Here is a 55,007-nt window from a genome sequence, read left to right on the forward strand (position 1 = left end):
ACTCCGGCGGCGGGCTGGAGTTCCTCGGCCGCGGCGACCACCAGGTCAAGGTCCGGGGCTTCCGGATCGAGTTGGGCGAGATCGAGTCCGTCATGGCGGCGCATCCGGGCGTGGCGCGCGCGGCGGCCGTGGCCCGTACCGACGGGCAGGGCAACGGGCGGGTCCTCGCCTACCTGACCACGGCCGACGGCACCCCTGACGTGCCCCGGACGCTCGCGGCACACCTCGCCACTCAGCTGCCCTCGTACATGATCCCCGCGGCGACGACCGTACTGGACGAGCTTCCGCTCACCCCCAACGGCAAGGTGGACCGGGCGGCACTGCCCGAGGTCGACTTCGCGGACCTGACGTCGCACACCGGACCGCGCTCGCGTACCGAGGCCGCCGTCTGCCAGGCCGCCGCCTCGGTGCTGGGTGTCGAGTCGGTCGGGGTGGACGACGACTTCTTCGTCCTCGGCGGCCATTCGCTGCTGCTGGTCCGGCTGGCCGCCGCGCTGCGCCGCGAGTTCGGGGTGGAGCTGCCGGTCGCGGAGCTGTTCGCGCTGCCGACTCCGGCGGCGCTGGCCCGCAGGCTCAGCGGCGCGGCCGCCCCGGTGGGCGACGCACTGGCGCCGCTTCTGCCGCTGCGCACCGGGGGCGACCGGGCGCCGCTGTTCTGCCTGCCCCCGGCCAGCGGTCTGAGCTGGCAGTTCGCCGGGCTGAAGCGTCACCTGCCGGACGGGATACCGCTGTACGGCCTGCAGTCGCCGCGGCTCAGCCGCACCGACGATCTGCCCACCACTTTCGGGGAGTTGGCGGCCGAGTACGCCGAGCTGATCGGTCGGACCGCCCCGGCCGGCCCCGTCCGGCTGCTGGGCTGGTCGTTCGGCGGAGCGGTGGCCCACGCGGTGGCGACGCTGCTGACCGCCGCGGGCCGGGAGGTGTCCTTCCTGGGCATGCTCGACTCGCGGGCCAGGGTCCCGGCATCGCAGGACGCGACGGAGGAGGACGGGACGCAGCGGTACGACGCGGCGTGGGACGGTCCGGCGGCCGTGGTCCGGCTGCTCACCGAGCTGGGGTACCCGGTCCCGGCGGAGCAGGCGGCCTCGATGTCCGTGGCGGACGCGGTGGTGCTGCTGCGCCACTCCGGTGGCGAGGTGTCGATGCTGGCGGACGGGCAGATCGCCCGGGTGGTCGAGAACTACCTGGAGAGCGACCACCTGGCCGAGCACGCGGAGTTCGGGGTCTTCCCCGGCGACGCGGTGTTCGTCGACGCCACCGTCGCGGAGCCCGGCTTCCACGGCACGGCGTCGGAGCAGTGGGCCGCGCACATCGGTGGGGCCCTGCGGGTGCACGCCGTCGCGTGCGGGCACTCGGAACTGCTCGACGCCCGGACGCTCGACATCCTCGGGCGTCCACTGCGTCAGGACTGGTTGGACAGGTCGGCCACCTTGGTGTCGGTCTTGCCGTCGACCGCGTTGGCCAACTGCGGGACCAGTACGTCCAGCGCGTACAACAGGGCGTTGGGGCCGCTGTAGGACAGCGCGCCCGCCAGCGGGGTGTCGAAGCTGGTGTAGAGCGTACGGTCGCTCTTGACGACGTTCAGGCGGGCGAAGGCCGGCGAGGCCAGCATCGCCGGCTTGGTCGCGCCGACAACGACCAGCACGTCCTTGTCGATCAGGTCGAGCCGCTCCTCGCTGAGGTCTTCCTTGACGGTCTGCGTGGCGAAACCGAGCTCGTCGAAGAGGACCCGGCGCGGGTCGTGGGCCGGAGCGATCCAGTGCTGGCCCTTGTCGGGGCCGTAGTCCATGGCGAGCACCTTGCCGGCGAACTCGGGATGGGCCTTCTTCGCGGCGGCGATCTTCGATTCGACCTTGTCGACCAGTGCCTGGGCCTCGGCGCTCTTGCCCAGCGCCTGGCCGGTCGTCAGCGTCTGCACGTTCCAGGGGGTCTTCTCGTCGAGGTATGCGCTGGACTGGACGACGGTCGGCGCGATCGCCGAGAGCTTCCGGTAGCTCTCCTTGGTGACCGTCTCGTTGATCGCGAGGATCACATCGGGACGTTGCTTGGCGATGGCCTCGAAGTTCAGCTCGGCGGAGAAGGTGGGCAGCTTCGTGCCGCCCAACTCCTTCTTGACCCAGGGGTAGGTCGGGTACTGCGTGAACCACTCGCGGGTACTGACCGGCACCACGCCCAGTGCCAGCGCGAAGTCCTGGTCGTCCCAGCCCACGGTGACCACCCGCTTCGGCTTGCTCGGGATGGCCGTGGAGCCGAACTTGTGCTTGATGGTCACGGGAAAGGCCGAGCCGGACGACGCCGCGGCGGCGGGTGCCGTGGTGTCCTCGGACGACGAGCACGCCGACAGCAAGGCGGCGCCGACCACGAAGGCCGTTATCGTCGCGGCGAACCGCGAACGCAACCGTGTTCTGGGAGAGATGCGGATCGAACTGGGGCGAGCCATCGTGCTCCTTTCCACCCGGTGACGTCTGGCACATTCACGCGGGCTCTGGCGGGGGTTCCAAAATTCAACTTAGGTTAGCATTACCTAAATCCGCTCGGGCTCCGGTCCGCGCGGCCGACTCGTCATTTCGTCATACGGAGGGCATGACATGCAGCGCACTCTGCTGGGCGGCAAGATCCACCGGGCCACCGTCACCCAGGCCGACCTGCACTACGTGGGTTCGATCACCATCGACAAGAACCTGTTGGAGGCCGCCGATCTCCTGGAGGGCGAACAGGTCCACGTCGTCGACATCACCAACGGAGCCCGGCTCACCACTTACGCCATCGAGGGACCCGCAGGTTCCGGCGTCATCGGCATCAATGGCGCTGCGGCTCATCTGGTCCAGCCGGGCGATCTGGTCATCATCATGTCGTTCCAGCAGGTGGAGGAGAGCGAAGCCCGCCGCCACCAGTCGCACGTCGTCCATGTCGACCAGGACAACCGCATCGTGGACCTCGGCACCGACCCGGCCGCCCCCGTCCCCGGCGCGGCCGACCAGCTCTCCGGCGCCCTTGTCGAGACACACTGACCCGCCCCTCCGGCAGGACAGGCAGTCCAGCGATGGAACCGATGGAACCGGCCCGGCTCGGCCAGATCATCGCCGAAGTCTCCGAACTCGGTGACCACTTCCACCTCTTCACCGCCCACGACGGCCCCGGCTGGCGGGCGCTGCGCGATCGCCTCAGCGACCGCGACGCCCTCGAAGCACGCATCCTCGCCACCGCAGATGCCTACCGGACCACCGAGCTGCGCGTCGCGGCGTCCAGCGTCTACCAGGACCTGGCAGCTCGCCTGTGGTTCCCTGTCCTCGGCGCGGCCGTCCTGCACCGCACCGTCCTGGACTGGACGCCGACCCGGCTGTCCTGGCGGGCCTCGGCCGCCGGCCCGCTCCCACTCCGCCTGTCCGAGCCCAGGGGCATGGAGACCAACTGCCCTGAGGCCACAGCCGAACCGCTCTACCGGGCGATGGCCCGAATCCTGCAGCCGCTGGCCGACCTCACCCGCGCAGTCGTCAAGGTCTCCCCGCGGCTGCTCTGGGGCAACGACGCCTCGTCACTGACCGGCGTCGTCGGCGTCATCGCCCACGAACGGCCGTCCCACGCACGCGAAGCGATCGCCCTGGGCGACCGGCTCCTCGGCCTCGGCCACCTCCGGGGCACCGGCCACCAGGCGGAACCTGTGGCCGGGCACCCGTTCTTCACCAGAACCACCTGCTGCCTCAACTACCGCATCCCCGATGCGGGCAACTGTGACGACTGCGTCCTGCTCGCTCCCGGGAGCCGTCAGGAGCGATGGCTCGAAGCTGTGCGAGCCGAGCGTGCGGCCCCGGACGCTCACCTTCGGCTGTGACGCGGATGGGTTATACCGTTCCTCTGAGTCGGGTCGGCCCAGCCTCCTGCGCGTATGGCGGTGCCGAGGGCCCAGGATCGCCTGGGCCCTCGGTGCTCAGCCGACGGGTCAGGGACGGCTGGTGAGGTAGCCGCCCATGGAGGTGAAGTACTCGAGGGCCGGCATCTCCTGGCCGTCCTCGGTCCGTACGCGGCTGATGGCCAGGCCGTGGTTGCGGCCCCTGCGGGCGTCGGCCCCGGCGACGATCACCACGCCGTCACCTTCGCGGTAGAAGACGCGGCCCGGGGTGCCGCCGTACCGGCCCTGGGACACGACGGCGGAGACCACTTCGAGGCGCTTGCCGTTGTGGAAGGCGAAGGCGCTGGGGTAGGGGGCGGACTGGGCGCGGACCAGGCGCGCGAGGTCCTCGGCCGGCCAGCTCCAGTCGATGCGGATGTCCTCCTCGGACCGCTTGTGGAAGAAGGTGGCCTGGGAGCGGTCCTGCTGGGTGAACTCCGTCTGCCTGGAGGCGATCAGAGCGAGGGCGCCGGTCGTTACCGGGGCGATGAGGTCGACCGTCTTGTGGAACAGATCGGTGGCCGTGTCGGTCGGCTCGACGGGGACTGCACGCTGCTGGACGATGTCGCCCGCGTCGAGCTCGTCGTCCATCATGTGGGCCGTGACGCCGACCTCGGGCTCGCCGTTGATGAGGGCCCAGATCAGTGGCGAGAAGCCGGCGTACTTGGGCAGCAGCGAGTCGTGGACGTTCAGTGTTCCGTGCCGGGGGAGGTTGAAGATGCGCGGCGGGATCCACGTACGCCAGTTGTTGGCCACGATGATGTCCGGGTCGGCCTCCTTGAGACGGTCGAACAACTCCTCGTCGTCGGGCCGGTCGCGGATGACCACGGGGACTCCGTGCTTCTCGGCCAGCTCAGCCACCGAGTCGCTCCAGATCTTCTCGTAAGCGTGCTCGCTCTTGGGATGCGTCACGACCATCACCACGTCGTGCTCGGAGTCGAGGAGCGCTTGCAGGGTGCGGTGCCCCCAGGTCTGATAACCGAACATGACGACCCGCATGGGGTTCCTCCTCGAAAGAGCGAATGACCGGCGCTAAGTAAAGCAAGGCTTACCTAAGGGTACAACAGCCCGCGATTCTAGGGCGTTTGACGGCATGATTGACGTTTTGCCTGTTTTGTCCGGGTGACAGGTTGGCCAGATCAGGTTAGCTTTACCTAAGTTCCGCTCGGCCGCCGCTTCCGGTGTGCCCGACGCCTCGTCCTCACCCACACCTCACACGCGGCTGTCCCGCACGATGGGAGTGACATGTCTCAGGTTCTTCCTGGCGACGCACCTCTGGTCCACGACCTCATTGGCATCGGCTTCGGGCCGTCCAACGTGGCCATGGCGATAGCGCTCAGCGAGCACAACGCTCGCGTCGGCAGGCAGGAGGCGGTCACCGCTCACTTCTTCGAGCAGCAGCCGAAGTTCGGCTGGCACCGCGGCATGCTGATCGACGACGCGACCATGCAGGTGTCCTACCTCAAGGACCTGGTGTCGCTGCGGAATCCGGCCAGTGAGTACAGCTTCCTCTGCTACCTGCAGAGCAAGGGCCGCCTCATCGACTTCGTCAACGCCAAGAACCTGTTCCCGCTCCGCGTCGAGTTCCACGACTACTTCGAGTGGGCCGCGGCGAAGGTCGACGACATGGTCTCCTACGGCCACGAGGTCATCGCCGTCGAGCCCGTCGTACGCGACGGTGTGGTGGAGTACCTGGACGTGACAGCCCGTTCGGGATCCGAGGTCGTGGTCCACCGGGCCCGCAACCTCGTCATCAGCACCGGACTGCGTCCCGTCATGCCGGAGGGCGTCGACCGGACGGACCGCGTCTGGCACAACTCCGAGCTGCTGAAGAAGGTCGACGGGCTGGAGGGCACCAACCCCTCCCGCTTCGTTGTCGTCGGCGCCGGCCAGAGCGCCGCCGAGAACGTGGCCTACCTGCACCGCCGCTTCCCCGAGGCCGAGGTCTGCGCCGTCTTCTCCCGCTACGGCTACAGCCCCGCCGACGACAGCAGCTTCGCCAACCGCATCTTCGACCCGGCCGCGGTCGACGAGTACTTCACGGCCCCCGACGACATCAAGCAGAAGCTGATGGACTACCACGGGAACACCAACTACTCCGTGGTGGACATCGACCTGATCGACGACCTGTACCGGCAGGCGTATCAGGAGCGTGTCCTCGGTACCGAGCGGCTGCGCTTCATCAACGTCTCGCGGCTCACCGGCGTGGAGGAGACACAGGACAACGTCCGGGCCACCGTCAAGTCCCTCATCACCGGCGAGGAGACGACGCTGGACGCCGACGTCGTCGTCTACGCCACCGGCTACAGCCAGGCAGACCCCGTGGGCCTCCTCGGCGAGGTCGGGGACCGCTGCCACCGCGACGACCAGGGACGCATCCGGGTCGAGCGCGACTACCGTGTCGCGACCCACCCCGAACTGCGCTGCGGCATCTACCTCCAGGGCGGCACCGAGCACACCCACGGGATTACGTCGTCCCTGCTGTCCAACACGGCGATCAGAGTCGGCGAGATCCTGCAATCGATCATCGACCGCGACCTGAAGGCCGCCCCGGCCACGGCCCAGCCGCTCGCTGACGGCATCGGTACGGCCCGCTAGTCCAGCACTCGACGAGCACCCGCGCCGGGGGCTGTCCCTGTCGGTGGAACCCAGGCGCCGCTTGGAGGGATGCAGTCGGCCCCGGCCCCGACACACCCCAGGGACGGAATCATGCTCTGTACGAGGCTGACGAACGCGTACATCCGGTCCAGGATCGGGGACATCGAGGTCGTGGCGACGTTCGTGGACGGGCGGGACGTGGGGGAGGGGCACAAGCTGTGAGGCTGTCGTCCCGCGCGCACCAACCGCTTTGCCCACCCCACACCCCCACGTCGTCCGTGCGCTCGGCCGGTTCCCGGGACGCCGCCGCTCTCGCCGCTCTCTCACGTCCGTTCATCCGCGCGGGCGTACTGCGTGAGCGGCCGTTCCATGTCTACGCGTCGCAAGCGACCGACTTCCTGGTCGCCGAGGCGCCTGACGGCACCTTGGACGGCTGCCTCGCGCTGCGCGTCGACGACCCGGACCCGACGCGCGACGGCCGGGCCCTCGGGGTCCTGTACAACTTCTGCGTCGCGCAGCACATGCAGGGGAGTGGTGTGGGGGCACGGCTTCTGGGCGCCGCCCTGGCCCGTGGGCGGGCGCAGTCGCTGGACGCGCTGTTCACGGCGACGACCGGCAGTGGCCGCCTCTTCCTGCGGCACGGATTCGCTCCTACGTGCCCGAGCCTGGCCCCTCTGTCCTGGGCACGGTCTCTGGACCCCCGGCGGGGCGCCCGCGTACTCGCCCGGGTCCTGTGAGCGCCACCTGGTGAGCCGTCACGACGAGAGGGCGGAACCCGAGCCGTAACGGCTCGGTCCCGCCCTCTTTCGCACCGAGTGGACGTCACTCGCGCTGACGTCACGTGCCGAGGATGGCTGGCGACGCTCCCACCAACTGGGCGATCTCCGCCTCCGTGACCGTCAGAGCGGGAGCCAACCGCACGGTCCGGTCGCCGGCGGCGTTCACCAGGAACCCGGCCCCCTGCGCCGCCCGCTGAATCCGGGCCGCCACCGGGCGATCCCGCCAGTGAAGTCCGTGTAGGCGCGGCCCGATTTGTCCCACACGGTGCGGCCGTCTTCGCGGACCAGAGCCAGCGGGGGAGTGCCATAGGTGTCCATCATCACCGCTCGCCAGCGGTCCGTCAGCGGTGCGGCGCCGGCGGCGGTCATGAGCTCGTTCCTCCCCTGTCGGGTGTGCTGTCGGGTACGACCGTGGTGCCGGGGCTCCTCCCGGTGAAGACGCCGCGCAACACCGCGTGCGGTACCCGTCCGTCGAGCACGTGCGCCCGGCCGACTCCTGAGCGGACCGCTCGCAGACAGCCCTCCATCTTCGGGAGCATCCCGCCGGCGAGGCCCGGCAGCAGCACGTCCAGCTCACCGGCAGTCAGATGCTCGATCACCTCGGTGCTGTGCGGCCAGTCCGCGTACAGCCCCTCCACGTCCGTCAGCATCACCAGGCGCTCCGCGCCGAGCGCGACGGCCAGCGCGGACGCCGCGAGATCGGCGTTGATGTTGTAGACCCGCCCGTCCGTGCCGCGCGCGACCGGCGAGATCACCGGGATGCGGCCCTGCTCCAGCAGCACCTGTACGGTACCGGGGTCCACCGCCACGACGTCGCCGACCAGGCCGATGTCCACCGGCCGGCCGTCCACCAGGGCGCCGCGTCGTACCGCGGTCATCGTGTGCGCGTCCTCGCCCGACATGCCCACGGCGAACGGCCCGTGGGCGTTGATGGCACCGACGAGCTCACGCTGGACCTGACCCGTCAGCACCATACGGACCACGTCCATGGTCTCCGGAGTCGTCACTCTCAGGCCCGCCTCGAAGCGGACCTCCAGGTCGAGCCGGGCAAGCATCGCGCTGATCTGCGGTCCGCCGCCGTGCACGACGACGGGACGCAGCCCCGCGTGCCACAGCTCCACGACGTCCTGAGCGAACGTCCGGTGAAGCGCGGGATCCACCATGGCGTTGCCGCCGAACTTGATGACGACCGTCCGGCCCTGGAGTTCTTCCTGCCAGGGAAGGTCCCCCGGTGGCAGGTCCGCCGCGGCCACGTGCTGTTCGACGGGAGCCTTCATCCCTGTCCCCGTCCCGTTCATGAGCTGTAGGCGCTGTTCTCGTGGACGTACTCGGCGGTGAGGTCGTTGGTCCAGATGGCCGCCGAGGCGTTGCCGGAGCGCAGATCGACGGTGACGGTGACCTGGCGCCCCGACAGATCGACCTTGTCGCGGGCCTCCCCGGCCGCGCCGTCCCGGCAGACCCAGACGCCGTTGATCGCCACGTCCAGGCGGTCCGGGTCGAAGGCGGCGCCCGTTGTGCCGATAGCCGACAGCACCCGGCCCCAGTTCGGATCCTCCCCGTGCAGCGCGCACTTGAGGAGGTTGTTCCGGGCCACCGACCGGCCCACCGTCACGGCGTCCTCCTCGGACGCCGCGCCGACGACGGCCACTTCGATCTCCTTCGACGCGCCCTCGGCGTCCGCCACCAACTGACGCGCCAGGTCGAGGCACACCGCGTGCACGGCGTCGGTGAACTCCCCGTCGTCCGGGGTCACGCCGGAGGCGCCCGACGAGAGCAGGAGCACGCTGTCATTGGTGGACATACAGCCGTCCGAGTCCACCCGGTCGAAGGTGGTGCGTACGGCGGCGCGCAGCGCGGAGTCGAGAGCCGGGCCGTCGATCTCGGCGTCCGTGGTGAGGACCACCAGCATGGTGGCCAGCCCGGGCGCGAGCATCCCCGCACCCTTCGCCATACCGCCGACGGTCCACCCGGACCGGGGCGCCACCGCGGTCTTGTGCACCGAGTCCGTCGTCTTGATCGCCACGGCCGCGTCCTCGCCGCCGACGGCCGACAGCCGGTCGGCCGCGGTGTCGATGCCCGCCGTGACCCGGTCCATCGGCAGTGGTACGCCGATGAGCCCGGTCGAGCACACCGCCACGTCGTTCACTTCCGCGCCGACCGCCATGGCCGTGCGCTCGGCCATCAGACGCGCGTCCTCGGTTCCGGCCGGGCCGGTACACGCATTGGCGCCCCCGGAATTGAGGACCACTGCGGAGAGCCGATGGTTCGCCAGCATCCGGCGGGACCAGCGCACCGGCGCGGCCTGTATCCGGTTCGAGGTGAAGACCCCGGCGGCGGAACGCGACGGCCCCTGGTTCACGACCAGGGCCAGGTCGGGATCGCCGGATTCCTTGATGCCGGCGGCCACACCGCTCGCAAGGAACCCGCGGGCAGCGGTCACGGTCACGGAGCCACTCCATTCGTGGGCAGGCCCAGCCACTCCGGCAGGCCGAGGGCGACATTCATGCTCTGCACCGCGCCACCCGCGGTGCCCTTCACCAGGTTGTCGATCGCGCTCACGCAGACCAGACGACCGGCGGCCGCATCCACAGCCACCTGCACGTGCACGGTATTGGAACCCAGGACCGATCCGGTGGAGGGCCATTGGCCGGGCGGCAACAGCCGGACGAACGGCTCGTCGGCGTACGCGGCTTCGAAGACCGCGCGCACCTCGTCCGTGCCGCTGTCGACCCCCATGCCGGGGCGCAGACGGGCCGAGCAGGTGGCCAGAATGCCGCGTGGCATGGGTGCCAGCATCGGGGTGAAGGACACGGTGACCTGCTCGCCTGCCACCCGCGACAGGTTCTGCGCCAGCTCCGGGGTGTGCCGGTGGACGCCACCGACGCCGTACGGGGTCATCGAGCCCATCACCTCGGAGCCCAGAAGGTGCGCTCTGGCCGCCCGGCCCGCGCCCGAGGTTCCGCTGGCCGCCACGATCACGGTTTCGGGCTCCACGAGCCCGGCCGCGTAGGCCGGGAACAGCGCCAGGCTGACGGCGGTCGGGAAGCATCCCGGTACGGCGATCCGGTTCGCGCCCTTCAGTTCGACTCGGGCGCCCGGTAGTTCGGGCAGTCCGTACGGCCACGTCCCGGCGTGCTCGGAGTGGTAGAAGCGTTCCCAGTCGCCGGCGTCGTGCAGACGGAAGTCCGCGCCGCAGTCCACGATCAGGGTGTCTTCCCCCAGCAGACGGGCCAGGGGCGCCGACTCGCCGTGCGGGAGGGCGAGGAACACCACGTCGTGCCCGCGCAAGGTGTCCGCCGAAGTCTCCTTGAGCATTCGGTCGGCGAGAGCGGACAAGTGCGGCTGCACCTCACCGAGCACCTGGCCGGCTCGGCTGTGTGCCGTCACGGAACCGATCTCCACGCCGGGATGTGAGTCGAGCAGGCGCAGGATCTCGCCGCCGGCGTAGCCACTGGCCCCGGCCACCGCGACCCGTACGGTCATGTTCTTCCGTCTTTTCTGTCAGTGGGGGCATGCGAAGACGCGTCAGGCGTCCCGAGGGGTCCTGCGGAGCAGCAGGTCTCGCAGCAGGGCGTTGGTGGTGCGGACCTTGCCGTTGTGCGCGGCCCACCGCAGGGCCATGGCGTGCTCCTCGGCGGAGAAGTCGGCCACGGCGTCCGCGACGACGAAAGGCTGAATGTCGTTCATGAAGGCGTCTGCGGCCGTCAGGAGGACGCTGAGGTGCGCATACACCCCACAGACGCCACGAGACCGCGGCTGCCAGGCTGTTGGGCAGCCGGCTCGGCGCTGAAGACCACCGGCATCCCCATGGCTGTTCCTCCCCTTGACGGCCCGGCACACACTGCGATGTGACTTAGCTTAGCCTAACCTAATGTCGAATGATCTCGTCCAAGCATCCTCGATGAGCCCGACCGGATGCGGAGGGTGCGGGCAGTCGTCAGGAGGCTCGCGCGGTGCGCGCGACCGGGTGAAGCGCCGCGAAGTCCAGCGGTGCGTACGGGTCGATCGACACCTCCAGCGGGGCCGGCTGTGCGCCGGCCCGCACCAGTAGTTCGCCGACGGGGTGGGGGTCGCCCGATCCGGTGGACTTTGGGCATACGGGACACCTGAGCGCGGGTACGCCGCTACCGTCCAGAGCCATGAATCGGACTTCTTGGGGCCTGGCCACCGTGGTCCTGCGGGACGGTGAACGCCGTTCAGCCATAACGGTCCAGCCGCCTGACGCGGTCAGGTACGCCGATTTGGCGGTACGGCTGAAGGCCGCGGGAATGCGTCGGCCGACCCGCCGCGAGTGGGACGGCGGGCTGTGGCCGATGACGCACTGCACGGTGACCGTCGAAGCAGACCGGATCACGCAACTGGACACCGGCCGCCTGAAGCTGGCCTGCACCTCCTCCCTGGCACTCAGTCCGGGATGGCACGCCGCGGCGGTCCATGGGCATGTGCTCGTCTCATTGGTCGAACCCGGGACATGGGCTCAGTCACATGCGGCAGACGAAGGCATCGAGGACGCTGTCCTCGTCGCGGCAGTAGATGCCGGTCGCCTGTTCTGCGGGCTGGCCGACATCCGCACCGTCACCGCCCCACGATGAATGCGCTGGTAACCAGCGCCGACCGCCCCGGTGCACCGCTGCCCCGGAAGCGTCCGGGTGAGACCGCATCATGGCCGGGCGACCAGGGCACCCGTCGGGCCGATGTGATCCGCCCAGTGCAGCCACGGCCACGATCAGCCGAGGTCGAGCAGCTGATCGTGGAAACCACCGAACCCGCGATCCCGATCGACGAGGTGCACCTCCAGCACCCAGTGGCAGGGACGCCCGGCCTTGTCCTCGCGCCGCAGTTGCTGCGTATTGCCAGGTGCGATGAAGGACATGACCTCGTCCTGGGCGACCGTCTCCGGGGGGACCTCGCCCACCAGATGCCCAGCGTGCGGGCTGCCGAACTCCCACCCCGCCTCGGTTGTCAGCTCAGCGATGACCGTGAAGAGCTCTTCGCCGGTTATGCCAGGATCGCTCTCGAACGCGCGCCTGCCCGCTTCGAAGATCAGTTGCAGATCGTCCCGAAGCCGCAGCTTGACAGGAGACCCGCCGAGAACCGCAGTACGTCGGAAGTGGGCTTCCCTCTGTTCAAAGACACCGCCCAGGTCACAGACAACGACCTCGTCGGCGTCGACGAGCCGATCCTCCGGGCGCACCTGATACGGCTGAAGGGTGTTCGTGCCCGACCGGACGATCCGCTCGTCCTCACCGCGCCGCACGCCGAACAACTCCTGCGCGAGATCGCGAATCCGCTCACTGATCCCCTGCTCACTCTCGCCCGCGGTGACCAGCCGCCGACTCTGCACCTCAGAGAAGAGGGCAATGGCCTTGGCCTGGGCGTCTAACAGGCTCTCCACGCGTTCGGATTCATCATGCATGCGGCCGAGCCTACGGATCCGCCCGCATCGCGACCAGACGACGTATCCACAGCTGCGATCGCTACGAACGATTGGCTGGTGGACCTCGTACGAGGCCAGGTCCGCCGGGTCCTCCGCCGCGAGTGCCACCTACCCGTCGGGCCGTAAGAGAAAGAGCCCCCGGTCCCCGTAGGCCTTGTGTGCGTGGCCGTCCACGTCGATGACGTCGCCCTGCTCGCCGGGCCGGCCGACCCGGACCGGCTTGTAGCGTTCCGAGGCTGGGGCATCGGTCCCGCCGAAGGCGAGGAGAGTGGCGTGCGGGCCGCGGAAGAGGTCGAAGAGACGGATGGGCCCACAGGGGGCGTCGGGGGCGCGTCTCCGGCGCGCAGCGCGTCGTCGCCCAGGCCCTCTCGGTACTCGCGGGTCAGGGGGCTCTCGCGGTAGCCGAGGCCCAGTTGGAAGGTCGCGCCGCCGCGCTGGGAGAAGCCGCGGTCCTTGTCCACGCGGTCCTGCTCGAAGACTAGGGTGGTGAGGGCGAGCACATGCCGCGCGACCGGCCGCCGCTCGGCCTCGTAGGTGTCGAGGAGCGCGTCGGGCGCGCCGTGAGCTGACGTAGCATCACGTTTCCTTCGGCGCCCCGCCCCCTTCACCGGTCGGCAGCGGGGCGCCGCGATTCTTCCGTCGAGGGTGGGGTCGGCCCATGTCTTCGCCGTAGCCGCAGACGTTGAATCGGAGTGGTTCCGTAGGGGCGCACGGCAGTGCCATCGCCACAACCGCGGCGGCGAATTATCCCGCGCTGTGCGGCGACAGCCGCAGCGTGATCCGGTCGAACAGCTCCGTCAGCGGCTCGCCGACGTCCCGGCCGAACTCGGTCAACCCGTAGGTCACCTGAGGCGGCGTCGTCGGTTCGACCTCACGCCAGATCAGGCCGTCCTGGACCAGCCCGCGCAGGGTCTGCGCGAGCATCTTCTCGCTGATGCCCCGGATGCTGTCGCGCAGTTCGTAGAACCGGAGGCTGTTGCTCCGCAAGGAGATCAGCACCCACACGCCCCACCTGCTGGTCACGTGGTCGACCACATCGCGCGCGGGGCAGTCGGTGTGAAACACGTCATACCGCTTCCCCGCCTCGGCCTGTCTGTCCTGCACGCCTTCCGTCATGTCAGGAGCTTACCTCGGGGTATGTCCTTACCAAAAGTAAGCCCGTGCTCCTAGCGTGCAGACCACTGAGGACTTCCGACAAGGAGCTGATCATGATCGTGGTAACCGGGGCTACCGGGAATATCGGCCGGCCGTTGACGCAGGCACTGGCCGAGGCGGGCCATCAGGTGACGGCGGTGTCACGACACGGGGCGGCGGTGCCCAACGGCGTCCGCCACATGGTGGCCGACCTGGCCGAGCCCGCCACACTCAAGCCCGCGCTGGCCGGGGCGAAGGCACTGTTCCTTCTGCTGTCCGGCGACCTGCACGCCACTGGAGCCAACCCCGCCGACATCATCGGCGAAGCTGCGGCCGGCGGGGTCCGCCGGGTCGTCCTGCTCTCCACGCAGGGCGTGGCGACCAGGCCCTACGGCCAAACGCGGATCGCGATGCGCGCACTGGAGGACACGCTGCGGGAGTCCGGTCTGGAGTGGGCCATCCTGCGGCCGGGCGGCTTCGCCTCCAACGCCCTGTGGTGGGCCGATTCCGTCCGCACGCAACAGCTCGTCGCCGCGCCCTTCGGCGACGTCGGGCTGCCGATCATCGACCCGGCGGACATCGCCGCGGTCTCGGCGGCCTGCCTGGTGGAGGACCGGCACACCGGCGGTGTGTACGAGCTCACCGGTCCGGAGGTGATCACTCCGCGCCGGCAGGCGGAGGCCCTAGCCGCCGCGCTGGGCTCGCCGGTGAGGTTCCACGAACTCACCCGCGACGAGGCCAAGGCCGCCATGACCCAGAGCATGCCGTCGGAGCTCGCCGACGACACGCTGGACATCCTCGGTTCGCCGAGCCCGGCCGAGCTGCGCGTCAGCCCGGACGTCCAGCGGGTCCTCGGCCGCGCCCCGCGTCGGTTCGCCGACTGGGCTGCCCGCAATGTCGCAGCCTTCCGCTGAGACCGGTCAGCGCCGCTGGAACTGACACCTTTGGGGGGGGCCGTACCCCTCCTCGTGCCGGCGTTCGGTGCGCTGCCCCTGAGGGCGGCCCTGTCGGCCGGATCCGAGGCCGCTAAGGCTCGTTCTCCTTGCAGTTGGCCGGGAGCCGATCGGCTGTGTCGTCGTCCCAGGACCAGGACCGAGTGTCCTTCGGACGGTGCGCGGCATGGGGTCGAAGGGTCGCAGGTTCACATCCTGTCGTCCCGATAGTGCGACCAGCGGGTTTGTCGGCAACGACAAGCCCGCTGGATGCGTTGGGAGTACCTGCGATGGTCCGGTGAGGGCAACCCGGCACCAAAGATCGTCCTTCGTAGCGGCACCCCTGGTCAGGAGTACGCCCGCGAAAGTCGTCGGGGAGGCCCAGGGCTCGCAGAGCGGTCAGACGGCCTGCTCACCCGACGGGCCGTCAGAGGGCAGGGCGTGTTCGCGGGCGGCGCGTTCGAGTTGTGGTGCCGATGGATCGGCCGCCCATGCGGCAGCGGGCAGCAATTACCCGCTATCAGACCCTTGCCACGCCCCGGATTTCTGTCCAATACTGCGCACTACAAGCTCCACGTGGTCTATACCGCGCAGATCGAGCAGCGAATCGCGCACAACCCCGCACCGTGCCGCACCGTCCCTCCGACAGACCGGACACCCGATGCGACCACTCAGAACCCTGGCCGCGGCCGCCCTCGCCGCCAGCCTCGTCCCCGTCTACCTGCTCGCCGCGGCGCCGGCGACCCACGCCGCCACTGGCACCCCGACGACAGTCCCGTCCCTGCGCTCCTGGACCGCCGGCACCGGCTCGTTCAGCTTCATCTCCGCCAGCCGCGTCGTCGTCGACCCCGCCTATGCCGCACAGCTCACCGCAGACGCGAACACCTTCGCCGCCGACCTTTCCGCCCTCGAAGGCCGTACGGTCGCCGTCGTGCAGGGTGCCGCGGGCGTCGGCGACATCGCCCTCACGCTCGGCGGCAACGGGCTTCCCGCCGAGGGCTACACCATGACCGTCGGCAGCAGCATCAGCATCCAGGGCGGCACCACGACCGGCGAGTTCTGGGGCACCCGGACCGTGCTGCAGATGCTGCACCAAGGCTCGACGATCACCGCCGGCACGGCGACCGACTCGCCGACCAAGGCCGAGCGCGGCCTGATGATCGACGCCGGGCGCCGGTTCTTCGACGTGCCGTTCGTCGAGAACCAGATCCGCGACATGGCCTACCTGAAGATGAACTACCTCCACCTGCACCTGTCGGACACGTTCGGGTTCCGGCTGGAGAGCAGTACACACCCCGAGGTCACGTCGACCCAGCACTACTCCAAGCAGGACATCGCCGACATCATCGCGGTCGGCAACAAGTACCACGTCACGATCGTCCCGGAGATCGACATGCCGGGGCACATGGACGCGATCCTCACCGGCGAGCTCAACATCGGGCACGACTACCGGCTCAAGGACAGCTCGGGAGGCGTCAGCAGCGCCTTCATCGACCTGTCCATCCCCGGCGCGCGGACCCTGATCAGTGATCTGATCAACGAGTACCTGCCGTTGTTCGCCTCCTCGCGCTATTGGCACATCGGCGCGGACGAGTACGTGACCAACTACAGTGCCTACCCACAACTGCTCACCTACGCCCGCGCCAACTACGGTGCCAGTGCCACGGCCAAGGACACCTACTACGGCTTCATCAACTGGGCCGACAGCCTGGTCAAGACCGGAGCCAAGACCACCCGCATGTGGAACGACGGCATCAAGGCCGGCGACGGGACCATCTCCCCGAACGCCGACATCGTCGTCGAGTATTGGTACAACTACGGCCTCACACCGCAGCAGTTGATCAACGCCGGGCACACCGTCGCCAACGAGTCCTGGGACCCGACCTACTACGTCTACGGCGGCTCGAAGCCGAACACGACGTGGATGTACGAGACCTGGAACCCGGACCTGTTCCAGGGCGGCAACACCATCAACAGCGCTTCGAAGAACCTGGGCTCCCTGCTCCACGTCTGGTGCGACAACCCCAGCGCCGAGACGCAGGACCAGACCGCGGCCGGGATCAAGTACCCCATGCGGGATCTGGCGCAGATGACCTGGGGCACCCCCGAACTCGCCGCCACCTACGCCGCCTTCGTTCCGATCATGGACGCCGTCGGCCGCAACCCGCTCTGGCCCGGCTCCGGCACCGGCAACCTCAACGGCGTGCACACGCTCACCACGGGCGGCAAGGCGCTCGACGACCCGGGCGGCTCGACCACCACCGGCACGCAGCTCATCACCTGGGCCCTGCACGGCGGCGCGAACCAGCAGTGGACGTTCACGCAGCAGTCCGACGGCTCCTACACCCTCGTCAACGGCACCTCGGGACTCTGCGCCGACGTGAACGGCGGCTCGACGGCCGCCGGAGCCAAGATCATCCAGTGGACCTGCTCCGGCACCACGAACCAGGAGTGGACCGTGACCCCACTGGCGGGCGGCGGCTACACCGTCAAGTCGGTCAAGAGCGGACTGCTGCTGACCACGGCCTCCACAGCCGACGGCGCGCTGCTGACACAACAAGCCGACACCAACTCCGCGCTCCAGCACTGGACCATCGGGTAGTCCGCCGGGACCGGGTCCGAGCACACGCTCGACCCGGCATCTGCTCCGGCACGAGGGGGGCCGCCGCAGCGTGCGGCGGTCCCCCTCGGACGTCTTCGGCTCCGCCGGTGCTTCGACCGGGTGACCGAGGCGACCGCCACCCCGGCGGGCACCGACCTGAAGGTCCTGGCCGGCCTTGGGGTGCAGGCGCTGCGGGCGGGTTCTTGTTCGGGCCGGTAGTGTCGCCGCTGCGCGGAGCGGGTTGACGTACACGGGGGAGAGTGGGGCACGGATGCACGTCCTGGAGCCGGGGGATCCGCGGCGGATAGGGGAGTTCACGCTGGTCGGCAGGCTGGGTTCCGGCGGTATGGGCCAGGTGTTCCTGGGGCGTTCCGCGGGCGGTCGGGCCGTGGCGGTGAAGGTGGTCAAGGCGGCGCTGGCGGAGGTTCCGGAGTTCCGGGCCAGGTTCCGTCAGGAGGTTGCCGCGCTGCACCGGGTGGGCGGTGAGGGGACGGCTCCGGTTCTGGGCGCCGATACCGAGGCCGCGGCCCCGTGGGTGGCCACCGAGTACGTGCCGGGGCCGGCACTGGACCAGGTCGTCGGGTCGGGCTACGGGCCGTTGCCCGAGGCGACACTGCATGCTTTGGCGGGGCGGCTGGCCCGTGCGCTGTGCGCGATCCACGGCGCGGGTCTGGTGCACCGCGATCTCAAACCGTCGAACATCCTGCTGACGGTCGACGGCCCGCGCATCATCGATTTCGGTATCGCCCGGGCGCTCGACACCGCGGCAGGCAGCGTGCGGACCTCGACCGGGGTCGTGCTCGGCTCGCCGGGTTTCATGTCGCCGGAGCAGGTGCGCGGACAGCCGGTGACGGCTGCCGCGGACGTGTTCAGCCTCGGCTCCGTGCTGGTGTACGCGGCGACGGGGCGGCTGCCGTTCGGCTCGGCCGAGTTGGGGCCGCACGCGCTGATGTTCCGTGCCGCCGAGGAGGAACCGGACCTCACCGGGGTGCCGCAGGCGCTGACCGGTCTGGTGACGGCCTGCCTCGACAAGGACCCGCAGCGGCGGCCCACAGCCGAACAGCTCGCCGCGGGCACCCACACCGACGCGGACGGGCCGTGGCTGCCCGCGGAGCTGCTGACTGAGCTCGGCCGGCTCGCCGCCCGGATCCTCACCGCGGAGACACCACCGCAGATACCCCCTGTGGAGGCATCGCCGCAGGTAATCGCCGCGGACGCACCGCCGCTGGTACTCGCCGCTCAGACACCGTCGCAGGGCTCGACGGCGCCGACGCGGTTCACGCGGCGGTGGCGGCCGGTGCTGGCCGCAGTGGTGACGCTCGCCGCGGTGGCCGCGGGCGTGGCGCTGATCCTGCGTGACGGTGGTGACAAGGGCCCCGCGGCGGGCAGCACACACTCGGCGACCGCGCCGGCGTCGAATTCGGCATCACCGAGCGCCGGGCCGGGAGTTCCGAATGAGTTCGTCGGCGCCTGGGAAGGCGTGGTCGAGGGCAATTCCGATCTGCCGAAGCGGGTACTGCGGCTGGAGATCGCACCGGGCCGGCCGGGCGACAAGGTCGCCGCGTACATCGACACCGACCGGAATGTGCAGTGCACAGGGCGCAGCAAGCTGGTGTCGACCGATGCCGACACCGTGGTCGTCGCCGCGGGCCAGGTGACCGCGGGAGTTCCGCAGGGACGCTGCAAGCCGCTGTCCCAGCAGACCCTCAAGGTGCGGTCGCGAGACGTGCTGGTGTGGACGTCCGGCGGCCTGACGGCCGATTTCTACCGGTCGGCCGGCGGAGGGACCGCGGTGCCGGACCAGTACGTCGGCGTCTGGGTGCCGGCCAACCCGGCCTATCGGGAGAAGGAGTTGATCTCGATCACGCAGGGCCCGGTCGGTGGCCGACTGGTGCGGATCTCGGGCATGGCGGGCATGGAGGACGGCACGGAGCAGTTCTGCGACAGCACTCTCGCCATCGGCGCGGTGTCCCCGGTGCTGGCGCTGAGCCCGCCGACCTACGCGGCGAAGTCGGGCAAGGGCTGCCGTGAGCCCTCCGCGATCTTCTTCATGGTCGGTCGCGACGGCCATCTGCTGCTGTACAGCATGGACGCGGACGCCGAACCGGGAGAGTACGTGCGGAAGTCCTCGTAGCGGGGGCCGTCGGCGCCTGGCCGGAGGCGCACCACCGCTTCGACAACCTTTACCGTGACGTCGCGCCGGCCACCGGCTGCGCCCGCCGGCCTCGCCGCTGGTACCGCGGCGCGCGGCGTTCGCCATTCGTCGGACCGGACGATCGGCTCCCCGCAGTGAGGGTCGTTCACTAAAACGAACGATGGGTTCAATACTGCGTCGAGTGTTCGGTATAGTGAACGCATGGTTCATTCAATCGAGGCCATTCGGGTCGGCGCACAGGTCCGCGCCCACCTCGATGGCACCGTCCGCGTGTCCTGCACCGCACCGCAACGGAGCCGCTGATGACACCCCCGCCGTCCGGCCGCCAGCCGGTGAGCAGTACCGCAGCCGCAGTCGGCGCGAAGATCCGCCTGCGCCGCCAGCAGCGTGGGATGAGCGCCGCGGAGATGGCCCGGCGCGCCGGGCTGAGCAAGGCCACGCTGTCGCAGCTGGAGTCCGGCAACGGCAATCCGACGATCGACACCCTGGACGCGATCGCGATCGCCCTGCGTATCCCGATCGCCGACCTGCTGGCACGTGACGCCGACACCGGGCCGGTCTTCCGGCCGGGCACGGACACCGAGCCCGGCGAGGTCTCCCGGGAACTGCTGCGCCGCATCAGCAGTGGCAACAGCCTGGAGATCTGGCGGCTGCGCATTCCACCCGAGAGGGAGCTGCCCGGTGTCCCGCACGCCACCGGCACGATCGAGCACCTGCTCGTTGCCACCGGGCACGTGACCGCCGGCCCTGTCGACGCCCCGCAGGATCTGGGTCCCGGCGACATGCTCGCCTTCGCCGGGGACGCACCGCACTTCTACCGCACGGGCGCCGAGGAAGTGGACATCACCGTCGTCTTCGCCTCGCCCATCAGCACCTGATGCCAGACACACCCCCATCAGCGCCTGATGCCAAGACGCACCTCCCATCAGGGCCTGAGACCAAGGAACACCCCTCATGAGCACCACCATCGCCATCACCCCCTCCAGCCGTGCGTTCATCAGCGACAACATGGCCGGGGCATCCGAGCAGATAGTCCGGGCCGTCGCCGGCGCGGCCGTCGGGCAGGTCCTGCCGTACGGCAACGACCCCTTCACCGACAACGCCCGCCGCAGGCTCGGCGAGATCTTCGAGCGGGACGTCGATGTCTTCCCGGTCTCCACCGGGTCCGCCGCCAACGGCCTGAGCCTGGCCGCCCTCACGCCACCGTGGGGCAGCGTGCTCTCCCATCCCGGCAGCCACATCAACACCGACGAATGCGGCGCTGCGGAGTTCTTCACCAACGGCGCCAAGCTCGTCGGTGTCCCAGGCATTGACAGCAAGATCGACCCGGAAGCGCTGCGGGCGGCGGTGGGCCGGCGGGCCGGTGACGTGCACAGCGTGCAGCCGTCCGTGGTGAGCATCAGTCAGGCCACCGAGAGCGGCAGCGTCTATACCGTGGAGGAGATCCGCCGCCTGTCCGCCATCGCCAAGGACGCGGGACTGCGCGTCCACATGGACGGCGCGCGCTTCGCCAACGCCCTGGACCATCTCGGCGTCGGCCCGGCCGAGATGACGTGGAAGGCCGGCATCGACGTCCTGTCGTTCGGCGCCACGAAGAACGGTGCGATGACGGCCGATGCCATCGTCTGCTTCGACCCCGCGCTCGCCGCCGAGCTCGCCTTCCGCGCCAAGCGGGCCGGCCAGCTCGCCTCCAAGATGCGCTTCCATGCGGCCCAGATCGACGCCTACCTCACCGATGGCCTATGGCTGCACAACGCCCGCCAGGCCAACGCGATGGCCACCCGGCTCGGCGACGGCCTCAAAGCCATTCCCGGCACCGGCCTGCTGGCCACGCCGCAGGCCAACATCCTCTTCTGCCGTCTGCCCCAGCAGGTCACCGAAGGACTCCTCGCCGAGGGCTACGCCTTCTATCACGACCGCTGGGAACCGGGAATCGTCCGGTTCGTCACCGCTTTCTCCCACAGCGCCGACGACGTCGACCAACTCCTCGACGCAGTCCGCCGCCACACCCGCTGACCGACGGCTCAGGTGCTGCGCACAAGGCCGACGGTGCGTATCTGTCAGAGGGCGTCGTGGGCCAGAAGGCAGCGGGCACAGTCCAGTACGGTCTCCTGGGCGGGCCGGGGCTGCCAGCCCATCATCCGGTGGGCCTTGTCGGTGTTGTGGCGGTTGCGGCGGCCCCGTGAACCCAACGCCACCCCGAGCCACTCGTACGGACGCGTCACCAACCGGGCGCGGATCCTCGCTGCCGCGGGCGAGGCGTTCGCCGCGTCGTCCAGCGCTTCGATGACCGCCATCGCCAAGCAAGCCGGCGTCGGCGTCGGCACGCTCTACCGGCACTTCCCCACCCGGGAGGCGCTCATCGTCGAGCTCTACCACCAGGAGATCCAGAAGGTCATCGACCTGGCGCACACCCTTGCGGCCTCGCTCCCACCGCTGGAGGCCCTGCGTCACTGGTTCGACGAAGTCGCCCGCTACGGACAACTCAAATACGGCGTGGCCGAAGTGATCCACGCCGCGGCCAACGGCGGCCTCGACGACGAGAACTACGAGTCCTTCCTCGGTGCCATCGCCGTCCTGCTGGCCGCCGGCGTCGCCGAAGGCACCCTGAAACCCGGGACCGATCCTGAGGACGTGCTCCTGCAACTCAGCGTGCTGTGGCGCATCCCTCCCGGGGCCGGAGAGCCAGGCACGCGCCGCACGCATCCTCGATCTCGTCATCGACGGCCTGCGCACCCGTCCTTCCTCGGCATGACGACCCAGGCCGGCCCTGCCATATGAACGGGCTCAGGGCCAACGGCCGCGCGGGCGAGTACCGCTGCCTGGTCCGTAGATGACAGCTGGGGACATGACGGAGAGTGTGTCCCACGCGGCTGTGATCTACGTGTGACGGTGCGGTTGTCCCGTCCCGCTAGACGTTCCCCCTGGCACGACGAACTGGCCGGAGTCGAAATGTTCGAGCCTCTTCCAGCAGCGCTCGTAGGCTGCGAGCGTCCGGCGGGTGGGCGAGTCCATCAGGCGTCAACCGAGGGTTCGTGGTGGGGGCGGTCGGTCAGTGCGACCGCCGTCATGGTGAGGTGCTGGGTCAGTACCTCGGCTGCGGCGTCGGCGTCGCGGGCCAGCGCGGTCTCCTCCAACCGGCGATGCTCGGGAGCTCCGTCACGCTCGGGTCGACGGTGCGCCGTCCAGCGGCGTGCCAGCTCGCTCGCAATCCACATCCGGTCGAAGGTCTCCAGCAGGACCGGGTTGCCGCATCCCTCCAGGAGGGTGCGGTGGAAGTCGCGGTGGGCCGCGGCCCATGCGTCGCTGTAGTACTCGCCTTCTCCCGGCACGTATGCCGGGGTGCGGGCCAGGCGGTGGTGGGCCGCTCGTACGCGAGCCTCCCAGTCGACATCGCCGCGCTCGATGGACATGCGCAACATGACCGGTTCGATGGTCCGGCGGGCTTCCGCGATCTCCTGCCAGCGGCGGTCGGAGAAGGCCGGGACGGCGAAGCCGCGGTTCGGCAGCCGGTCGGCGAGGCCCTCGCCGACCACCCTCACCAGTGACTCGCGTACGACGGCCAGGCTCACGCCCTGTTCCTTGGCGAGGCTCTGCGGTTTGAGGGCGTCACCCGGGGCGTAATCCCCGCGCATGATCGCGTCCCGCAGGTGTGTGTAGACCTGCTCGGAGAGCATCTGCTTGCCCGGCGAAGTCGAGGTGTGGGCCGTCTGCGTCATGGCCTCATCATAGACGATCCCTTCAATAATCGATTATTAGTGTTATCGTCGATTCATCGGCGATGAGAGCCGACGGCAGTGCTCCTGCGCGGCACCGCGGTCCCTCCGTCGACACCGCATCGCCGCCACTCCGCAGCACGGCCCGAACGGCCCGAAAGGAACGACGTGACAACCGCCAACAACCCCTTCGCCCGCCTCCCTGAGGCGGCCTCCTTCACTGTTGCCAGCACCGCCGTCACCGACGGCGGCGCCTGGTCGCCCGAGCAGTTCTCCGCCGGCGTCCCCGGTGGGAAGGATGTCTCCCCGCAGCTGTCCTGGAACGGCGCCCCGAACGGCACCAAGAGCTACGCCGTAACCGTCTACGACCCCGACGCCCCCACCGGGTCCGGGTTCTGGCACTGGGCGGTCGCCGACATCCCCGCAACCGTCACCGAACTGCCCGAGGGCGTCGGCAGCGACACCGGCTCGGGCCTGCCCGAAGGCGCCTTCCAACTGCCCAACGACGCCCGCGCAGCACGCTTCATCGGCGCCGCACCGCCGGCCGGACACGGCCCGCACCGCTACTTCGTCGTGGTGCACGCCCTCGACGTCGAGTCCATCGGCGTCGCGGCCGACGCCACCCCGGCCGTCCTCGGCTTCACCATGGCCGGCCACATCCTCGGCCGCGCGGTGCTGACCGCCACCGCCGAAACCCCCGCCTGACCAACGGCATGACCCACCTCATCGACACCACCGAGAAGTATCTCCGCACCATCCTGGAGCTCGAGGAGGACGGCCTGGTCCCCCTGCGCGCCCGTATCGCCGAGCGGCTGCACCAGAGCGGCCCCACCGTCAGCCAGACCGTGGCCCGCATGGAGCGCAACGACCTGCTGCATGTCGCCGCCGACCGACACCTGGAACTGACCGAGCACGGCCGGCGGCTGGCGATGCGCGTGGTGCGTAAGCACCGCCTCGCGGAGTGCCTTCTCGTCGACGTGATCGGGCTGGAATGGGAGCAGGTCCACGCCGAAGCCTGCCGTTGGGAACACGTGATGAGCGAAGCCGCCGAGCGCCGCATCCTGGAACTGCTCCAGTACCCGACGAAATCGCCCTATGGCATCCCGATCCCGGGCCTGGAGGAACTCGGCCGGACGAGCACCATGGATCCCTTCCCCGACGAGAGAATGGTCAGCATCAGCGACCTTGAGCCCGGGCCGAACGGAACGAGCGCCGTCGTACGGCGCATCGGGGAGACGATCCAGACCGACCCCCACCTGATGCACACCCTGCGGCACGCCGGGATCCGGCCCGGCGCCGTCGTGAACGTGATGTCCTCGCCCGGCAGCGTGACGGTCAGCGGCGGCGCGGAGGCGGTCGAACTCTCCGTGCAGACGGCCGCCTACGTCCTGGTGGCCGAGCGCTGAGCTCAACTGAGGCACGCGCGCCCGCTGTCGTGGCCGGCGCAGACCGTCGGGGGGCCTCGACCACGATCGTGGTCGAGGCACCCCGACGGTCTCCTGGCACGTCACGGCAGGTGGCTGCGGGACCCCGCAGTGGGATCACCGGGCAGGTTGCGCCCTGCCCGACGGCCCGTTCAGAAGTTTTTCAAAGAACCACCAATCCAACGGCGTTGGGGCTCCGAAGAAGCAGAGAGACCACTCCCCGGGATCTCGCGTCACCCCCGTACGATCTGCGGTTCCTCCCTCGGGGGCCGCGGAACAGGAGCGAATGTGATAGCCAAGCGCACCGGTCGCCTCGTGGTACTCGCCGCCCTGCCTGCCGCCATGTTCCTGACCGTGGGACTCTCCTCGCCAGCTCTCGCGGAGGGCGGCAATGCCTATCAGATCGACCTGGCGCAGCTGAACAACTCCGGTTCCCGGGGTACCGCCATGCTCAGCATCAAGGGCAACAAACTCACTGTGCAGATCGAGTCCGAGGGCATGGTGCCCGGACAGCCCTCGGCCCAGCATCTGCACGGCTCGACCAATGGCCATGACTTCCACTGCCCGGACGCCAGCGACGACACCAACGCCGACGGGGTCCTCAGCAACACCGAGGCCACCGTGGACTACGGCAACATCAACATCTCGCTCACCACGTCCGGGGACACCCTGGCGACCAGCGGTCTCGCCGTGGACCGCATGCCCGTCGCCGACAAGCAGGGCAAGCTCTCCTACAAGCGGACGCTCACCGTCTCCAAGGAAGTGGTCGACCACATCAAGGACCTGCACATCGTGCAGCACGGCATCGACCGCAACAAGAACGACAAGTACGACTTCGAAGGGGCCGGGGTGAGCGAGCTCGACCCGAAGCTCCCTCAGGAGGCCACGGCTCCGACCAACTGCGGAATGGTCATGGGCGCGTCCGTGGGGTCCATTCCGGTGGGCGGTATCGAAACCGGGGGCGGTGACCCGCAGAGCGCGATGGTGCCGACGGCGTTGGCCGGCAGCGCGGCAGCCGTGTCCGTGGCGGCGGTCGGCGCGGCGGTCGTCGTGAGGCGTCGGCGTGCGCTCGCCGGCGTCCGGACGGAGTCCTCGAGGAGCGCCGCGTGAAGCCCGCTCACCTCTCCGCTCACCTCTCCGCTCACCTCTCCGTACCGACCGCGCCTCCTGCGCCCGACGCCGCTACCGCGCGACCCCGCGGCCGCGGAGTCACCGGCCTGGCCGCCGTCCTCACCCTCGCCGCACTGACGCTGACCGGGTGCGGGGGCCAGGACGCCGCTGCGCCCCCGGCGCGCCAGGCTCAGAAAGCCGTACAGGGCCAGGCGCCCGCCGGCGGCTCCCAGAGCGCGTCGCCGGAGGCCGGAGCGCAGGGCGGATCGAATGCGGGAAACGCCGCGCCCGCCCTGGCCCGATCGGCGCCGCAGACGATCACCATCCCGTCCCTCGGCGTCTCCAGCAACCTGGAGACGCTGCGCCAGGACAAGGACGGAGTCATGAAGGCCCCCAAGGACCCCGATCTCGCGGGCTGGTACGAACCCGGTCCGACACCCGGCTCCGTGGGACCGGCCGTCATCGCCGGCCATGTCACCTGGAACGGTGCGGCGGCGGTGTTCGCGAAACTGAAGACCATGAAGGCCGGCGACACCATCGAGGTGACCCGGCAGGACGGCAGAAAGGCCACGTTCACGGTCGACCGGGTCGCCGAGTATCCGAAGGCCAAGTTCCCCACGCTCGAGGTCTACAAGAATCTCGACTACGCGGGACTCCGCCTGGTCACCTGCGGCGGTGAGTTCGACCCGAAGAAGAGGTACTACGACAGCAATGTCGTGGTATTCGCCCGCATGACGGCTGCCGCGTAGCGAAGAGGGCGAAGCAGCGTGCTGCGAGCTGAGCTTCCGCGCGTCCCGTGTTGTGCCGCCCGGCCGGCGGCACAACACGGGACAGCACGTTGGAGCCGGAGCCTGAGGCGGCATCAGCATGACCGCGTCCCAGCCTGCTCACCGAGGCAGCAGATCCCGGCATGGGGTTGTTGCGACGACGTCACCGTCCGACCGGTCGGACGGGTCAGGGCCGCCTGTAGGGGTGGCAGAGCAGGTCCTTGTAATTGCCGTCATCGAGGCAGACCCGCACGAGCCCGGCTCCGCCGACGACATTGGCCGGCACGGTGAAGGTGAAGTTCTTGGTTCTGTCGACGATCTTGTGATGTGAGTGGTCAAAGCTCATCGCGCGAGCAGGACTCGTTTGCGAAGGAGATCGAGGCCGGCCCGGCCGTACATCTGGCGCTTCAGCATTTTCAGCCGGTTAACGTTGCCCTCGACGGCGCCGGAACTGTAGTGCAGGGACAGGCCGTTGCGGACGGCGTCAAGGTCCCGGCGGAGGTTTCGGGCGAAAGACGCGAGCGGGGCCAGTGTGTCCTGCTCGGTGCCCGCGATCCAGCTCTCGAGACGGTCGCCGTGGCGTCCGGTCATCATCACGGCGAACTTCCTGACGTGGAGAGTCAGCCGGTCCAGCTCAGGATCGCGCTCTCGAAGCCGGTGCAGGTTGCTCGCGTCCTCATCCCGCAGGTGTTCGGGGTGGGTCATGATCCAGGAGGTGACCTTGCGGACCGACGGAGGCTTGGGCCCCGCGGCGGGCGCATGTCCGCGCCCGGTCCGATAGCGCCGCAGGTGACGCTGGACCGCCAACTCGCCTCCGGGGTAGCCGAGGTCCTGGATCTCCCGGTAGAGCTGGGCGGCGTTTCTGACACCTTCGTTCCAGCGCCGGTGCAGGTGGCCGACGTAAGGGTCGACGGTGTGTGCCCGCTGCAGGCTCTTGGCGACGACATCATCGGCGGAGTGGGCGTCGACAAGCTTGCGGACAGTGGCCTGGTGCAGCCCAAGCTTCCGCCCGATCGCCGCTTTCGACATCCCCTGTTCCCACAGCTCGTGGGCGGCGGCGTGCTGTTCACGCAGCCGGGTCACGATCCTCAGCTCCACCGGCGGCTGGACCACCTCAGGCTGTTCCTCCCGCGCGTCGCGTGTGTCAGCAGGTTCGGAAGGCGGTTGGGCCAGGCGGGAGCGGTGGGCGTTCACGCTCTTCTCGACGGCCTGGCCGAGGTTGGCCCACAGGTGATAGCGGTCGGCGACTTGCTCGGCCTGCGGTGCCCCGATCCGCGCGCCCTCGCCGTATCCACTGGAGCGGTCTCTGCAGATGACCTTCACCTCGGGATGGCCGCGGAGCCAGGCTGCCAGGTCCTCGCCATCACGACCGTCGTAGAGATGAAGCGGCCGGTGGGTGGCCATGTCGATCAGCAACGTGCCGTACTGGCGGCCCTTACGGAAGGCGAAATCGGCAACACCCAGCACCTCCACGTCGCCGGCATGCGGCTCTGGCAGGGCCCTGACCAGACGCAGCAGCGTGTCCTTGCCCACGGTGATGCCGATCAGCGTCGCCAGACGGACTCCCGCCCGGCCCGCCAGGGCCAGGCCGACTTGAGCCAACACCCCGCGCAGCAAAGGGGTGTAACGGCTGTGCGGAGTCGTCAGCCCCGTGATCTGCTCGGCGAACGTCACGGCCGGACAGGCAGCGTTCTCGCAGCGGAAGCGGCGTATGGATAACTCAATCACGACACCGAGACCACCCGCCGCCACGTCACGCAACCTACGGACGTACCGACCATGCACCCGCGCCGAACTCTCACCGCACCGGCAGACCGCGGTCATCGCCCGCACACGCGCCCTGAGCATGATCTTGTCCGGCTGTCTCTCGACCTCCTCGATCAACAATGCGGATAGGTACGGGAACAGCTCCAAGAGCACATCACGAGAGCACGCGATGCATGATCGCGAACGACCGACACGACCCGCTGAAGCGTCCGCATCACAAGATCGTCGACAGAACCAAGTTCTTGGACGTACCGCACGCCGTATCGACGGGCTTGGAGTCGTTCGAGCCCAGCTGCACGGTGTCGGCGGCGTTGTAGGTGTACGCCCAGGTGAGCCGGCAGTACGCCAGGCCGGCCGAGCTCACCGACTTGTGTGTCCCCGTCACCACGACCGACCGGTTCAGCCACGTCACAGTCCCCTTCGTCCATGTGTTCCCGACAGTGACTTCGAAATCGGTGGAGGGGTAGGCGGCGGTGTGAGCGCCGGCGGCGGGAGCGCCCAGCAAGGTGCCCGCGGTCAGCACGACGGTGCCGAGGGCAGCTGCGAGATGAGTGCGCATGCGATCTCCAGGATGTGAGCCGGTTGCGGCCTCACATCCTGCGCGAGCCATCCATCTGCGGACCAGCTCTTAAGTCACGGCTTAAAAGGGGGACGCGACGGCCGATACCTCGGCGACCCCGTGGCTCACGACTCCGTCATGGTGCCGGTCCTCAACAGGGCGAGCCCCAGCGGGGTGATGAGGTGCAGCACGGAACCGCCTCGGCGGCTGGTGGTGATGAGATCGGTGTCCCGCAGCACCGTCGCGTGCTGACTGGCGGCTGCAGCGGAGACGTTGAGGCGGCGTGCCAGTTCGGTCGTCGTGCAGCCTTCCGCTGTCACCTGCAAGGCAGCGGCTCGCGTCCGGCCGAGGAGAGACTCCAGGTTCCGCACGGGCGAGTTGTCCGGTTCGGCCGGTCCAGCACCGGTCAGCGGCCGACGGAGGGCCGGTACCGTCAGCCGGGGTGGCTGGGCGGTGTCGAGCGGGTCCCACAGAAAGCTCACAGGCCGTGTCGAGAAGACCGTGGGCGTGATGATCAGCCCCCTGCCCTGGAGGCGCACCTCGACCCGGCGGGGGTAGGGAGCTTCGAGAACGGGAGGACGCCAGCGGACCAGTGGTGCGCAGATCGAGCGCAGCAGCAGATCGATGCCTCCCTCGAGCACCAGGTTCGCGGAGCGGGTGGACAGCGCGACCAGTTCCGACCGCCCTCGTTGCCAGTACGGCTCTACCGTCAGCCGATGGCAGGCGCGCACGGCGTCGGCGAGCTCCCTGCGCGCTTCGCGGTCCCCTTCGGACACCCGCCTGGCCCATGACAAGTGTCCGGGATGGAAGTTGAGCCCCTCGAACTCGCGTCGCAGCCGCGACACGGGGGCGTGCAGCAGGTTGTCCAAGGAGTGTTCCAGGGACGGCGTATCACCCATCAGGGCCAGCAGGTCGAGCCCGGGACCGCGCACCGGAATCAAGGACGTCAGCGGGCGCGTGTCCGCGCCCAGCCGGCCCGCGACCGCCGAACGCCACGAGCGGAAGTGAGGAAGGTCCCGGTTCTCCCTCAGCAATTCCAGGCTGTAGTAGATCTCCGCTGCGACTCCGATCGTCGCGGCCACACGTGTCCGCGCGAGGTCTTCCGCCGTGAAGTGAATGCGTAACACCCGACCAGCCCCCTGCCACCGCAATAGAGCGCGTGTGCGCAGCCCCAGCATGCCCCAACCCGGAACGTCACACAGGACGGCCCACTGCCCTCGCACCTGCGCCGGAGAGCCGCCATCCGAGTGAAGGCAGGTTCGTCTATAGTCGACGGTCGGTCAGTGTGTGTCGCTGGGCGTCCCTTCAGGGCGGGGATGACGTCAATAGCGGCCCGGCAGCGCGGGCAACGGCCCGCAGTGAACGGGACGGATAATCGGTTGCCCGCTGGCGATGATGGTGGATGCAATGGCCGACATGGTCACCAAGGTGCTTCCGCCACGGCGAGATGAGCTGCATGCGTAACTGCCAAGCCGTGCCCCTGTACGTACCGGGCCAACTGCCACCGACGCTCCGCACGGGAGAGGGCAAGGCATGAATACGCCACCATCGCCATCTGGAGGGGAGCGGACCGACGGATCGTCCGTCCGGATCGGCGCTCTCGTTCCGCTGACGCGGCCTGGCTGGGTCGAGGCGGGCAGGCACTTGCTCGCTGGACTCGAGTTGGCCGTTCGCGAAGTCAATGACGCCGGCGGGATCGTGGGACGACCACTCGAGTTGGTGGTCCGGGACACCGCGGCTGATCCAGAGCGGGCGGCGGCGGCCGTAGATGAGTTGGCTGGTCTGGGCGTGGCTGCCGTGGTGGGGGAGTACCACAGCGTCGTTGCTCGCGCCGCTGCCGCCAGGGCCGACGCCCTCGGCCTGCCGTTCCTCTGCTCGTCAGCGGTTCTCGACGCGCTCACCGACAAGCCGACGCAGTGGGTCGCGCGCCTCGCCCCGGCACAGTCCCATGGCTGGCAGATCTATGCAGACTTCCTCCTCGGCGCGGGCCACAGCCGAATCGCCGTAGCAGCGCAGCCGAGTGTCTACTGGGCATCCGGGGCCCGCATTCTGCGGGACCATCTCGCTCCACGTGGCGGCACCGTCATCGAACTCGACATGGGCGCGCTCACCCCCACGGCCGTGTGCGACGAACTCGTCCACCATCGCGCGACCGCCCTCCTTCTTCTGGTCGGCCACCCGGAGCCGGCAGTGCCGATCGTGAGGTCCGTCCGCCGCGACCAGCGCCTGGCAGAGATCATGATGGGTGCTCCGGCCGGGCAACCGGAGTTCGCCGAATGGGTGGCGTTGCTGGGTGACCAGGGAGCCGGGATCCCGTTCCTGCGCTACCTGCCCGAACGCCTCGGCCCACTCGGTGCACGAGTCGAGACGGCTCTCCGCGAGCGGCTTGGCGAAGCACCCTCCTTCGTCGCCTTCGAGGGCTACGACACGGTCGCCGTCCTCGCCGATGTGCTGCGTTCGAGCGGTGGGGACCGGGCGCGCACGAGTGCATCGTGGTCGCGCGTTGCGGTCGAAGGCACCCGGGGGCAGATCCGGTTCTCCCGCGTGCCCGGCATCAACGTCTGGCAGTGGGCTTGGCCGCCGGTCCAAGTCGTTGATCGGGATCCGGCGGAACCCGCTCGCTTTCGGATCCTTCATGCCGACTGAGGCAGTGGCCTCCCTCCTCTCCAGCGCTGCCCAGTCTGAGGCTCGCGTCGGACACCACGCAGCTGTGGCCGTCGCGCATCAGGCGGCGGGCGATGTCGGCGCCCATCCGGCCGGGCGCATCACGCCGAGCTGCCGGGGGTTACGTGTCGGCGTGGTCCGTTCGCCTCGGGTCGGGGCCTGGGACCCAGGGCAACTGCCAGGGCGTGTTGCCCGGGTGCTGCGTGGGTCCCCAGGAACCCCGTGCGTAGGGCACCGGCGCGGGTGGGTGATCCACCAGCGGTTGGATGACGCGCCAGGTCTCCTCCACGACGTCCTGCCTGGTGAAGAGCGAACGGTCGCCGGTCAGCGCGTCGTTGAGGAGCCGCTCGTAGGGCTCGGGGGGCTTGCCGAGTTCGGCGGCGAAGGACAGGTCCAGGTGGACGTCTCTGGTCGAGTGACCGGATGCCTCCTTGGAGAGCATGTTGAGCCGCAGTCCGGGGTCCGGGTCGATCCGCAGCACCAGCTCGTTGGGGTCGGGATGCTCGGGCTGGTCGAGGAAGGCCAGCCGCGGCGGGCGTTTGAAGACCACGCGCACCTCGGTGGCCCTGGCGGCCAGTGCCTTGCCCGCCCTGATGGAGAACGGCACGCCGCTCCAGCGCCAGTTGTCCACTTCCAGGGCGAGTTCGACGTAGGTCTCGGTCACCGAGCCCGGCTTGACTCCGGGGACGTCCAGGTAGCCCTCGTACTGACCGCGCAGGCAGCGGGCCGGATCGACGTCGGCCATGGCCCGGAAGACATCGACCCGCCGGTCCCACAGCGCGTCGGGTCCGGGGCCGACCGGCGCTTCCATGGCGATCAGGGCGAGCACCTGGAGGAGGTGGTTCTGGACCACGTCGCGCAGCGCGCCCACCGGGTCGTAGAACGACCCTCGGTCCTCGACTCCGAAGTCCTCGGCCATGGTGATCTGTACGGCCGCCACATGATCGCGGTTCCAGACCGGTTCCAGGAGCGCGTTGGCGAACCGCAGGAACTGGATGTCCAGTACGGGCTGCTTGCCGAGGAAGTGGTCGATGCGCAGGATCTGGTCCTCGGCGAGCACCTGGTGCAGCCGTGCGTTGAGCGCCCGGGCGGAGGCCAGGTCGTGGCCGAAGGGCTTCTCGAGCATCACCGTGGCATGCGCGGTGAGGTTCGCCGCACCCAGTGCCTCCACGACCGGGGCGAACAGCGACGGCGGGATCTCCAGGTAGAACAGCGGTTTCCCGGCGTCCTTCAGCCGGCCGGCCAGCGCCTGGTAGGTCGCCGGGTCGGCGAAGTCGCCCTGCAGGTAGGTCAGCCGCCGGGCCAGCCGCTCGAAGGCACCGGCCTCCACCGGCTCGCCGACCGTGTGCAGGGCCTCGCGCAAGGAGGAGATGAGGTGGTCGTGCGACCAGTCCTCGCGCGCGACCCCGATGATCGGGCAGTCCAGGAGCCCGGACGCCTCCAGGCGGTAGAGCGACCGGAAGGTCATTTTGCGCGCCAGGTCGCCGGTGATACCGAAGATCACCAGGGCGTCGGCGGTCACTGCTCCGCCCTCCACGCCGGGGCATGCGCCATCGCCGTTCCGGTGAGGGCACCGTCGAGGCCGAACAGACATGCCCGAACCCGCTCAGGCGGACCATGAGTCATAAATGGGACCATATAGCCCATGTTTTGAATCTGCTGGCAACGGCACGGTCGGACATCGACGCTGCTGCGGGGCCCCACGGCGGCCAGGCGTGTGCACTGCCGCGGTCAGGGCGATCGAGCCGGGCGAACGAGACCGCGGACGCCCGGCGGGAGCAACCACGATCAGGAGTGGTTGACGTAGGTGACGATTCCACCGACGGTCAGACCCAGTGCGCAGCCGATCTCGAACCCCTGGCGGCGCATCGCCGGGGTGTACGCCGCGGCGGTCATGTCAATGGGTCCGATGAGGCCCAGGAACAGGCCGCACAGGCAGACGACGTAGCCGTGCTCCAGGGCGGCGGCCTGCCACGCGGGGTCGGGCGAGACCCAGGCACGGGAGTAGAGCTCACCGTCGGGCGTCCGCAGTTCGAGCCGGGAACGGCTCATGACGTCCGGTCTCCATCGCCCCGCATCGCAGTCCGGTATCTCGTGCAGCTCCCAGCCCGGGGCCGAGCGCAGGTCGGCGTATCCGGGCGGCCTCCGCCGCATGCCGAAGTAGACCTCGTTCTCGTTGCGTCGCGGCGGTTCGCGCATGCGCAGCTTTTCGAACACGGTGGGCGGGATCCTGTCCAGGCGGACCCCGTCCTCGTCGGAGCTGGGCGGATCGGGCTGGCGCAGCTGCGAGAATTCCGGCGGCAGGCGCTGCATCCCGAACAGGATGGCCCCCTCGATCTGCGGTTCCCTGGGCACCTCCTCGATCGACGCCGCTGACGTCACGGCATGTTGGACGTGGTTGGTATGCAGTCGTAGGACCTGCCGGAACTCGAAAAGCGCCGCCGGGGTGTGACCCGTCAGGTCGGGGTCGAGGGTGACCGTGCCCTGCGGGGTCTGCAGGCCCAGCAGGATGCCATCGAGCTGCAGCCCGGGGTCGCCGCAGAACAGGATCTGTCCGTGGTCGTCGACCTCCTCGAACGGCGGGACCCTGCTCATCTCGCGTCCTCGAAGGCGCGTACCAGTTGTCGTTCCGCGTCGGCGAGGTAGACCGACAGCAGCAGCTCCGCCTGCTGGGTGTCCCTGGACTCCAGGGCGCCCAGGAGTTCGCGGTTGCGGGTGAGGTAGGGCTCATGGAAGCGCTGCGGGTTGTCCATGACGTGGAAGGACAGGCGTAGTTCGGCGTGGATGCGGAGCATGAACTCCTCCAGCCGCGCGGATCCGGCCAGTTGCACGATCCCGCGGTGGAAGTGCAGGTCGGCGGTGGCGACATCGGGCCAGCGCTGGTCGGCCGCGGCGCGCTCGCCCGCCTCGACGGCTGCCCGGATCGCGCCGATCACCCGCTCGGGGGCGCCGACCAGTTCCCGTACGGCCGCACCCTCCACGAGTCGGCGCAGCCGGTACAGCTCCACGACGTCGTCCCGGCCCAGGGTCCGCACGAACACGCCGCGGTTGAGCTCGTGCACCAGCAGGCGTTCCTGGGCCAGCAGTCGGAAGGCCTCACGCAGGGTGTTGCGGGAGACCCCGAGGGCCGCGCCGATGGCCTCCTCCGACAGCCGGGTTCCGGGTGGGATCCGCCCTTCGGTCACCCGGTCCCGCAGTACGCCGGCCACGCGCTCGGCGGTGCTGCCGCGGCCGAGCGGGTCCTGGTCTCGCGCCAGTTCGTCGATCCATGACCTCGGAGCGTTGGTGCTCACCTGCGTCCCTCTCATCCTGCGGACAGATCGTTGAACAAAAGATACTCCGTTTGTACAGCGAAATGGAAGCGGTGAGAGCCACTCTTGAATGCCCTCTTGCTGGATTGTTGAACAATCCTTACCTTGTTGAGCAGGCGCAGCAGGCGTAGCAGGCGCATTCAAGGAGTCGCAGGAGGCAAGTAAATGACGCAGAGTCAGACGGACCGCGGTCCTGCCGGGTGGAGGGTGCTGATGCTCATCGGACTGTTCGGCCTCGTCGTGAGGCGGCTCGCCGGGGAGCCCTTCAGCACTCTCCTGGACTGCCCGCTCGGGATCGTCGACTTAGCCGGCCTGCTGGTCGCACGCCGCAAGTAGCAGTGGAGGCGACATGGACCCGTAGGGCAGGGACGCGCATCGCTTCGGGCCGACGGCGTGTGATCACCGAGCCGGAGATGTGGGAGGAGCCTCGATCGGGGCGGCCCGCGGACGTGTTGAGCGACGACGACCACGCGCCGTGGCCCCCCGGGTCCGGGGCGGCGCCGGCCGTGGCTGTGGGCGCTGGGCGGCGTGGTGGTGGCTTCCGCGCTGTGGGCGGCGGTCCTGCGGGGCACCGATGACGGCCGTTCCCCGGTTCCCGACCTGCACGGTATGCACCTGAGTGCATCACCGTGCACAGCTCTGAACCTCGAACCCCTCACCGACAGCGTGTCCACCGGGCGCATGGTGTCCCTCGACCCCGAGGTCCGCACGGGCCCGGCGCTGGACCACGCCTCCTGCTCCACCATCTCCTCGCGATCGCGCAGGTCGCCGAAGGGCGCATGGGTGCCGCGGAGGCCGACCGCAGCCCGGCAGCGATCACCTCGGCCCCGCCGCTGTACCCGTGGTGGCTCAAGTTGGCCGGCATCGTCCTGTTCGCCATCGGATTCGCACCCCTGATGCAGCCCACCTGGTACGAGGTGTGGACCACGGCCGTTCTCGGCACCGTGACCGCCTCCCTGGCCGTTGCCGCCGGGCGGCTGCCGAGACTCGCGACGGTGCTGCCGCTGGTGGCCGCGACCACCGTCTCCCTCATCACGCTGGAGGTGTTCGCCCGCACGCCCGCACACGGTGGCCCGGTCCTGCTGATGCTGCCCGCTCTGTTCTACTTCGTTCCCGGCGACCATCTCAGCGCGGCCACCGCGGAACTGGCCGCCGGATTCCTCACCACCGGTGCGAACCGCCTGGTCCACGCGGTCTTCCTGCTCGTCCAGCTCTACCTCGGAGTCATCCTCGGACTGGTGATCACCGGCAGATCACGGCATGCGCTGTTCGACGTGGCGGCCCACGGGGACCTGCCGCTGGGCCCTGTTCCTGGCCTGGATCGTCTTCACCGTCGGCACCGTGCCGGCCTTCGCCATCCCCACCCGGCTGCTGGGCACCCTGCTGGTCCTGGTGTATGTCACCGTGGGCGTGCAGACTGCGGGCACCAAGCTGATCGGTGAGGTCGGCGGCACGTTCGCCGCCGCCGTACCGCTCGGCCTGGTCACGACATGGCTGGCCGCCAGACCCGCGCAGCCCCCACGCATCGTGCTGCTGCTGCCAGGCTTCTTCACTCTCACCGTCGGCTCGCTGGGCATGCGCGGGCTGACCGCACTGGCCGGCGGCTACCCCATCCAGGGCTTCCACGACCTCACCAAAATGATCACCATTGTGACCGCCATCGCCGCCGGACTCCTGCTGGGCGCCGTCCTCGCCCCTCGCCCCGAGCCGGCGCCGTGACCTCGGCCGCCGCTCCGCCATCGCCGCAGCCGCGGATCGGCTGCCGCCACCGCGGCAGCCGGCGGGCCGAGGGATCGGGGGAGTGGCGGGGCCAGGGGGTCTAGCGAATGCCGGCCGCCTCACAGGCGGCGGCGTAGGCGCCGGCACAGATCTGCATCATGAGATACACCTCGTCCTTGACGACCGTGTCCTTGATGTTGTCCTTGGTCACCGACACCGCGGTGAGCAGCTTGGCGGGCACGGTGGTGCCGGAGCCGCTGGTCGCGACGGTGTCCGCGACGGTCTTGATGTCCTCACCGTTGATCAGCTTGACCGCGATCTCGGCGGTCGCGTCGGCCTCGGGCTTGAACGCCTTGTACACGGTGCTGCTCTGCTTGCCGGCCAGGATCCGCTGGATGCCGGCGAGGTCGGCATCCTGACCCGTCAGCGGGACGTTGATGCCGGCATCCTTGAGGGCGGTGGCGATACCGCCGGCCATGCCGTCGTTCGCGGAGTAGACACCGTCGATGTTCTTGGCGCCGAGCCGCGCGATCGCCTCCGTGACCTTCTGGTTCGCGACGGTGTCCTTCCACTTGCCGCTCTGCTCGTAGGCGATCTTGACCTTGCCGTCGAGCGCCTTGTGTGCACCGGCCTTGAACTGCGCGGCGTTCGGGTCGGCGTCGTCACCGTTGATCATGACAACGTTGGCAGTCGGGGTCGCCTTGTCGCCCATGGCGTTGAGCAGTGCCTGGCCCTGCAGCTCGCCGACCTTCTCGTTGTCGTAGGAGACATACGCGGAGACCGGACCCTGGGCGAAGCGGTCGTACGCCACGACCTTGACGCCCTTGTCCACGGCCTCCTGGACCGACGCCTTGATGCCGACCGCGTCCTGCGGGCTCAGGATCAGGACCTTGACGCCCTGGGCGATCATGTCGCGGACCTGCTGCGCCTGTCTTGCAGGGTCACCGTCAGCGTTCTCGTACGCGATCTTGCAGTCGGGGCAGAGCGACGTGATCTTGCCTCCGATCAACGGACGGTCGAACTTCTCGTACCGCTTCGTGGCGTTGTCCGGAAGCAGCAGACCGATCGACTTGTCCTTCAGGCTGACTCCGGTGTCGCCCGTGTCACCGCAAGCGGCCGCGGACACGGTCATCGTTACCGCAAGCGAGCACATGACGGCACGACGCATTACCGCGTTCATTTTTGGGTTGCCTCCCTGACGAGGCCGCAAGGCTGCGGCCGAGGTTCACGGGAGTCAACTCGGCCGTTGCCATGTCGTCAATAAGTAAATTGTTAACGAGATGGAAACGACATAGTTGTTAATTGTCTGAACCAATAGCAAGGACCGACAGCGGGGGGGGGCGGCTCCCAGCGCCAGGTTGTACGTGGTCCCCCCGGGCGTAGGGACCACAGGCAGAGGGTGAGGGCGGACTGTCGTCTAGCCGCCCACCTGGGTGGTCACTTTAGCGAAGTAGGGCCAGCCGTCCACTTCGAGATTCTGCACCGATGACCGCATCTCCAGAATGGGCGCTGCGGCGTCGGTCAGGCGCCTGACCGTTTCCGGCCGGCAGCCTTTTTGAAACGACTCAGCCACCCACTCCAGGTCATTTGCCGGACTCGGCCCGGTGCGCCAGAGCCGGTCGGAGCATGGTGTGGCGGCGGTGAACGGGCGGATCCACCGCCGACGACACGGATGCACCTGGCGCCGGAGGCTTCAGCTGTCGCGCCCGGCACCGCGATCGGGTGCGCTCATGTCCCCCGTCCCGGGCGTGCCGTCGGCGCGGCCGTAGCGCAGGTAGACGGTGCCCTTCGGGCTGGCGACCGGCGGTTCGAGGAGGGTGACGTTCGTGGGCACCGCACCGCCGTCGAACACTTTCTTCCCGTCGCCGAGCACGATCGGGTGCACCCAGAGGTCGAGCCGGTCGAAGAGCTGCTCGCGCAGAAGGGTCTGCACCAGGTTCAGACTCCCGACGACCCTCACGTGCTCGTGCCGATCGCGGATCTCGCGCACCGCGCCGGCCAGATCCGGGCCGAGCTGCGTGGACCCGGCCCACGAGAGGTCGGGCTTGCCACGGGAGGCCACGTACTTCGGGACACGGTTGAAGAGCGTGGCGAACTCGGTCTCCTCGGCGCCCTTCTGGTGCGGCCAGTAGGCGGCGAAGATGTCATACGTCCGCCGGCCGAGCAGGAGGGCGTCCGTGCCCTCGTACGCGGCATCGACCTGCGCCCCGGCGACCTCGTCCATCAGAGGCGCCTGCCAGCCGCCGAACGGGAATCCCTCCGGGTCCTCGTCGGGGCCGCCGGGCGCCTGCCCGACGAGGTCGAGGGTGGTGAACAGCTCAATATGGATGAGACCCATGTCTTGCTCCCGATGAATCGGTTGTACCGGTCGAAAGGTAGACCGGCGGGCGCCCGCAGACTCATCGGCGCGACGGCAACCGGTACGCATCGGCGACGCGGTCCACCGGACGACGCAGCCGTGGGCAACGGCGGTGCCCGCGGTGCTGCACCACGGGACACCTGCGGTGCACGCGGTGCGGTGTCACCTGGTGTCCGGGTCAATCCCTGAGCTCACCGCATTGCAGCCGGAGCAATCGTGCTCTCCGGATGATCCCGGGCGGCAGAATGGTGCGATGGACCATCGTTTCGTCGGCATCCCGGAGTTGACCGGCGTTCCCCGTGTTGCTGTCGTCATCGACGTCATGCGCGCCTTCACCGTGGCTGCCTGGGCCTTTTCGCGTGGCGTCGAGAGGATCGTCCTGGCCTCCACGGAGAGTGAGGCACTCACCTTGAAGGAGAGCCACTCGGGTTGGCTGGCGTTGAAGGACGGGGCTCCAGCGGCGGGCTTCGACGCGGTGAACTCACCCGGCCTGCTCAGGTCACGTGATTTCGCCGGCCGCACGCTGGTGCAGAAGACGACGGCGGGCACCGTGGGAGCGCTGGCTGTCGCGAACGCACCGCTGGTCCTGTGCGCGAGCTTCGTCGTGGCCGGCCCGACCGCGCGGTTCCTGCGGACCACGGACTCCGGCCCGGTGACGTTCGTCGTGACCGGCGAAGAAGGCCGGGCCGACGAGGACCTGGCCTGCGCCGAATACATCGGCCACTCCATGGCCGCAGGCGAGGTCGACGCGGCTCCGTATCTCCACCGCGCGAGGACCTCTCGTGCCGCGGCCGATCTTGCCGCTGGGCTGCGGAGCGGATACCACCCGGACGACGTCGATCTCTGCTTGGAGATCGACAGGTTCCCTTTTGCGATGGTGGCTCGCCAGGAAGAGTCCCTCACAGTGCTCCGGCCCGTTGCCGTGCCTGACCTCCCATCCCGTATCCACTGACCGGCCGACCGTGGTGTCCTCCTACCGTGGTCGCGCTTCCGTTGCGGTCGGCGGTGGCTCGGCATGGCCCCCGGTCCCGAGCTGCCGACACCGGCCGGCTGCAGACCGCGCTGCGCACCTGGCTCGGCCCCTCGACCTGAGCAGGACCGGTTCACCACCGCCGAGGGGCGCTGGTGAACCTCCGCCCGGAACCTGCGATGGGTGTTCTTCGATCGCCGAGTCATTCCTGACCAGGCTGCGAGACCGGAGGTGGCCGGGTCAGGCGTGATGGGCGCTGCGTCAGGTTCCGTCGGTGATGTACCAGTCGTTCTTGAGGTACTCCAGGGTGTAGTTGCCGAGGTCGCTCTCGGAGAAGGTGCCGGAGGGCCTGACCGATTCGACCGGCATCTCGATCTTGTCGGGCGTGCGCACGGAGACGCGCTGCGGGTCGACCGTTGCGGTTCGCAGGATCTTCTTCTGCGCGGGCGAGATCATCTGGAACACGGTGACGTACGTCGACGTGCACGGGCCGAAGCCCTTCTCCTCCGCCTTCTTCGCGCCGGGGCCGGCCACTTCGCAGACCGTGTGAATGTCCTCACGGCCGAGGGCGTGGAGGTACTGCTCGTACCGCTGGATCGCGCGCTCTTTCGTTTTGGGCGCGGGCTGAGCGCCGGTCGGGGTTGCCGACGGCACGTTCGTCCGCGTGGACGTGGACGGCTGCGAAGGCTTCGTGTCCGTGTTCTCCTTCGACTTCTCCGGGCCGCACGCGCACGCCACCATCGCCACACAGGCCGATACCGCCACGCTCACCATCGTTCGCGCTCTCATCGGGTCCCCTCACCAGCCGACTACACACCATGAGGTCACGCAGGAACCGAGGGAACGGTTCCCGAGCAGGTCCAGGAGTCGTGATCGGTGCCGCGCGCGTCGCCGTCCCGGCCCGCGACGAGGAACGCGGGACGGAACAGCACGCCGGCGGCGAGTCAGCGCCGGGCGGCGAGAGCCTCGACCTCGAACAGCACGTCGGGTGTTGCCAGGCTCGCGACACCTATGAGGGTTTGCGTGGGCGGTTTCGCACCCCAGCCCTTCTGCACGGCCCCGGCGATCGGCCCGAGCTTGCTGACATCGTGGTCCACCACATACGTCCTGAGCTGGACGACGTGGCTGAGGTCGAGCCCATGGGCGGCGAGGGCGACGCCGATGTTGTGAAACGTCCGCTGCACCTGCTCGGTGAAATCGGTCGAGACGACCGCGCCGTCCGGGCCCGATCCGTACTGACCCGAGACAAGCACCAGTTCCGTACCGGCGGGGACGGTGGCGGTGTGGCTGTAGCCGAACGGGACCGGGTCGTGCAAGCCGTCCGGATTGACCATGACGTGTGCCATGAGGGTCACCTCTCGTGTGCGATGGGCCTGTGTCGTGCTGAAGCCTCCCAACGAATCACGACACCGTGTGTCGTGTATTCCGATAGCGTTTTCGTGTGCGCGCCGATCGGTTGGTCTCGCTGGTGCTGCTGCTGCGGCAGCACGGTCGGCTGTCCGCGGCCGCACTGGCCGGCCGGTTGGAGGTGTCCACCCGCACCGTGCTGCGCGACATCGATGCGCTCTCCGCAGCCGGTGTCCCGGTCTACGCCGAACGCGGTCGGCACGGCGGGTTCGAGTTGCTGCCCGGTTTCCGGACCGAGCTCACCGGCCTGAACCACGACGAGGCACTTGCTCTGCTGGTTGCCGGATCGCGGCGCGGCGCACAGGCATTCGGGCTCGGCCCGGCGCTCGCTTCGGCCATGCGCAAGGTGGTCGACGCGCTCCCGGAGAGCTATCAGGCCACTGCGGCCGGCGCGGCTCAGCGATTGCTCATCGACCCGGAGGCCGACGTCCTCTCGCGCCGGCTGGTCACCGAGGAGGCGCCCGACCCCGTGGTGACCGAGATCCGGCGCGCGGTGTTCGCCGGACACAAGCTGCGCATCCACTACGCGGCCGTGGACCAGACCCCCAAGTGGCGCAAGGTGGACCCGATCGGCCTGGTCACCGTGCGCGAGCAGGGCTACTTGCTGGCCACGAGATCCGGCGCGGACCGCACCTACCGGCTGTCCCGGGTCCTGGCCGCCGAGGAACTCGCCGAACCGGCACAGCGCCCGGAGCGCGTCGACCTGGACCAGGCCTGGCAGGAACGCAGCCTGCAGTTCCGGACCGGCGGCGACCAAGTCACCGTGCTGGTACGGATGAACCCGGCGCGGCGGGAGGAACTGGTGGGCACCGCGCTGGCCGTCCTCGCCGAGGAAGCCGAGACGGACGGCCGGCTGCGGCTGGAGGTGACCTTCCAGGATTCGCGACACGCCGAATGGGCGCTGTGGCACCTCGGCACGAACGCGGAAGCCCTCACCCCGCAGTGGCTGCGCGACTCCCTGCGCAACCGCGCCGCCGAGATCGCCACTCTTTACAGAACGTCGTCCTGAGAGAAAGGCCGGGACGGTGTCCGCATCTTTGGATCTTCTGCCAATACGGCTGTCCTGCGGGGCGGGGGGAGAGTGTCCGCCAGGGGGTGCGGCGGTTCCTGGGGAACGGGCCGGCCACGGACATGAAGCGCGGGAGAGGACAGCACGATGAGCACGCAGCTGTACGACGAGATCGGTGAGGCGTTCGAGGGCTTCAAAACCCTGCCGCTGGCGCAGTACGGGGAGGTGCCCAGCTTCCTGGCGATGGTCGGGGACGTGCGCGGAAGGTCGGTCCTCGACCTGGCGTCCGGGACCGGCTTCTACAGCAGGGAATTCAAGCGGCGTGGCGCCGCAGAGGTGTTGGGAGTGGACATCTCCGGTGAGATGGTGGCCGCAGCGCAGGCGCTGGAGGACGGCGAACCGCTGGGCGTGCGCTACGAGGTGGGCGATGTGGCCGAGCTGCGCGCCTTCGAACAGCGCTTCGACATCGCGGTTGCGGTCCAGTTGTTCAACTACGCCGAGGACGTCGCCACGATCGAGCGGATGTGTCGCAACATCCACCGCAGCCTGATGGACGGGGCCGAGTTCTTCGTCTTCATGCAGAGCCCCGAGTTCCGTTTCGACGGGCCGCCCCTGGACAGGTACGGGTTCCGCTGCGAATCGGCCGGCGAGGTATCCGATCTCGGGCCGCGAGTAAGGATCACCGCGTTGCTCGACCCGCCGATCTCGTTCGTCGCCACCCCGCCCCACCGCGAGGTCTACGAGAATTCTCTGCAGGCGGCCGGATTCACCGAGTTGACCTGGGTACCGCTGACGGTTTCCGATGCCGGTGTGGCCAAGTTCGGTGAGGAGTTCTGGTCGGACCTCGCCGGCAATCCTCCGCTGACCATGCTGCGCTGTCGCGCCTGACGATCGTCCCACCCGGCCCGCGCGGCAAGGCCGTTGCGGCTCATGGGGTCAGCAGGTCGGCGATCTGGTGGGCGCTCCAGTGTCCTGCGGCGCCTGGGCAGGCTTGCAGGTAGGCGGAGATGGCGGGCACGTCCCAGGCTCCGGTCTCCAGGAGTCCGTGGGCCAGGTGCCGCAGGTAGGCGGCGGAGGGCGGTGTCCAGTCGGCTTCGTCGACCGTCCACGGGGCTGTGAACGTGAGCAGGGGAAGGCCGTCGAGCGATCCGGGGCATACCAGCGTCTCGTAGCGGCCGTGCCCCAGCGTGGCCACGCCGGAGCGCAGGACCTCGGTGAGGTCGAGGTCTGTTCCCGGTTCGCGGTACATCTCCTGCGCGGCGATGTCGGAGAACTGTCCGGCGGTCACCAGGTGGGCGCGGGCGTACACGTGCCCGGTTGCGTGGGGATCGTAGAAGGCCCGGCCGCCGGACCACACCGGGGACTCGGTGGCGAAGTACAGCGCGCCGGTGAGTTCCACGGGAACGGAGAGCGCCGGCGGCCGGCTGTCCCGGCAGCCGGGGTAGCTGCGGGACGCTCCGGGAGGCTGTCCGCCGCCGAGGTAGGACATCAAGCGGTTCATGTGCATGTTGGAGCCGTAGGAGGCGTACCAGACCTGCGCGGGTGCGGCGTCTTCGGGCCGTACCGGCTGCAGGCGGCGTGCCGTCGTCACATCAACCGCCTCAGGATGCTCAAACGCCAGGTGGCTGGCAGAGCCGGACTCGCGCTACTGCGCCAGCGGGTCCTGCTCGCAGGGGCCCACCCTATTTGGATCCCGGCCGGGCGGCGGTCCCGGAGCGCGGGCCTCACGGGAGCGGTGCTGGGAAGCCGAGCACGTAGTCGGCGAACACCACGCGCTCGGCCAGCTCGCCGGTGCTCGGCGAGGCGCCGGGCTGTTCGACCTCCCGTACGTAGATCCTCAGTTTGTCGCCGGTCGGCGGGATGGCAAGGGGAGGTAGCGGCGTGTTGAGGGTCCCGGTCACCACGGCTCCCGGAGCCCGTACCCACGTCGTCGCACCGACCGCGCCGTCGAGGCTGGTGAGCGCCCCCTGCCCGGACGGGCTCTGTTCCATGAGCACCTGGACGACGTTCGGCTGGGGGCCGGTCGGGCCGGTCCCGTCGAGCTGCACGTGCAGTTCGGTCCCCTGGCGTTGCACGGTCAGCGTCCGGTCCGGCAGGGTGGCGACCACGTCGGTGTCGACGGAGGCGGACGTGTCCAGACCGGGGAGGCTGCTCGGCTGGTGCCTGGCCACGGTGAGCCGGACGAAGGGGGCGTAGGACTCGGTCGGCGGCAGTTCCACGTCGGCGTACCAGCTCTCTCCCGCCTGCCACACCTCATGCAAGGTCGTGCCGGCGACCGACGCGGCCGATTCGGGTGTGCTCCAGATCGGGTCGGTGCCCAGGAGCGTCTGCTGGACGGCCAGGCGCTCCCCCTGGCCGGTGGTGTACCAGGGGCGGGCCAGTTCGACCTGCAACCGCCCGCCCAGCCGGGTCCGTCGGAAGTCGTCCCACTGCGCCGCGCCGGGAGTCGGTGGGCCGGTCTGCCAGTTGAAGGCGGGCCGCAGGCCCAGCACGACCGGTGGGATCGGCCGGGCGGTGCTGGGCACGTCGACGGCCGGCAGTGCGGTCGAGGCGAGGAAATTCGCGTCGGGCTCGTCGTCGGCGAAGTACTTCCGGAACCGGGACGTTCCGGTGACGGTGTAGATGACCATGCGGTGCTTGGTGTCGCCGAACTCGTGGCGCAGCGGCGGCAGGTCCTCGTCGATGGTGTGCATGGTGATCGTTTGGACGGCGGCTGTGCCCGGGGTCGGCGCGGGGGCGTCGTCCCACTCGTCCCAGGCGGCGGTGAGGTACACCTGGGCGGTGCTCGGCGGGTCGAGTTCGAGCCGCGGAGTGGAGGGCACGAGGGTGGTCCAGGTCTGCCCTGGCTGCCGCACCGCCTGGAGCGTGCCGGTCGGATCGCGCAGCGGCTTGCGCACTGCGTGGACGAGCGCGATCTCCCGGGTGGGTGTGACCATCGGGTGCCGTCCGCCGCTGGCGGCGCTTTCGTTGCCGGGCTCCAGCCACTGGCCGATGGCGAACCTGTCCAGGAAGTCGTCGGGCAGGTAGGAGGAGAGTTCCGCGGTGATCTGCTCGGCCTGGCTCAGGCTGACCGTCGCCACCGCGTCACCGGCGCTCCAGGTGAGCTGTGGCTGTCCGCCCGTGGCCCGTTCGACCAGGGTGAGGGTCTTCGTCTTCCGCATCGGCCAGGGTCCTTGCCAGGGGCGGCGGGCGGTGACCGGGACCGGCAGCGCGAGATGGACCACGACGCCTGCGGAAGCGGGGTCCGTGGGCTGCTGGGCCGCCGCCCAGGTCTGGGCGTCGTCGCCATCGAGCATGCCATGCTGCTCGGCGAGCGCCAGGGTGGTGTTCGGGACGGTCAGGGTGAGTGCGGTGGCGGCGGTCGCGTAGCGCGGGTTGGCGGCGAGGAACTGCTCCGCGCTCATGTCCCGGTCGCTGCGGATGACCAGTTCCATGCCGCTCAGTTCGGGTGGTGGCACCGGTTCGAACCTGGTGTACACCACGAGGGAGCTCATGAAGCGGTCCGCCGCCGGATCGTCGGCCGGCAGGCCTCCGCCGGCCAGGTCGGCGACGCGGGCCCGTACTTCGTAGCTGTGGCCGAACCGGAGCTCGGGCAGGCTGCCGGGTTCGATGTCGAAGGTCCAGTCCAGCGGGCCGGCCGACTGCCGGGCGCGCGGGGATCCGGGCGGGGGCAGCACCAGGCTCCAGCCGGACCACCGGGCGACGATCTCGTCGGCCTGCAGCTGGTCACCGTTCCCGGTCGCCGCGTACGGCTTGACGTGCCCTTCCTCGATCTCGGGGCCGAGGTCGACGCCACCGGCGCGGTAGGTGGCCACGCGGCGGCAGAGCGGCGCCCACTGACCGTCCTTGGGCCGGATGTCGATGCGGTAGCCGAGGAGCAGCTCGTCGGCGTTGAACGTGGCCAGTGCCATGTCGCTGCCGGGCGCCGCGTGGGATGCCGCGCGCGCGTGCCGGTCGTCGAAGTCCGCCTGCCGGTCGCGGCGGACGAGCATGAGCCCGGTCGAGCGCAGGTGCGGCAGGCTGCTGCGATCGCTGCGGGCCGCCTGGCGAAGTCTGGTCACGGCTCCGTCCACGTCGAAGGTGGTGATCTCCCAGCGGGCGTTGCTCCCGGAACCGGTCAGGTCGGCGGAGCGCAGATCGAGCATGCCGGTGGTGAGGTCCCCGGCAGAGGCGGGGAGGAACAGGTGGCCGTCGAACTCGTAGTTGGTGGCCGGGGAGACCAGCGAGGTCAGGCCGGGCGCGCCGATGCTCACCGTGCCGGTCGGGCCGAGTTCGCCGACCGGCAGCGTCAGCTCGACGATCAAACCGAGGGCGCGGAGCACCGCGGGATGCTCGCGCAGCCGTGCCACCTGCTGGTGGAAGTCCAGCTCTGGGGCGGGCGGCGGCGGTCCCTCCGGTACGCGTGAGGGCGTCTCGTGGTCCCAGGACTCGAGCTGGGTGGCGACGTCGTTCGGGGCCTTGGCCGTTGTCGCGTAGGTGTCGATGACCGCGCCCGCGTCCGCCGACGTCGTTTCCACGGAGGTCCCCTGGAACGTGTGCGGGGCGTACGGCCGGACGGGCAGGCCGCCGAGCAGTGCCTGCCAGACCTCGCTCCTGGCCTCGTTGAGGCGGCCCGGCGTGATCGTTTTGACCGTGCCCGCGTTCCGCAGCGTGATCTGGATCGGAATGCCGGGCAGGCGCCTGGGCCAGTCGGCGAGTTCGCTGGCCGTCAGCGGCCCCTTGAGCCGGGGATGGATGGCCAGCCGCAGCACTGCCAGGCCCGCGTTCACCCGGCCACCGGGGAGTGCCGTCCACACCATGGAGTCGCCGTTGGTCATGGCTGCCCCGCCTTCCTGAATGCGCGCCGGTACTCCTGCCAGGCGGCCAGGCCGGTCTCCGCCCCGTCCGCCGGACCCAGGGGAGGGGCCGGGCCCACCATCGGGCTGTGCGATGGTGCGTCGCCGCTGATCCGGTACTCGCCGGTGTCCACGGTCACCGAGTCGGAGTAGAAGGTCAGGTCGATGCTGACCACCAGGGTCGCCCGGCCGATCAGCGCGTTGGTGGCGCGCTGATAGCTGAGGGTGATCACGACCTCCAGCGACACCGAGATCAGACCGAGGATGTCGACCCCGCCCCCGAAGCGCAGATAGCCGCTGAGCTGGGCATCGCCGCCGACGAGCTCGTACCGGATGCCACCGAGGACGTGTACCTCGGCCTTGGCGATGCCGATGCCGATCGAGGCCGACGCGCCGAACTCCAGCGCGGCCTCGAACCTGGTCAGTTTGTTGTCGGTGATGGCCAGATCGACATAGCCTCCTCCGCCGAAGAGCAGCACGTTCAGCGCGAACGGGTTCGCGCGGCTGGCGAAGGCCAGCTGGACCGTCAGCGGGGCGCCGTCCAGCGGGACGGTGACGCCGAGCCGGAAGAGGATGTTGCGCAGGCTGAACCCGACGGTGGTGACTTCGGGAATGGGCAGCGAGTACCCGACGGAGATCTGTTGGGGCGTCACCGCGATGTCGGGTACGACCGGGCCCAGTTGCACCTTGGCCAGGAGCTCCTTGAGCAGATTCAGCGGGCCGGCGACGTCCAGGGTGACGCCGTGGACCTCCAGCCGGGGCGGCCGGTCGTCCTCCTGGGTGTAGGTCATGGAGCCGATGCCGACGTCCAGCAGCCCGAGTTGGAGCGTGAAGTCGTTGATCACGCAGCTGGTGGTGAGGTGGTCCGGCGAGCGGACGACGGTGAGGTTCAGCCTCGTCAAGGGACCGGCCTTGAGCGGTGCGAGGTCCTTGAGGACGACGTTCTGCCAGGTCATCCTCGCCGAGTTGGGCGGGATGAGCGTGATCTCCGGTGGCGCGTCCAGGCTCGGGGCGAAGTCCTTGAGCGAGAGGCCGAGGATCCGCGCGGTGTCTCCGAACACCCGGGCCGCGCTGAGCTTCCCGGCCGCGTCCTTGAGCAGGCCCGCCTGGGCCACCGGGCCGTACAACCGGGAGATGGCATCGGCGGCGAACGACGGGGTGACCAGAGCGCCCGCCCGTCCCGCGAAGTCGGCGCCGTAGGAGCTGCCGGCCTCGAACAACAGCGGCAGTGGCTCGGCCGCACCGACGTCGAGGAAGTTGTCGTTGAACGTGAGCGGGATCAGCTTGTCGGGATCCCCCAGGAGCGTCCGCAGCGCGGGCAGCGCGGCCGTCAGCCGTTCGATCTGCGGATGGAAGCTCTCGCCGAATGCTGTTCCGACAATGGTCAGCTCGTGCACCTCGTGCACATCGGCCGGTTTCGGGTCGTGTGCCCTGACGAGGTCGATCGGTACTCCGGGCAGCGGCACGGTGGCCCGGTCGTAGGCCGTCCGCAACTGCTCGGCCACGTCGGCATCGGTCAACGAGCGGAACCCCGGCAGATCCGGTGTCGGATCCAGCGTGAAGTCCGCCACGAAGATCAGTGGCAGGTCGAAGGCCACATCACCTGCCGGGCCACGGCCACGGACCGGGAATTGGACCGGCGGCGTGAAGAACAGCCTGAACGACTGTGTCGCCAGCGCCTCGAGCTCGGTGACGTGGGCCTGGGCCGCGTCGATCTGGGGCTGCAGGTCGAGGAACTCGACGGCGGCCCCGAAGCCTTCCTGCGCCAGTTCGTTGACATCCCGGACGCGGTGACCCTGGGCGTCCAGGACCTGGGCCAACCGATCGATCTCGGCCTGGAGTTGCTGGGCCCGTTGGGAGAGTTGGAACACCACCTGATTGGGCAGCGTGGGAATGTTGCGGAGTTCCTGGGAGAGTTCCGAGGCCTGCGCGAACAGATCGGCGAGCTCCGGTGACTCCGGATCCGCGATCTGCAGCTGGTCGATCCGGTTCTGGATGTCGCTGAGCTGGTTGGAGATCTGGTTCGCGGCGTCCCGGTTGACCTGGTCGTCGGCGAGTTGTTGCTGAATGCCGGCCAGCTCTGCCCAGGCGTCGCTCAGCTGGGACACCTCCGGCGTTCCGAGTTCCTCCGGCGGGCGGAACCGGTGACCCTCCACGTCCACCTGGGCTGCCAGATCGGCGGACCGCGACCGTAGTCCATCGAGCTCGTCGCGCACCTCGGTGAGCATCGGAACGGCCCGGACGTAGTTCTGCCAGACCGGATCGGGCAGGTCGTCGTACCAGAGCGTGGTCAGCTCGAAGGCGTCGAACGGAAACTTGCGGTGGACCGGGTTATCGCCGGTCGAGAACCGGACCGGCTCGGTGACGGCCAGCGTTCTTCGCTGCCGGAGGGCGGCCGGCCCGTCGCCGATCCCCCGTTCGGTCAGCACGGTGAGGACCGCCCGGTGCCCGAGCGGGTAGAGCACACCCTCGGTCGCGATGCGCACCCTCTGGTCGCGTCCGACCGCGACGTTCTGCTCCCACTGGAACGTGTCCCAGTCGCCACGCGCGGTCAGTGCTCCGCCGAGTGAGGTCAGTTCCAGACGCTGGACATCGGGGAGCTTTCGCTGGCTCTCCGCCACGATCCGCGCCCGGTCAGGACCGTCCACCGGGGTGAGGAACCCCAGGTTGACGCCCGGCCGGGCATCGGCGGGGCGTACTTGCCCGGCGGACAGGCGAGTACGCCACAGGCCGACGTCCGCGGTGGGGTTCGACCGCAGCGCCTGGGCCGGATGATCGCTGGTCGCGGCGGCCGCAGGCGACAGCAGGAGCCCCCATGGCAGTTCGATCGCGGTCTGCTCCTGGACCTCCGCCGTGCCGAGGGCCTCCAGGAACCCGTCCACCGTCAGGTCGATCACGGTCCCCACGGCCACCCGGTAGACGACCTGGCTGGTTCCCGACAGCTGCGCCCGGGCCAGACCGTTGCCGGTGACCTCCTCGGCCAGGTGCTGCGGCGGGAAGAGAGCCGTCACCAGGGCGGGCTCGGACACCGCTCGGAGGCGCGATCCGTCCAGCTGGAAACCGGACCAGTCGACGCCGAGAACCACGAGATCATCGGGTCGTACGAGCAAGAGCATGGCGGGCCTGCTCTCCGTCAATGAACTGAGAACTGTGCTCGGGAGAGGAACCGGCTGAACGCGGGGGGCTACCGGCACTCGGCCTGGTTCCAGGGTTGCACCGGGATGGACCCTCCGCATGCGCGGATGTGCGATGGACGCAAGAGATGAAGTGGCATGGCCGATCTGTGGTCTTGAGGTGTTGGAGTCACCACCGAGTTGCAGACATGCGGAAGCCGCGTGACGGTGGGACAAGAACTCCGCGCGGTCACGTGCACGCTTGCGGAAGGTGCAACGGAAGCCCTCGAGGCGTGGTGGGGGAGCATCTGCGCGCCATGCCGCGGTTTCCTCGCGACGCTCGAGTTTCTGACCAGGGAGGCGCGATGCCGCACGTCGCGGTCAATCTCATCTACGTGGGCTGGGAGAACTTCGCAACCGATGACCTGGCGGTCGTGGACGCGGCCTGCTGGGCGACCCGCCAGGTCTATTGGCAGATCGGGTTCGACATGTTCGGCTTCGACGCCTACTCCATTGGAGTGACCGACGCTCAAGGATATTCGTACATCGACAGCGATTCGGAAGCCCAGTGGCTGACGTCCGAGTGGACCATTCCCGGAAACGCCGTCGACGTCTTCCTGGTGAAGAGCTACGTCGGTCCGACAGCCGGCCTCTCGCCGGTCAAGGGCACGTGCAACAAGTACGAGACCTGGCCGAGCATGACCGGCGCGGTCGTGGAACTGGTCGGGCCCGCCACCAACGGCGTCATGCCGCACGAGATCGGCCATTACCTCGGTCTGGATCACGACGGTGATCCGGCCAACCTGATGTACAGGTCCGTGGATGCCGGGGGCTTCACCAGCGTGCCGCTCCTCACTTTCGGCCAGAGCCTCACGATCGCCCAGCACTGCTTCACCACCCTGCCGTGAGGAGTTGACCGTCATGATGTACCTCGACGTCCCTGCCGAGCGGCTGCAGCGCGACACGATGGCCGCCGCGCTCCGGGGTGCCACCGCGGTGATGACGGCAGGGGAGGCCGTGAGCGTCCTGTCGAATGCCGCAGTCGACGTGCCGGAACGTGAAGACCTCCTGGACGAGACCGTGGCCGCGGACGACGTCGCCGACACCGTCCGTGGCGCCGCCCTGCGGGCCCTGGCCAGGACGGCGCCCGACCGCGCTGTCGCGGCGGCTCGCAACGTGCGCGATCCGGGCGAGCAGGTCGCTCTCGCCGCCATCGCGACTCTGGGCCGGCTGGGCGGACCGGCCGACGCGGCAGCAGTCGCGCGGCTCGCAGGCGGCACCGCGGTGACTCCGGTTGTCGTCGCCCGGGCCGACTTCGCCCGGACACTGCTCGCGCACCGCTTCGGGCTGAAGAATCAGGGCGAACCACCGTCGCTCGATCTGGTGGCGGAGCCGGGATCTACGGCGGACGCCTTCGTTTCGAACGCGACCGGCGTGACGGGTGCATCGGCCATTCTCGCGGCCGTGCGCGACTGGGCGCCCGAGGTCTCGGGGGAGACCCACGTCGTTCTGGCCATCGCCTGCCGGGAGCAACTGATCCATCTCGTCCTCCGCCGCGAACTTCTGGATGCCCAGGGCCGCACCGGCCTCCTGGCGGCGCCCGCGGTGCTCGGCTTCGTCGTGAGTCCGAACCCGGAGCACGGCAACCCGGGCGTCGCTCTTCTCGTCCTCTCCCAGCCCACGGCAGTCGGCCTTGCGCTGAAGGCGACCCGGACAACCGGCGAACCGGTGTACTCGGGAACCGCGGAGCCCACGGCGAACTCCGCCGGCCTGGCCGCGGACCTGTACGCCGTCCGCCGTCCCGGCGCTCCCGCCTGCCACATCCGCGGCCTTGTCTCCGAAACGGGGATCGAGGTCTTCGGCCGCTCCGGACACACCGCCGCGATCCCGCCCCGCGTGCCCGAACGCCGCCCGGAGGGCGACCCGAGCAAGAGGTCGTAGACCGTGCGGAACAGCGCTGACGACTCCTGGCAGAGTGCGTTCGCGCCGCTCACCACCGAGCCGATGAGCACACCGCCTGTCCGGGCTCGGATCCGGCTGAGTCGGTTTCCTACTTGTTCTCGCCGGGCTTGCCGGTGTTAGCCGTCGCTCGGGGTGTCGCCGCCGGCCTTGGCCGGGTCCTGGCCAGGGGAGGCGGGGACGGTGGCGCCGGGTTCGGTGTGGTTGCCGTCGTCGCCGGACTTCCCGGTGGTGCCGGTCCGGTTGAGCTGGAAGGCGAAGAGGAGTGCGGCCACGGCGAGGGTGGCGGTGATCCAGATGGTGATGCGGCGCCTGTGAACTTCCGGTGGTGAGTGCGGGCGTTGGAAGGGACCGGGGGCGGGGGTCTACCAGGCGAACTCTTCGGTGTGGATGGTGTCGCGGTGGGCTCCGGCGCCGCGTGCGGCCTTGCGGACCGCGGTGAGCCAGGTGGGCGGGCCACAGACGTAGATGTGGCAGTGGGCGATGTCGGGGACGAGGTCTTGGAGGGCCTGGGTCGTCGCTGACGTGGGTGGGGCCGGCGGCCTGCCAGGAGGTGTCGGCGCGGCGGGAGCCGGGCAGGAAGATCAGCTCGATGCCGCGGTGGGCGGCGAGGGCGCGGAGTTCGTCCGCGAGGACGGCGCGTTGGGTCCTGCTGCAGCGGTAGATGAGGGTGGCTTCGCCGGGGGAGTAGGGGGTGTCCTCGAGGAGGGCACGCAGGGGGGTGATACCGATGCCGGCGGCGATCAGGAGCATGCGGGGCTGTGCGCGTTGCAGGGCGGTCAGGGTGCCGTACGGGCCTTCGACCAGGACCCGGGTACCCGGCTGCAGCCGTGCGGCGCGTTCGCTGCCGTCGCCGGCGGCCTTGACGGTGATGCGCAGCCGGTCAGGGGGTGGGTGCGGCGGACAGGGCGTACGGGTTGCAGCGGGACCAGCCGGGGCCGCCGAGCGCGACGGCTACGCCACCATCGAGGTTGACGGGCCTGCCGCAACGGGCGGTTCCGGGCCATGTCATCCGCACTCAGCTCGCGGGGACGCCGCCTTCGGCGCGGGAGGCACTCTCGGTCGCCGCCATGTCCTGCGTGCCGATGACGCCGAGCAGCGCAAGCTGAGCGGCACCCTCGGTACCGGGCGGGGCAGTGAACCACAACAGGCGCTGGCGGCCGTCCTCGCTGAACAGACTGTGGCAGTCCAACTCGATGACGCCCAGCGTGGGGTGCACGATGCGCTTGTGATCGGTGCGGCGCAGGCCGACGTCGTGGGTGTCCCACAGGGCAGCGAATTCCGCGCTGCGCCGCCGCAGTGCGGCCGTCATTCCGGCGACCTCGGGGTCGCGGCTCCGGCGGGCGGCGACGGCGTGCAGGTCGGCGACGAAGACCCGTGAGTGGTGCGGATGGTCCTCGGGCGGGTAGACCGCGCGGGCGGCCGGATCGGTGAACCAGCGGTACGCGAAGCCGGTGGCCGGGCCACGCGGTTCCGGAGCCCGGCCCAGCAGGGCCGCGGCCAACTCGTTCTGGACGAGGGTCTCGTGCAGGTCGGTGATGACCTGAGCCGGGGTGGTGGCCAGCCGGTCCAGCAGCCCGAGCAGGGCGGGCTGGACGTGCCGCCCGGTCGCGGCGGGACCCGATGCGGGCAGCGGGCGGTCGGCGAGATGGAACAGGTGGTCGCGCTGGTCGCCGCCCAGCCGCAGCGCCCGGGCGAGGGCGGCCAGCGTCTGGGACGAGGGCTGGGCGCCGCGTCCGCGCTCCAACTCGGTGTAGTAGTCGGCCGACAGGCCCGCCAGTTGCGCGACTTCCTCGCGCCGCAAGCCCGGCACCCGGCGCCGGGGCCCGGCGGGCAGGCCGACGTCGGCCGGCCGGATCCGATCACGCCGGGACCTGAGGAACGCCGCAAGCTCGGGAAGGTTCACCCGCTCATCGTCGCCTCTCCGGCGGGGTCCGAGCCAGGGGCTGGTGACCCCTGGGTGGGCTCAGCCCTGGCCGGAGCAGGCGACCAGGACGGATGGTTGCCGCATCGGGGTCGGCCTCCTGCTCGTTGTGAGCAGGTCCGGCGCCCCCCGCACGAAAAGAGAGCACCATGCCTTTCGCGAACTTCAAGGTCCCCGCCGGCACCCTCACCGCAGAGCAGAAGGAGCAGATCATCACGCGCACCACCGACCTGTACGCCGAGGTCTTCGGCGACCGCGCCCGGGCCACCACCCTCGTACTGGTCGAAGAGGTCGCCGACGCCGGATGGGGTATCGGCGGCGGTGTCCTGACGCTTGCCAAGATCGGGCAGACGCCGCAGGAGTGAAGGCCTGGCGGCCGGTGGTCGTCCGCAGCGCGGCCGCATTCACCCGTCCCGGCCCCGGACCGCGCGGCCCAGGGACACGGCTCGGCGAATCCATCTGTACGGGCCTGGTGCCGGAGTATTGGTGTCGGCATGTGTCGCACGCATGATCTATCCTCCTGAGGACCTGGGGAGGGATCTGTGCTGGTGACGCATGGTGTGAGGAGACGGCTGGCCGCGGCCGTTCTGGTGGCCGTCGTGGGATGGTCGTCGACGGGCTGCGCTGGGGGAGGCAGCCGTTCGGAGCCGGCACCCGTCGTGGAGCAGACCATCGCAACGGGGTCGAAGGACTCCGCTGCAGGTCTGAAGTACCTTCCCGAGAAGCTCGGCGCGGACGGCATCACGATCACTGTCGGAGATCCTGGCGCGCCGGTGACGGTGCTCCTTTACGAGGATCCGCGGTGCCCGGTCTGTGAGGAGTTCGAACTCACCGGCGCCGGACCGGCATTGCAGGCCTTGACGGTGCA

The 55,007-nt window shown here is 69.4% G+C and carries 57 protein-coding genes and 1 pseudogene (1 of these 58 running past the window's edge); 28 read left to right on the forward strand and 30 right to left on the reverse strand.

The features are described 5' to 3' along the window. A partial coding sequence (locus O3W51_RS19290; RefSeq protein WP_269287045.1) for a thioesterase domain-containing protein occupies positions 1 to 1,517 on the forward strand: 1,517 nt, incomplete at its 5' end. Here the strand turns inward: O3W51_RS19290 and O3W51_RS19295 are convergent. Next, on the reverse strand, positions 1,403 to 2,272 hold the full coding sequence (locus O3W51_RS19295; RefSeq protein ID WP_269287046.1) for an ABC transporter substrate-binding protein: 870 nt from the start codon (positions 2,270 to 2,272) through the stop codon (positions 1,403 to 1,405). The genes O3W51_RS19290 and O3W51_RS19295 overlap by 115 nt on opposite strands. Between O3W51_RS19295 and O3W51_RS19300 the strand changes: the two genes are divergently transcribed. The 3 genes from O3W51_RS19300 (at position 2,265) to O3W51_RS19310 (ending at position 3,832) form a co-directional block, all read left to right on the forward strand. Further along, a complete protein-coding gene (locus tag O3W51_RS19300) occupies positions 2,265 to 2,462 on the forward strand; it encodes a hypothetical protein (protein WP_232486086.1) in 198 nt (65 codons plus the stop codon). The two genes, O3W51_RS19295 and O3W51_RS19300, sit on opposite strands and share 8 nt — an antisense overlap. 126 nt (positions 2,463 to 2,588) lie before the next feature. Then, positions 2,589 to 3,011 carry an aspartate 1-decarboxylase gene (gene panD / locus O3W51_RS19305; protein WP_138351948.1) on the forward strand — a complete coding sequence of 141 codons (423 nt, stop codon included), beginning with the start codon at positions 2,589 to 2,591 and terminating at the stop codon, positions 3,009 to 3,011. A 32-nt stretch (positions 3,012 to 3,043) separates the two neighbouring features. Further along, on the forward strand, positions 3,044 to 3,832 hold the full coding sequence (locus O3W51_RS19310; RefSeq protein WP_269287053.1) for a (2Fe-2S)-binding protein: 789 nt from the start codon (positions 3,044 to 3,046) through the stop codon (positions 3,830 to 3,832). Between the two features lie 108 nt (positions 3,833 to 3,940). Here O3W51_RS19310 and O3W51_RS19315 read toward each other — a convergent pair whose 3' ends face one another. Further along, positions 3,941 to 4,888 (reverse strand): methionyl-tRNA formyltransferase, encoded by a 948-nt coding sequence (locus O3W51_RS19315; RefSeq protein WP_269287054.1) that lies wholly within the window; start codon positions 4,886 to 4,888, stop codon positions 3,941 to 3,943. A gap of 246 nt (positions 4,889 to 5,134) precedes the next feature. Here O3W51_RS19315 and O3W51_RS19320 point away from each other — a divergent pair, with 246 nt between their 5' ends. Together O3W51_RS19320 and O3W51_RS19325 are read left to right on the forward strand one after the other, a co-directional pair. Further along, entirely contained in the window at positions 5,135 to 6,487 is a 1,353-nt protein-coding gene (locus O3W51_RS19320) for a lysine N(6)-hydroxylase/L-ornithine N(5)-oxygenase family protein (protein WP_198359100.1), read from the forward strand. A 278-nt stretch (positions 6,488 to 6,765) separates the two neighbouring features. Then, a complete protein-coding gene (locus O3W51_RS19325; protein ID WP_138351944.1) occupies positions 6,766 to 7,224 on the forward strand; it encodes a GNAT family N-acetyltransferase in 459 nt (152 codons plus the stop codon). 204 nt (positions 7,225 to 7,428) lie between these two features. On the opposite strand, the gene O3W51_RS19330 is transcribed toward O3W51_RS19325, so the two are convergent. From O3W51_RS19330 to O3W51_RS48875, 6 genes and pseudogenes are all read right to left on the reverse strand, one after another. Next, a complete protein-coding gene (locus O3W51_RS19330; RefSeq protein WP_187145190.1) occupies positions 7,429 to 7,635 on the reverse strand; it encodes a hypothetical protein in 207 nt (68 codons plus the stop codon). Further along, positions 7,632 to 8,543, reverse strand: coding sequence for an acetylglutamate kinase (gene argB, locus O3W51_RS19335; RefSeq protein ID WP_138351943.1), 912 nt, complete (start codon positions 8,541 to 8,543; stop codon positions 7,632 to 7,634). The genes O3W51_RS19330 and argB overlap by 4 nt, the downstream gene beginning before the upstream one ends. 17 nt (positions 8,544 to 8,560) lie before the next feature. Continuing rightward, on the reverse strand, positions 8,561 to 9,712 hold the full coding sequence (gene argJ / locus O3W51_RS19340) for a bifunctional glutamate N-acetyltransferase/amino-acid acetyltransferase ArgJ (RefSeq protein WP_138351942.1): 1,152 nt from the start codon (positions 9,710 to 9,712) through the stop codon (positions 8,561 to 8,563). Continuing rightward, positions 9,709 to 10,749, reverse strand: a complete 1,041-nt coding sequence (gene argC / locus O3W51_RS19345) for an N-acetyl-gamma-glutamyl-phosphate reductase (RefSeq protein WP_138351941.1) — start codon at positions 10,747 to 10,749, stop codon at positions 9,709 to 9,711. Before argC ends, argJ begins: the two co-directional genes overlap by 4 nt. 42 nt (positions 10,750 to 10,791) lie before the next feature. Next, a pseudogene (locus O3W51_RS19350) lies at positions 10,792 to 11,007 on the reverse strand (isochorismatase family protein); the annotation flags it as partial. 196 nt (positions 11,008 to 11,203) lie between these two features. Further along, the gene (locus tag O3W51_RS48875; RefSeq protein ID WP_381586584.1) at positions 11,204 to 11,407 is read right to left on the reverse strand and encodes a hypothetical protein; all 204 of its coding nucleotides are present in this window, start codon (positions 11,405 to 11,407) and stop codon (positions 11,204 to 11,206) included. A 28-nt stretch (positions 11,408 to 11,435) separates the two neighbouring features. Between O3W51_RS48875 and O3W51_RS19360 the strand changes: the two genes are divergently transcribed. Next, positions 11,436 to 11,858 (forward strand): hypothetical protein, encoded by a 423-nt coding sequence (locus tag O3W51_RS19360; RefSeq protein WP_269287055.1) that lies wholly within the window; start codon positions 11,436 to 11,438, stop codon positions 11,856 to 11,858. Positions 11,859 to 11,992: 134 nt separating this feature from the next. Here O3W51_RS19360 and O3W51_RS19365 read toward each other — a convergent pair whose 3' ends face one another. Further along, entirely contained in the window at positions 11,993 to 12,682 is a 690-nt protein-coding gene (locus O3W51_RS19365) for a M24 family metallopeptidase (protein WP_198359103.1), read from the reverse strand. A gap of 765 nt (positions 12,683 to 13,447) precedes the next feature. Further along, positions 13,448 to 13,819 carry a winged helix-turn-helix transcriptional regulator gene (locus tag O3W51_RS19370; RefSeq protein ID WP_164293223.1) on the reverse strand — a complete coding sequence of 124 codons (372 nt, stop codon included), beginning with the start codon at positions 13,817 to 13,819 and terminating at the stop codon, positions 13,448 to 13,450. A gap of 92 nt (positions 13,820 to 13,911) precedes the next feature. Here O3W51_RS19370 and O3W51_RS19375 point away from each other — a divergent pair, with 92 nt between their 5' ends. From O3W51_RS19375 to O3W51_RS19395, 5 genes are all read left to right on the forward strand, one after another. Continuing rightward, positions 13,912 to 14,751, forward strand: a complete 840-nt coding sequence (locus O3W51_RS19375; protein ID WP_198359104.1) for an SDR family oxidoreductase — start codon at positions 13,912 to 13,914, stop codon at positions 14,749 to 14,751. A gap of 679 nt (positions 14,752 to 15,430) precedes the next feature. Next, positions 15,431 to 17,371 carry an RICIN domain-containing protein gene (locus tag O3W51_RS19380; RefSeq protein WP_269287057.1) on the forward strand — a complete coding sequence of 647 codons (1,941 nt, stop codon included), beginning with the start codon at positions 15,431 to 15,433 and terminating at the stop codon, positions 17,369 to 17,371. Between the two features lie 271 nt (positions 17,372 to 17,642). Further along, positions 17,643 to 19,505, forward strand: coding sequence for a serine/threonine-protein kinase (locus O3W51_RS19385; protein ID WP_138351935.1), 1,863 nt, complete (start codon positions 17,643 to 17,645; stop codon positions 19,503 to 19,505). 323 nt (positions 19,506 to 19,828) lie between these two features. Next, a complete protein-coding gene (locus tag O3W51_RS19390) occupies positions 19,829 to 20,404 on the forward strand; it encodes a helix-turn-helix domain-containing protein (protein WP_138351934.1) in 576 nt (191 codons plus the stop codon). A 76-nt stretch (positions 20,405 to 20,480) separates the two neighbouring features. Further along, positions 20,481 to 21,542, forward strand: coding sequence for a threonine aldolase family protein (locus tag O3W51_RS19395; protein WP_138351933.1), 1,062 nt, complete (start codon positions 20,481 to 20,483; stop codon positions 21,540 to 21,542). 44 nt (positions 21,543 to 21,586) lie between these two features. Here the strand turns inward: O3W51_RS19395 and O3W51_RS19400 are convergent, their stop codons facing one another. Then, a complete protein-coding gene (locus O3W51_RS19400; protein ID WP_232486077.1) occupies positions 21,587 to 21,823 on the reverse strand; it encodes a hypothetical protein in 237 nt (78 codons plus the stop codon). Here O3W51_RS19400 and O3W51_RS19405 point away from each other — a divergent pair. After that, the gene (locus O3W51_RS19405; RefSeq protein WP_232486078.1) at positions 21,813 to 22,307 is read left to right on the forward strand and encodes a TetR/AcrR family transcriptional regulator; all 495 of its coding nucleotides are present in this window, start codon (positions 21,813 to 21,815) and stop codon (positions 22,305 to 22,307) included. The two genes, O3W51_RS19400 and O3W51_RS19405, sit on opposite strands and share 11 nt — an antisense overlap. Positions 22,308 to 22,540: 233 nt before the next feature. Here the strand turns inward: O3W51_RS19405 and O3W51_RS19410 are convergent, their stop codons facing one another. Next, positions 22,541 to 23,245 carry a GntR family transcriptional regulator gene (locus tag O3W51_RS19410; protein ID WP_269287058.1) on the reverse strand — a complete coding sequence of 235 codons (705 nt, stop codon included), beginning with the start codon at positions 23,243 to 23,245 and terminating at the stop codon, positions 22,541 to 22,543. A 165-nt stretch (positions 23,246 to 23,410) separates the two neighbouring features. Between O3W51_RS19410 and O3W51_RS19415 the strand changes: the two genes are divergently transcribed. From O3W51_RS19415 to O3W51_RS19430, 4 genes are all read left to right on the forward strand, one after another. Beyond that, the gene (locus O3W51_RS19415; protein ID WP_138351931.1) at positions 23,411 to 23,947 is read left to right on the forward strand and encodes a YbhB/YbcL family Raf kinase inhibitor-like protein; all 537 of its coding nucleotides are present in this window, start codon (positions 23,411 to 23,413) and stop codon (positions 23,945 to 23,947) included. Between the two features lie 8 nt (positions 23,948 to 23,955). Beyond that, on the forward strand, positions 23,956 to 24,648 hold the full coding sequence (locus O3W51_RS19420) for a metal-dependent transcriptional regulator (protein ID WP_138351930.1): 693 nt from the start codon (positions 23,956 to 23,958) through the stop codon (positions 24,646 to 24,648). Between the two features lie 306 nt (positions 24,649 to 24,954). After that, complete coding sequence (locus O3W51_RS19425; protein WP_138351929.1) at positions 24,955 to 25,776, forward strand: hypothetical protein; 822 nt, start codon at positions 24,955 to 24,957, stop codon at positions 25,774 to 25,776. Beyond that, complete coding sequence (locus O3W51_RS19430; protein ID WP_269287059.1) at positions 25,773 to 26,525, forward strand: class F sortase; 753 nt, start codon at positions 25,773 to 25,775, stop codon at positions 26,523 to 26,525. Before O3W51_RS19425 ends, O3W51_RS19430 begins: the two co-directional genes overlap by 4 nt. Positions 26,526 to 26,730: 205 nt before the next feature. Here O3W51_RS19430 and O3W51_RS19435 read toward each other — a convergent pair whose 3' ends face one another. From O3W51_RS19435 to O3W51_RS19450, 4 genes are all read right to left on the reverse strand, one after another. After that, a complete protein-coding gene (locus O3W51_RS19435) occupies positions 26,731 to 26,889 on the reverse strand; it encodes a hypothetical protein (RefSeq protein ID WP_187145192.1) in 159 nt (52 codons plus the stop codon). Further along, the gene (locus O3W51_RS19440; protein ID WP_138352080.1) at positions 26,886 to 28,391 is read right to left on the reverse strand and encodes an ISL3 family transposase; all 1,506 of its coding nucleotides are present in this window, start codon (positions 28,389 to 28,391) and stop codon (positions 26,886 to 26,888) included. Before O3W51_RS19440 ends, O3W51_RS19435 begins: the two co-directional genes overlap by 4 nt. Positions 28,392 to 28,524: 133 nt before the next feature. Continuing rightward, positions 28,525 to 28,869 (reverse strand): hypothetical protein, encoded by a 345-nt coding sequence (locus tag O3W51_RS19445; protein WP_138351928.1) that lies wholly within the window; start codon positions 28,867 to 28,869, stop codon positions 28,525 to 28,527. Positions 28,870 to 28,994: 125 nt separating this feature from the next. Then, positions 28,995 to 29,951 (reverse strand): ArsR/SmtB family transcription factor, encoded by a 957-nt coding sequence (locus O3W51_RS19450; protein WP_269287060.1) that lies wholly within the window; start codon positions 29,949 to 29,951, stop codon positions 28,995 to 28,997. A gap of 451 nt (positions 29,952 to 30,402) precedes the next feature. On the opposite strand from O3W51_RS19450, the gene O3W51_RS19455 reads away from it, so the two are divergent. Further along, positions 30,403 to 31,515: an ABC transporter substrate-binding protein gene (locus tag O3W51_RS19455; RefSeq protein ID WP_269287061.1), complete on the forward strand. Its 1,113-nt coding sequence runs from the start codon at positions 30,403 to 30,405 to the stop codon at positions 31,513 to 31,515. A gap of 139 nt (positions 31,516 to 31,654) precedes the next feature. Here the strand turns inward: O3W51_RS19455 and O3W51_RS19460 are convergent, their stop codons facing one another. From O3W51_RS19460 to O3W51_RS19470, 3 genes are all read right to left on the reverse strand, one after another. Beyond that, the gene (locus tag O3W51_RS19460; RefSeq protein WP_269287062.1) at positions 31,655 to 33,055 is read right to left on the reverse strand and encodes a glucose-6-phosphate dehydrogenase; all 1,401 of its coding nucleotides are present in this window, start codon (positions 33,053 to 33,055) and stop codon (positions 31,655 to 31,657) included. Positions 33,056 to 33,321: 266 nt separating this feature from the next. After that, the gene (locus tag O3W51_RS19465; RefSeq protein ID WP_269287063.1) at positions 33,322 to 34,128 is read right to left on the reverse strand and encodes a hypothetical protein; all 807 of its coding nucleotides are present in this window, start codon (positions 34,126 to 34,128) and stop codon (positions 33,322 to 33,324) included. Beyond that, a complete protein-coding gene (locus tag O3W51_RS19470; RefSeq protein ID WP_269287064.1) occupies positions 34,125 to 34,826 on the reverse strand; it encodes a GntR family transcriptional regulator in 702 nt (233 codons plus the stop codon). Before O3W51_RS19470 ends, O3W51_RS19465 begins: the two co-directional genes overlap by 4 nt. A 183-nt stretch (positions 34,827 to 35,009) precedes the next feature. On the opposite strand from O3W51_RS19470, the gene O3W51_RS19475 reads away from it, so the two are divergent. The 3 genes from O3W51_RS19475 to O3W51_RS19485 all read left to right on the forward strand — a co-directional run bounded on the left by O3W51_RS19475 (position 35,010) and on the right by O3W51_RS19485 (position 36,563). Beyond that, positions 35,010 to 35,180 (forward strand): hypothetical protein, encoded by a 171-nt coding sequence (locus O3W51_RS19475; RefSeq protein ID WP_164293239.1) that lies wholly within the window; start codon positions 35,010 to 35,012, stop codon positions 35,178 to 35,180. Between the two features lie 443 nt (positions 35,181 to 35,623). Next, the gene (locus O3W51_RS19480) at positions 35,624 to 36,286 is read left to right on the forward strand and encodes a threonine/serine exporter family protein (protein ID WP_269287065.1); all 663 of its coding nucleotides are present in this window, start codon (positions 35,624 to 35,626) and stop codon (positions 36,284 to 36,286) included. Then, positions 36,249 to 36,563, forward strand: a complete 315-nt coding sequence (locus tag O3W51_RS19485) for a threonine/serine exporter family protein (RefSeq protein WP_232486312.1) — start codon at positions 36,249 to 36,251, stop codon at positions 36,561 to 36,563. The genes O3W51_RS19480 and O3W51_RS19485 overlap by 38 nt, the downstream gene beginning before the upstream one ends. 100 nt (positions 36,564 to 36,663) lie before the next feature. Here O3W51_RS19485 and O3W51_RS19490 read toward each other — a convergent pair whose 3' ends face one another. From O3W51_RS19490 to O3W51_RS19500, 3 genes are all read right to left on the reverse strand, one after another. After that, positions 36,664 to 37,731, reverse strand: a complete 1,068-nt coding sequence (locus O3W51_RS19490; protein WP_138352078.1) for a sugar ABC transporter substrate-binding protein — start codon at positions 37,729 to 37,731, stop codon at positions 36,664 to 36,666. Positions 37,732 to 37,980: 249 nt separating this feature from the next. Next, complete coding sequence (locus O3W51_RS19495; RefSeq protein WP_187145193.1) at positions 37,981 to 38,136, reverse strand: hypothetical protein; 156 nt, start codon at positions 38,134 to 38,136, stop codon at positions 37,981 to 37,983. Between the two features lie 120 nt (positions 38,137 to 38,256). Further along, positions 38,257 to 38,901, reverse strand: coding sequence for a dihydrofolate reductase family protein (locus tag O3W51_RS19500; protein ID WP_198359295.1), 645 nt, complete (start codon positions 38,899 to 38,901; stop codon positions 38,257 to 38,259). Positions 38,902 to 39,175: 274 nt separating this feature from the next. Between O3W51_RS19500 and O3W51_RS19505 the strand changes: the two genes are divergently transcribed. Then, the gene (locus tag O3W51_RS19505) at positions 39,176 to 39,874 is read left to right on the forward strand and encodes a 2-phosphosulfolactate phosphatase (protein WP_164293296.1); all 699 of its coding nucleotides are present in this window, start codon (positions 39,176 to 39,178) and stop codon (positions 39,872 to 39,874) included. Positions 39,875 to 40,153: 279 nt separating this feature from the next. Here the strand turns inward: O3W51_RS19505 and O3W51_RS19510 are convergent, their stop codons facing one another. Further along, positions 40,154 to 40,681, reverse strand: a complete 528-nt coding sequence (locus O3W51_RS19510) for a hypothetical protein (protein ID WP_198359293.1) — start codon at positions 40,679 to 40,681, stop codon at positions 40,154 to 40,156. Between the two features lie 155 nt (positions 40,682 to 40,836). Further along, positions 40,837 to 41,238 carry a RidA family protein gene (locus O3W51_RS19515; protein ID WP_138351921.1) on the reverse strand — a complete coding sequence of 134 codons (402 nt, stop codon included), beginning with the start codon at positions 41,236 to 41,238 and terminating at the stop codon, positions 40,837 to 40,839. Positions 41,239 to 41,333: 95 nt separating this feature from the next. On the opposite strand from O3W51_RS19515, the gene O3W51_RS19520 reads away from it, so the two are divergent. Then, on the forward strand, positions 41,334 to 42,308 hold the full coding sequence (locus tag O3W51_RS19520; RefSeq protein WP_269287067.1) for a helix-turn-helix transcriptional regulator: 975 nt from the start codon (positions 41,334 to 41,336) through the stop codon (positions 42,306 to 42,308). A 147-nt stretch (positions 42,309 to 42,455) separates the two neighbouring features. Next, a complete protein-coding gene (locus O3W51_RS19525; RefSeq protein WP_138351919.1) occupies positions 42,456 to 43,196 on the forward strand; it encodes a class I SAM-dependent methyltransferase in 741 nt (246 codons plus the stop codon). Positions 43,197 to 43,236: 40 nt separating this feature from the next. Here O3W51_RS19525 and O3W51_RS19530 read toward each other — a convergent pair whose 3' ends face one another. The 3 genes from O3W51_RS19530 to O3W51_RS19540 form a co-directional block, all read right to left on the reverse strand. Beyond that, a complete protein-coding gene (locus O3W51_RS19530) occupies positions 43,237 to 43,899 on the reverse strand; it encodes a histone deacetylase (RefSeq protein WP_138351918.1) in 663 nt (220 codons plus the stop codon). A gap of 133 nt (positions 43,900 to 44,032) precedes the next feature. Further along, a complete protein-coding gene (locus O3W51_RS19535) occupies positions 44,033 to 47,125 on the reverse strand; it encodes a hypothetical protein (protein ID WP_269287068.1) in 3,093 nt (1,030 codons plus the stop codon). Continuing rightward, positions 47,122 to 50,259, reverse strand: a complete 3,138-nt coding sequence (locus O3W51_RS19540; RefSeq protein ID WP_269287070.1) for a hypothetical protein — start codon at positions 50,257 to 50,259, stop codon at positions 47,122 to 47,124. Before O3W51_RS19540 ends, O3W51_RS19535 begins: the two co-directional genes overlap by 4 nt. A 362-nt stretch (positions 50,260 to 50,621) precedes the next feature. On the opposite strand from O3W51_RS19540, the gene O3W51_RS19545 reads away from it, so the two are divergent. Both O3W51_RS19545 and O3W51_RS19550 read left to right on the forward strand, forming a co-directional pair. Then, a complete protein-coding gene (locus tag O3W51_RS19545) occupies positions 50,622 to 51,164 on the forward strand; it encodes a matrixin family metalloprotease (protein ID WP_269287071.1) in 543 nt (180 codons plus the stop codon). Between the two features lie 13 nt (positions 51,165 to 51,177). Continuing rightward, positions 51,178 to 52,197: a hypothetical protein gene (locus tag O3W51_RS19550; protein ID WP_269287072.1), complete on the forward strand. Its 1,020-nt coding sequence runs from the start codon at positions 51,178 to 51,180 to the stop codon at positions 52,195 to 52,197. Between the two features lie 137 nt (positions 52,198 to 52,334). Here the strand turns inward: O3W51_RS19550 and O3W51_RS19555 are convergent, their stop codons facing one another. The 3 genes from O3W51_RS19555 to O3W51_RS19565 all read right to left on the reverse strand — a co-directional run bounded on the left by O3W51_RS19555 (position 52,335) and on the right by O3W51_RS19565 (position 54,121). Further along, positions 52,335 to 52,490, reverse strand: coding sequence for a hypothetical protein (locus O3W51_RS19555; RefSeq protein ID WP_269287073.1), 156 nt, complete (start codon positions 52,488 to 52,490; stop codon positions 52,335 to 52,337). 608 nt (positions 52,491 to 53,098) lie between these two features. Then, complete coding sequence (locus O3W51_RS19560) at positions 53,099 to 53,227, reverse strand: hypothetical protein (protein ID WP_269287075.1); 129 nt, start codon at positions 53,225 to 53,227, stop codon at positions 53,099 to 53,101. Positions 53,228 to 53,233: 6 nt separating this feature from the next. Continuing rightward, complete coding sequence (locus tag O3W51_RS19565; protein WP_138351913.1) at positions 53,234 to 54,121, reverse strand: helix-turn-helix transcriptional regulator; 888 nt, start codon at positions 54,119 to 54,121, stop codon at positions 53,234 to 53,236. A 167-nt stretch (positions 54,122 to 54,288) separates the two neighbouring features. Between O3W51_RS19565 and O3W51_RS19570 the strand changes: the two genes are divergently transcribed. Together O3W51_RS19570 and O3W51_RS19575 are read left to right on the forward strand one after the other, a co-directional pair. Beyond that, the gene (locus O3W51_RS19570) at positions 54,289 to 54,504 is read left to right on the forward strand and encodes a tautomerase family protein (RefSeq protein ID WP_138351912.1); all 216 of its coding nucleotides are present in this window, start codon (positions 54,289 to 54,291) and stop codon (positions 54,502 to 54,504) included. A 294-nt stretch (positions 54,505 to 54,798) separates the two neighbouring features. Continuing rightward, a protein-coding gene (locus O3W51_RS19575; protein ID WP_269287076.1) for a DsbA family protein crosses the window boundary here: on the forward strand, positions 54,799 to 55,007 show its 5' portion. It continues 457 nt past the right edge of the window; the window shows 209 of its 666 coding nt (coding positions 1-209); the start codon lies at positions 54,799 to 54,801; the stop codon falls past the right edge of the window.

Source organism: Streptomyces sp. H39-C1 (assembly GCF_027158125.1).
In the GTDB taxonomy this organism is placed as follows: domain Bacteria; phylum Actinomycetota; class Actinomycetes; order Streptomycetales; family Streptomycetaceae; genus Actinacidiphila; species Actinacidiphila fildesensis.

What these genes read in the sequence shown, in the direction of transcription:
- O3W51_RS19300 (WP_232486086.1), top strand. Translation starts at nt 2,265, where the DNA reads ATGGTCACGGGAAAGGCCGAGCCGGACGACGCCGCGGCGGCGGGTGCC.
- panD (WP_138351948.1), top strand. Translation starts at nt 2,589, where the DNA reads ATGCAGCGCACTCTGCTGGGCGGCAAGATCCACCGGGCCACCGTCACC.
- O3W51_RS19310 (WP_269287053.1), top strand. Translation starts at nt 3,044, where the DNA reads ATGGAACCGATGGAACCGGCCCGGCTCGGCCAGATCATCGCCGAAGTC.
- O3W51_RS19315 (WP_269287054.1), bottom strand. Translation starts at nt 4,888, where the DNA reads ATGCGGGTCGTCATGTTCGGTTATCAGACCTGGGGGCACCGCACCCTG.
- O3W51_RS19320 (WP_198359100.1), top strand. Translation starts at nt 5,135, where the DNA reads ATGTCTCAGGTTCTTCCTGGCGACGCACCTCTGGTCCACGACCTCATT.
- O3W51_RS19330 (WP_187145190.1), bottom strand. Translation starts at nt 7,635, where the DNA reads ATGACCGCCGCCGGCGCCGCACCGCTGACGGACCGCTGGCGAGCGGTG.
- argB (WP_138351943.1), bottom strand. Translation starts at nt 8,543, where the DNA reads ATGAAGGCTCCCGTCGAACAGCACGTGGCCGCGGCGGACCTGCCACCG.
- argC (WP_138351941.1), bottom strand. Translation starts at nt 10,749, where the DNA reads ATGACCGTACGGGTCGCGGTGGCCGGGGCCAGTGGCTACGCCGGCGGC.
- O3W51_RS48875 (WP_381586584.1), bottom strand. Translation starts at nt 11,407, where the DNA reads ATGGCTCTGGACGGTAGCGGCGTACCCGCGCTCAGGTGTCCCGTATGC.
- O3W51_RS19365 (WP_198359103.1), bottom strand. Translation starts at nt 12,682, where the DNA reads ATGCATGATGAATCCGAACGCGTGGAGAGCCTGTTAGACGCCCAGGCC.
- O3W51_RS19370 (WP_164293223.1), bottom strand. Translation starts at nt 13,819, where the DNA reads ATGACGGAAGGCGTGCAGGACAGACAGGCCGAGGCGGGGAAGCGGTAT.
- O3W51_RS19375 (WP_198359104.1), top strand. Translation starts at nt 13,912, where the DNA reads ATGATCGTGGTAACCGGGGCTACCGGGAATATCGGCCGGCCGTTGACG.
- O3W51_RS19380 (WP_269287057.1), top strand. Translation starts at nt 15,431, where the DNA reads ATGCGACCACTCAGAACCCTGGCCGCGGCCGCCCTCGCCGCCAGCCTC.
- O3W51_RS19385 (WP_138351935.1), top strand. Translation starts at nt 17,643, where the DNA reads ATGCACGTCCTGGAGCCGGGGGATCCGCGGCGGATAGGGGAGTTCACG.
- O3W51_RS19390 (WP_138351934.1), top strand. Translation starts at nt 19,829, where the DNA reads ATGACACCCCCGCCGTCCGGCCGCCAGCCGGTGAGCAGTACCGCAGCC.
- O3W51_RS19395 (WP_138351933.1), top strand. Translation starts at nt 20,481, where the DNA reads ATGAGCACCACCATCGCCATCACCCCCTCCAGCCGTGCGTTCATCAGC.
- O3W51_RS19405 (WP_232486078.1), top strand. Translation starts at nt 21,813, where the DNA reads ATGACCGCCATCGCCAAGCAAGCCGGCGTCGGCGTCGGCACGCTCTAC.
- O3W51_RS19400 (WP_232486077.1), bottom strand. Translation starts at nt 21,823, where the DNA reads ATGGCGGTCATCGAAGCGCTGGACGACGCGGCGAACGCCTCGCCCGCG.
- O3W51_RS19410 (WP_269287058.1), bottom strand. Translation starts at nt 23,245, where the DNA reads ATGACGCAGACGGCCCACACCTCGACTTCGCCGGGCAAGCAGATGCTC.
- O3W51_RS19420 (WP_138351930.1), top strand. Translation starts at nt 23,956, where the DNA reads ATGACCCACCTCATCGACACCACCGAGAAGTATCTCCGCACCATCCTG.
- O3W51_RS19435 (WP_187145192.1), bottom strand. Translation starts at nt 26,889, where the DNA reads ATGAGCTTTGACCACTCACATCACAAGATCGTCGACAGAACCAAGAAC.
- O3W51_RS19440 (WP_138352080.1), bottom strand. Translation starts at nt 28,391, where the DNA reads ATGCTCAGGGCGCGTGTGCGGGCGATGACCGCGGTCTGCCGGTGCGGT.
- O3W51_RS19445 (WP_138351928.1), bottom strand. Translation starts at nt 28,869, where the DNA reads ATGCGCACTCATCTCGCAGCTGCCCTCGGCACCGTCGTGCTGACCGCG.
- O3W51_RS19455 (WP_269287061.1), top strand. Translation starts at nt 30,403, where the DNA reads ATGAATACGCCACCATCGCCATCTGGAGGGGAGCGGACCGACGGATCG.
- O3W51_RS19465 (WP_269287063.1), bottom strand. Translation starts at nt 34,128, where the DNA reads ATGAGCAGGGTCCCGCCGTTCGAGGAGGTCGACGACCACGGACAGATC.
- O3W51_RS19475 (WP_164293239.1), top strand. Translation starts at nt 35,010, where the DNA reads ATGACGCAGAGTCAGACGGACCGCGGTCCTGCCGGGTGGAGGGTGCTG.
- O3W51_RS19480 (WP_269287065.1), top strand. Translation starts at nt 35,624, where the DNA reads ATGGGTGCCGCGGAGGCCGACCGCAGCCCGGCAGCGATCACCTCGGCC.
- O3W51_RS19490 (WP_138352078.1), bottom strand. Translation starts at nt 37,731, where the DNA reads ATGCGTCGTGCCGTCATGTGCTCGCTTGCGGTAACGATGACCGTGTCC.
- O3W51_RS19500 (WP_198359295.1), bottom strand. Translation starts at nt 38,901, where the DNA reads ATGGGTCTCATCCATATTGAGCTGTTCACCACCCTCGACCTCGTCGGG.
- O3W51_RS19505 (WP_164293296.1), top strand. Translation starts at nt 39,176, where the DNA reads ATGGACCATCGTTTCGTCGGCATCCCGGAGTTGACCGGCGTTCCCCGT.
- O3W51_RS19510 (WP_198359293.1), bottom strand. Translation starts at nt 40,681, where the DNA reads ATGAGAGCGCGAACGATGGTGAGCGTGGCGGTATCGGCCTGTGTGGCG.
- O3W51_RS19515 (WP_138351921.1), bottom strand. Translation starts at nt 41,238, where the DNA reads ATGGCACACGTCATGGTCAATCCGGACGGCTTGCACGACCCGGTCCCG.
- O3W51_RS19525 (WP_138351919.1), top strand. Translation starts at nt 42,456, where the DNA reads ATGAGCACGCAGCTGTACGACGAGATCGGTGAGGCGTTCGAGGGCTTC.
- O3W51_RS19535 (WP_269287068.1), bottom strand. Translation starts at nt 47,125, where the DNA reads ATGACCAACGGCGACTCCATGGTGTGGACGGCACTCCCCGGTGGCCGG.
- O3W51_RS19540 (WP_269287070.1), bottom strand. Translation starts at nt 50,259, where the DNA reads ATGCTCTTGCTCGTACGACCCGATGATCTCGTGGTTCTCGGCGTCGAC.
- O3W51_RS19545 (WP_269287071.1), top strand. Translation starts at nt 50,622, where the DNA reads ATGCCGCACGTCGCGGTCAATCTCATCTACGTGGGCTGGGAGAACTTC.
- O3W51_RS19550 (WP_269287072.1), top strand. Translation starts at nt 51,178, where the DNA reads ATGATGTACCTCGACGTCCCTGCCGAGCGGCTGCAGCGCGACACGATG.
- O3W51_RS19560 (WP_269287075.1), bottom strand. Translation starts at nt 53,227, where the DNA reads ATGACATGGCCCGGAACCGCCCGTTGCGGCAGGCCCGTCAACCTCGAT.
- O3W51_RS19570 (WP_138351912.1), top strand. Translation starts at nt 54,289, where the DNA reads ATGCCTTTCGCGAACTTCAAGGTCCCCGCCGGCACCCTCACCGCAGAG.